A 57,671-nucleotide genomic window follows, 5' to 3' on the forward strand; every position below is an offset into this window, starting at 1 on the left:
ATGGCGAAAGAGGGGTCCTTGGTGAGATCCATGAGAAAAGTCCGGAGGTTTTTGCGTTCATCGTGCCTGACCCAGAGCGCGCGCCGTCTGTTTATTGGCGGAGTGCTTGCCTGCACCCAGATCGATTCTCCGGCCGCGAGCAAAGCCGACCGGGTCAGCGTTTGAAACGGCGCGAACATGAAATGCTCCCCGGCCCTTAGCAGGCGTATCGCCGAGCCGAGATGTTCGACGGCGGTTACGATGCCAAACCGTGCAGCGTCCCGAACGGCACCCTTTACTATCCGTTCGGGACTGTCGTCCGCGTCTAGAAGGCTTCCGGGTTCTACTTCATCTTGTTTTCTGATTCGTTCCTGCCATGACGTGACAAGCTCCACGCAGCCGTTTACAAGGTCGGCCATCTTGGAGTCTTCCTCCGTCCACGATGCATGGAACTCGCTCATGGTTATAGGCTAGTGGACGCCTCCGACAATATCGCCCGACCTACTCGCGCTCTGAGGCCGGGGTCTTTGCCCAAGATCGCAGGTAAGGCCGGCAGCACGGACCTTCGAGGTCGGGGCGACCGCTCGTGGAGGTCGTGATTGATTGAGCTGATCACTCTCGGCGTCCAGTTCTGTTGTGTGCACACGGTACCAATCTCCAGCGACTGGCATGTTTCTGGCGTTGGTGTTCCGCTTGGTTAGTGCGTATAGCTACCAGTTCGTTGGGACACCTAAGACACGCCATTCAGGGCCCCAGAACCACCCGACGGCCACAACGTGCCGAGCCGCGTCTGTCGTCTCCCGTCGCTGGGTCGGCCGGATGGAATCCTTTCTGAGCGAAGCAACAGCCGCGGTTCATCACCGTGTGGCTCGCATCGAAATCGCCTAACGTCGACTTACGACCCGGTGGCCTCCTATCTGAACTCCTTGGCCGTGGAACCCCTGTGGATCCGCGGGGGCGGGACCAGACGCGCGCCGATCGACATCGAGTTGGTTGTTGACTGCGCCGTAGATTCGGAAGCCACGATGAGCAATATGGACGCCCGTTCCACTACCTGGTCCGGGCTGGCTTGCTGACGGTCTCGGAGAAGTTGTGTGTGGCACGCTCGACCAAATCTAGAGCCACATCCCGCAGCCGGTCCATTGGGTGCCCCGTCTTGCTCCAGGGGAGCTGGACGAGTGACTGCGCGAGCAATAAGGGATCTCCAAATGGAGCGTTGAATCGGCCCGGCGCGATTCCACCCAACTCATTCTCCATGTTTTGGCGCCATGCCTGACGTAGCGACTTAGGACCTGCCTGGATCAGAAGTCCTTGATCTCGGCACCGCTTCACCGCCCGTCTGAAAGCCGCGTTCCACGCGGTGGAGTTCAGCGGGACTCCAAGCTCATTTAGCCAGAGGAGGGCCGGTTCGCGTTCTCCAGTCACGGACTCCAGCAGGATCGCTGATTTTTCGTGTAGAGCAAGAGCTCCCCAATTGATCGATGCGCCTGCCGCGGCCCGGAGATGACCCGATTCAGTGACCTTTGCCAAGAACCACCGTGAGTCATCGTTGTAGAGCCCGGCCCTGCGGGCGGCCCTCACGGAGTACCGTCTTTCGGTCTCGATGTAGTCCAGCACTAGATCCAAAACTCGCTGACTCAAATGAACCGTCCGATTCAACGGTTCCTTCCAGGACGCCGACAGGTTGAATCTTCCACAGAGTTCGGATTGACTAAGCGAGATGTTTTCGAGGTCCGAGGTTCTCAGGCTGAATGCTTCTGTCGTGCGGAGACCAGCATTCAAAATCATTTCGAGCAGCGCGGAGTCCCGTTTTGTGGTGCCAGTCGCGGTGCCCTTGACTTCTGGTGATTCTGTCTGACCGGCTCCGAACCCGATGTCCCTGAGTATCTTGAAGTCCCTAATGGAGATTGCGGCGACGGATGACTCTAACGTGGCGCTGACCGGCCGCGATCGCGGAGGACCGCAGTCTGGAGAAGGACGCAGGGCGCTGATGACCAAGCCGTTTCTCTGTCCCCAGGTATACAGGCGTGTGATGGGTCCGACTAGTCGGAGCCAGGCAGCTCGGGAAATGTCTTGCCGGTGTCCAGCCGTTGTCAGATGAACGTAGTACCTAGCGAAGTCGTCCGGGATCGCATTCCATATGGACTTGCCGCAGATTTCCTCGACAAAGGTAGCCCACGCATGGATTGCGCGACAGTGATGACGCACTAGGGCATCGCTTGCGGCTCCGAGCGTGGCTAAGGACTCCATGTACTCATTCACGCCGTGAGGGCATGTGCCATCGTCGCGGATGATATAGGGCAACTTGTTAAGGTAAGGCCTCGGCCGGCCTATCCCTTGTTCGTTACTCGACTGATCGGTATAGCGTAAGTGGAGCATGGTTTCCTTTCGTAGTGCGGCGAACCGAACCTGTGCACGAAAGGGTGTGGTGACACATAGAAAAGAGTACCGGCGCTGCGATTTGGGTCAACCTTCGCGATTACTCGCGGTCTGATCACCATTGGATGCCGGCTTCGTCTGTGAGTGCGGCGATGACCGCGGCAGGTTCCTCAAGGTGGTCGACGGGGCGGCCGTGGTCAGCGAACCACGTCGTCGGAGATGTCATCCAAAAGACGACGTCCTGGCCACCCCAGCCGTACGCTTCGGCGATCTTCTTCAAGTCCTTCAAGAGCGGGCGCATTCTCATCGGCCACTCACCGTCGGGTGAAGGTTCAAAGAGGAATCCCGGGTACAAGGTCTCGCCACGATACCGGACCCCGAAATCCGGCATATCCGTGGCGTTCCCTGGTCCGAGAGCGCCCCGGGCTTCACTCTCCGTGAGAAGCCCGAACTCCTGACCGATTTTCGTCACCACGTTGATTGTGGCCTGAACCGCCCGGGCAAGCTGCGGCGAGACTTCGCCGTCCACGCTCTCCAATGCCCGGAACAACGCTGCGATCGGTTCCGCCGACCGGGCACGCTCGGTGTCGCCGGTCTCGTGCTGGTCGGAAGGTCCTGAAGGTGGGGCCATCGTCTGTTCCCTGTCATCCCAAAATGTGCCTTGCTACGCGACGATAGACCATCCGTTGGTGTGCACAAAGTGCTGCGGTTTGCGGCGGACAGGCCTGTGCGGAGTTGTCTTGGCCGGTCCTTCCAAGCCTGCTATGCCACCTTGTGACCCGCCGATACGGCGGGCTGAATCTTCGAACTTTCGATGAAGCAATGGGCTCCTACGAAGAATGCCTCGTGCAGCTGCTTCGCCCGGCCCAGTGGACCTAACCAAGCGAGAAGAACTGTGCCCGGTTGAACAGGATTCTTGAGTGGAAGGTACCCTGACCGTGGAAGCCGACGACGGCACAACAAGCAAAGTCAGCAGCACCGCCGAAACCTACGAACAGGCCCTTACCGAGGCCCGGAAACTGGTTCCGAAGGGAAGCAAGGAAATTGTGATCCGGACGGACCAATACTAGGGGTTAGGGAAAGCATAGTCGGCCGGCTAGCTGCCCTGGTGACGTTCCGATGGTGGCCCACCACGCGCGCTGGGTTTGTGTCGTCTGGGACTGTTTGAATAGCCGGTCTGAGACCGGCTGGTGCTGTGACTTTGGACGAGCGTGGCTCTTGTGTCGTATTGCCCTCTGGTTTTGCTGTGAGGTGCGCTTGCCGGGATTTGCCCGCTCGTCCAAAGTCCAGCATCGGTTCTGTCTACTGCGGTCGCTTGATTAGAAGCCTGTCCAGCCCCAAAGGTTGTGGCCCATCCCAGACTCCCCGCAGTACGCCTTTTGACCGATACCCGCACTCATCATAAGGAACTGCAGGAGGTACAAAATGGCTGTCGTCGCGCAAACCTAAGACTATGTTGTCGGCATCGACACACACTCGAAAACCCATACCCTTGTGATCATTTCCACTCTCACCGGTGCCGAGATCGCCAACGAGACGTTCCCTTCAACGACAGCAGGAATGAGCCGGGCCCTGCGCTGGATTTCACGACGCAGCACCGGCGATAGCGGGCGAGTGCTGCTCTCCATGGAAGGAACCGGATCGTACGGAGCCAAGCTGCGTCAGCTGGCAACGCAAGGCGACTAGCGAGTAGTCGAGGCACCATTTCCTCAGCGTCGGGTCGGTAGAAAGCTTGGAAAGTCAGACAGCATCGACGCAGCTCGAGCGGCGCGGGCCGTCCTTGGAATAGAGACCGATGAGCTTCGGGAGCCACGCGCCGGCCAACATCACACGGCGCTACGAGTCCTTACCGTCGCCAGGACCTCCATGGTCCGCGAGCGAACCGCGGCGATCAACTCTCTAATGGCACTGCTCAGAGTCGTGGACCTAGGAATCGACCTCCGTAAGTCTTTGACCGCGAAAACGGTTGAAACCATCGCAGCGTGGAGGACCAGGGAAGAAGGCATCGGCACCCGCGTGAGCCGTTCCGAGGCTAGCCGATTGGCCAAACAAATCCTCGCATTGGAAGACCAACTCGAGCAGAACGTGACCGATTTGGCTTTACTGGTCCAAAAGAGCCGCCCTGCTCTCCTTGATCTGCCGGGCGTAGGCCCAGTTAGCGCAGCCGCCATCCTCACCGCCTGGTCCATCCAGGCCGTGTCCGCTCAGAAGCCGCACTGGCCGCCCTTGCCGGCACATGCCCCATCCCCGCTTCATCAGGAAGCACGACCAGATACCGACTCAATCGTGGCGGCGATCGCCAGCTCAACAAGGCCATTCACACAATCGCGATCGTCAGAATGCGCTGCCATCAAGACACCAGGGATTACGTAGTCCGCAGAACGGGCGAAGGACGGAACAAGAAGGAAATCATCCGCAGCCTCAAGCGCTACATCACCCGGCAAATTTACCGAGCACTCCAGGAGGGAGGGCAGTCGGCAGCCAACTGCTCACACAGCGCTTCCCAGGGGTAGGAACCGAATACGCCCGAAAGGGGCCGTGCCCGGTCCAATCCTTGTCAGACGTCGTTGTCGGCGGGGGCGCGGTAGACCGTGATATTTCGCCGCGCGCGGCACGCGCCGCGAAGGAGTGCAACAATGCTGCTGGATGATTAGACGTCGAAGGAGCAGGCCAACGGTCACGAATGAGCAGGAGTCCAGGATCAAGATCAGCGACAGCATACGGGTGACCTTGTTCAAGTGGAGCTCGATCAGTAACGCCAAAACTGCGGTCCTGATGGCCCGGCAGTGTCGAGAACGAGAGCAGTCCCACCCTGCGTTGGCGCAGGGAAGCCCCGAAGCCGCAACAGCAACGGACGAGCACTGGGCTTTCGCGAGCTCCTCTATCGTCTCCTCAGTCATGTTCATGGAGGCGAATATCAACGAAGTGTTCCTATCGGCAAGCATGGCCCTGAGCGACGAAACTCGCCCCAACTTTGTTGGAGATGGTTTCCCCTACGTAGGTGGGCTATTGTCACGCGATGACCGGGGCAAGCTCGAGGACACTTGGGATCTAGTAGAGGGCGCTGGACTGCTAGACAAGTACCAGTTCGTTCTGGCACTTCTTGGCAAAGAGCGGATGGACAAGGGCAACGCGCCGTACCAGCCAGCTAACGCACTGGTCGGTGTCCGCAACAAGCTCATCCATTTCAAGGAGGGCCCTCATGAGGTTGGAAGCGAACTAAGGACCTTCGAGAGGAATCTGCGGAGCTTTCTCGGCGGTACACACTTCCAACCGCACCCATTCACGTCGGCCGGCAACCCGTTGTTCCCCGATCAGCTGTTCGGCTATGCCGGTTGTCGTTGGGCATGGCGCACGGCCGACGCGTTTGCCCAGGAGTTCCACAAGCGGCTGGGTATCGAGGCGGCTTATCAACCTTTCCGGTCGACCCTGACCCTCGCCTGAGAGAAAGTTGGGCCGCTCGCCCCCTCAGCCATCCTCCGCCCATGTCTTCTGTGGTTTTCCCCTTCTGTGATTCTCATAAACGGTCAGTTATGACAGTTCTGCGAACGGTGCAATCCAAGCTGAGGATCCGCAGAGTGGAGAGCTGCCCGGTATCGGCCCAAAATGAGCTTGACAGATTGAAGCATCCCGGCTGAAAGACGCCATTTGGGTTGTACGTACGCCTTACCGCCGAGCACTGTGAAGGCCCGGCGAATGTAGGTTGGGGTTTGAAGAATATGTCGCGATGAGGAAGTACTTACGATGAAACAACACTTCAAGGGCTACTACGCATCGTCTGAAGAGGAGATCCGGGCGCTTTGGTCATCGGCCACTATCGTGTTTGATGCCAATGTGCTCTTGGACTTCCACCGCTATGAGCCTGAAACCTCTACAACGTACTTAAGGTTGGCCTCGGCATTTAGCGACAGGCTTTGGGTACCCTTCCAAGCGGTACAGGAGTACCACGAAAACCGTGCGGGCGTACGCGCGGGAGCCACGTCCGCTCACGACGAACAGATCGATTCAATCACCAAGCTGGTCAACACCATCGGTCAGGCCCCACGGAAGTCGCACCTAGCCGCCGGCGAAAAGCACAAAGCCCTTGTGGATGCAGCCAAGGATCTCCTGGAGGAGCTCAAGGATGCTCGCGCGACCGTGGCCACCCGAAACGCCCCAACGGCTGACGACCCCGTTCTTAACCATCTCTCGGAGCTGTTGTCCGACGATAAGATCGGTCCGAAGCCCACGGAAGAAGAGCTGAAAAAGCTCTTCAAAATTGGCGCTGAACGTTTTGCCAACAAAATTCCACCGGGCTACATGGATCTAGGCAAGAAACCTGGAAACCGCCAGTATGGCGACTATGTTCTCTGGCAGCAGGTCATGACCCATGCGAAGGAAAACAAGCTGGACATCATCCTCGTCACCGAAGACGCAAAAGAGGACTGGTGGGTTTCTGCCCATGGAAAGCAGATAATGCCACGACCTGAACTTGTCAACGAGTTCCGGGAGTTCACGAACGGCCAATCCATCCATCTGTATAACGGCCTGTCGTTCTTCGATTACGCCGCTGAGGAAGTTGGCGACAAGACGACGCCCGAAGCTATCAAGGCCGCCCGTGAAGATCTGGAGGACGTAGCCCAGCGGCGGGCCGACGAGGCCCTTTATTATCGGCAGCTTCGGGAGGACGCAGCCCAGCAGCGGGCCGGCGAGGCAGCCTACTATCGGCAGCTTCGGGAAACGGTGATGACGGGCGAGCGGTTCGTAGAATCGATGCGCCCGGTTTCTCTAGCCGAGATCGGTCAACCAGCAGGCCTGGGTGAGTCTTTGCCCTACGACGACTATGTCCGTTTAGGCGAACTTAAGGCCAGATTGGAGCGGCTGATTAGGCACATTTCGGCCAGAGAAGAAGCTGGAACGGAAGCGGATGACCCGGAACGGTCAAGATTGCGGGACAGTCTGGAAGTTGTTCGGGCGGAACTCATCGCTCTCCACGTCCGCGCTGGATTCGGCAGCAACGAGGCTCGCGCCAGGATCCAGCTGTTCGAGGAACCCCAGTGGCGCCGTACCATGCGGGGTGAAGACGACGACTCCGGCTACGGCCCGGACAGCTATTACGCCCGCGCCATGGGCAAGGACAACTGATATCTCATCCACGTTTGGTGTCTGAACTCCTCGGCAATAGCTCCCAAAAGTACTAAAGACCTTTCGAAGTGGCGGCTTGTAGAAATCTGCCAGCAAGCTAGTATCATGCTCAGCCCCCGATGGCGGCTCGCAGCGGATAGGCCCTCTTCTCGTCTAGTAGAGGTGCCGCATCGTTCCGGGGTCGGAAGGTGGTCCGACATGGCTGAGAAGTATGAGTCTTTTTGCTTCTACCAGTCTGGGTTGCTCATCGGCCAACCAGTCTTTGCATTCGGTCCGAGGAGAGCAGCAAACCGCAAGAGGCCTGATCTCAAAGCGATGCGATGGAATGCGGTCTTGCTCAACTGTCGACCTGTCGGACTTTCTTCCATCCCGAGGGCACAGGGACACCCTTGTGGACAATGGAAGCTATGACCGATGAGAACGTCTCCATAAGCACGGATACTTCCTCCGTTTCAATCTCTTACCTACGGAAGAATCTGAAGGACGTGATTGCGCGAGCAGGCAAGGGCGAGCGGATCCAGATAACGAGGAATGGCAGGGTTCTGGCGGTGCTGGTCGGGCCTGCGGATTGTGAGTTGCTTGAACAATTGGAGGGGGCGCGAGATTTCGCACAGTACCGTGCCGCCATGAGTGCAGACGATGGGGGCGGACTGGAACAGTTGCGTGCCGACCCTGACGGGTGAACTCCTGCCGTGCCGGGTTGGTCGGCCCGTTGGATAAATCGGGGCGAATGACCCCCGCCTGTGCGGGCGTCGGTCCGGACGCCGTCACCGAGACCGCTCCGGGCCCCTGATCTGCGGCAAACCCACAACGTGAAACCGGCCAGGCTCCCGGGGTTTGGTTTCCGGCAGGAATCATTGGGCGTCCTCGAGAGCGGCGGACATGAAAGCCACCCTCTGCAGGTGAAGAATCGGGCCCGGCGATAGGTGAGGAGTCGAATCGTAGATTGTCCTGGTGTGCTGGGCGCGCGGGGCAGGGCTCAGCTGGACGTCTGGGTTTGCGCCAACAACCTGGGCCTAGGGGGCGATCTCCCTTTGTCTCGCGAAGAAATCACTTGGCTACCCTCCGGAGTTCTGAAACGAAGGCATCATGACGGGCAGCGAACCGCACTGATCTCAGGACTCCGGGCGCGGCAATATGGTGAGGAACCCCGGTCCGCATTTTCGTGGGAAGGGCCGAGAAAGCCCGCCGCTGGCTGACAACCTGTGCGGTGCTTATCTCGGCCCTGATGCCCTTAGTGGTCAGAATTATTGACCACTACTGGCGTTAGTGACGCTCCACATCCGAAGGGCCGGCTGATTAGGACGACGGCCCTTCTGTGTCACATGGTAGACGGCGCGCAGGTCCTGGCCAAGAGCGGGCTAAGTTGAAACCCGATAGACCCCAGTCGGCACGTCATCATTGCCGCGGGATGAACATCACACTCCGACAGCGCAATGGCCCTGCGCAGACTGGCCGCGTTACATGGTCTCCAGATCCCGGGCATGGATCCAGATGCCTAGCCGGGAGAATTCAACCGGGGTGCCGGACTTGATTCTGGCCAGCCACCGTTCGGTGGCGTTCGGCAGGGTCGTGACAATCCACTCTTCCGCTAGGGGCTTAGGTTGCGTCCAGGCAGGCTTTGGGATTCCGAGCCGATCGCTTTCGCGGCCAACGACCGCGGCAAGCAGTGTGTCCCACCGTAGGGATCCGGTGGAGCCCGGGGCTATCAGGAAATCCTCATAATTCGACGGTGATGTTTGACGGAAGTCGGCGATGGCGGTGACCATGATCCGGAAGGCGAAATCAACGTCTCCGTTCGCCAGCTCGCGACCGATGATCTCGGCGGTCCTTCGCGAACTCAGCCGGTGTTCGTCGGTCATGGCCATGATCACACCCTAACCAAGACTGACCGCAGTCCGGAGTTCCCACTTCCAGCCGCTGCTGCGGTTACCGGCACGGGTTTGGCTGGGTAGGGGCGGCCTGTCGGCCAGCTCCTCGGCATCTTTACGGGGTTTTGCCTGATGTGGTCTCGGATTCCGGTGCCGAAGGTGCGATCCGGATGGGCCCGAGGTCATCCGTCGTATCGTCGGTGAGGTTCTTCACGTCGCGTTGATAGTCCGCGTCGATGGTGGCCCGGATGCGATGCACGTCGTCCCTGGTCAGGAATGGTTTTTTCTCCACTGATTTTCCCTCCCTTCAGCGGAATACACCGTGTCGAATGATCCGAAGTCGTCCGGGGGCAAATGGGGACCATCACCGTTGGTGAGAGGGTCCAGGGGCCGTGGCCCTGGACGGAATGTCTCGTATCCCTGGAGTCGTAGCAGCAATGTATCCGGAGTCATTGGGATGAGCGTCCGGCCTACCATCGCATGGTTCTTCCGGCCGCCGGTGGTCTCGACGAGAGCGTCTTCCATGGCGACTAGCCTAGACCTTGATCGCTGCTTATCGAGTTGCTGCTGGCGTCCCCCGGTCCGGCTTTGTCCCACCGAACGCCATCGCAGCTGATAGGTCGATTGTGCAAAGGCGCTTTGCACAATTGGCGACCGCTGTCGGTGTTCTCAGCGGTGATATTGCCGTGACCAGTTTTCCAATCAGCAAAGCCACCCCTGCGGATGCCGTCCCGCCGGGGCGGATTGGCTACGACATTTCCGCCGACGAACTGCTTCTCCACACCCTTCAGAGCGAGGAAGCTTTCGATGCGCTCTGTTCGGCAGGTGTGCTCGTGTCTGATCCTTCCCGTATCGATCCTTTTCTTGTCGACGCCTACGACTGGCTTACCGGCAGATGGCAGCACGGCTCACCACTGCCGGGGAGGGGGCCATCTGGTTTTGGGCCCGGATCACGCGCCGTGATCTGGTGGACAGTTGCAGGCACTCCATCGGGCAGGTTCTGCTGACCTGCAGGGTGCCGCGGGAACGTGTGCTGCTCTCCCACTATGGCGACTGGCATTCGGTCCTGAACAAGTTCCCTCATATCCCGGAGATCCCAGGCGAAAGCGATGAAGACTACACCGTACGCACGGATCGAAGGTACGACGATTTCGTGGACAGGCTCAAGGCCGCAGGAGCTTGGGGTGCGGGAATCGAGGCCTGGCCGGCGGATTTGAGAGCCGACGTCGAGCAAGGCTGGGAGAGCATCTTTGACCCGGGGAATTACGGTCGTTTCGAGTCCTGGCAGGCCACCATGCACACACTGTGCGTGGAAGACGTCGTGGAAGCCGTCAGAATCCAGCGCTGAGCTTGCCGTCCCATGAGTCCAGTTGAATCGGGGGGTGCGGATGGGGCTCCGCGTACGACCGGACGGGCAGGGCCAACAGCATTGGACTGTGCACGGGTCACGGCGCTGAAGCGACCGAAGGTTCTCTCGACCATGCAGCGTCTCGAATACTTCATCGACGGGTCGCTGCCGGGCGCGACGTGGATGTTCCCGCCATATCGGGGGATGACACCGCCAACGTCGATGGGGCAATTGCCTCTCCGGGCGTCCGATCCAAGGCCAGCGTGAACGGATCGCTGCGCTCATCCCGGTGCGGCAAGGTCAGGGTCGCTGGCCTCGCCATGTTGGGCCGATCCGTTGCTGCCGCTGCTTGACCTTTTATACGCCTTTATACCTTTTATATTCTTTATACTTCCCGGCCCATGACCGGCGGGTGAAAGCAACCCTCATCGCCGGTTGCCCGGGCGGAGACAATACCGGGCCGGTCGACAAGTGCGTCCTGGGGGTTGCCCCGGCAATAGTTATTGCGCCACGAGCCGGAGTGGTCGTTCGCCCAGGAAGACGGTGATTTCTTGGCCCCAGGATGCGGTGAGGCGGTCTTCTTCCATGCCGTCTCCGAAGACCACGAGTTGGTCGGAGGCCACGGTGATCCGGAGTGTTTCTCCCGCTTCCAAGGCACCTTCGGTCAGCGACCCTCCGGTGATCGGGGAGGGCCAGGCTTCGCGGACGAACCAGGCGAGCCGGGGATCGGTTGGGGTTGGTAGGGTGCGTCCTCCGCGTTCGAGGGCGATGGATGCGCACCAGCCGGTGGCGCCGGTGCCGGTGGAGACGATCAGTCCGGAGGAGGACTGGCGTTCGGTCTGCCCGTCCGGGGCCGTGAGCCGGTACCGGGCCGATTGGTGCGAGGCGTGGCCGATGAAGATTTCGTTGAGTCCGGAGAGTTGCTGGCCGTCGTCGAGCCGTGCCGTCACGGTGGCCAATTCCTGGCAGGCCAGCCGCTCCGCCAGCCCGGCGGGGGCAGAGTCCTGTAGTACTTTGGCTGCGACGTCGGGGGTGTGCCGGACGAGTACGCCGAGGTTGATGCCCGGCTCCGGGTTGATCCCGATGACAGGCTGGCCGTTGAGGTATTTGGCCGTGTTGGCCACAAGTCCGTCCTGGCCGACGACGGCAATGATGTCCTCCGCTGTGAACAGGAAGCGGCTGAGGTCAGCGCGTTCCACGTCGGCGTGACGCCATTCGGCGGGCACCGCGGCGCGGATGGTCGCCAGGGCCGTAATGAGCCGGTCGTGGTGGTACTGGACTTCCTGGATGGTGCGGCCTCTGGTGTGGAGGAAGAATTCGGCCTGGCCTCGGGTGGCGTGCCGGTCCAGGAGCTCCTGCAGTTCGGTGCGCCGGTGGACGATGACGAGGCGGGGGTTGGCCATGACAGAGCTACTTCCCGGCCCGGCCGGTGGTGCCGGCCACCGTCCCGGCCGCGGCGACGGGCACTGTACCGACCGCGGGGTTCTGGAACAGTCCGGCGAGGGCACCGGTGAGCAGGTCGGGGGTGATGGTGAGGTTGCCGATGTTGGGGAGGGATCCGGCTGCCTCGCGCAGGGCCAGTGCGAGCAAGGTGGCGTGTTCCATGCCGCGGTAGACCTCCATGGTGGCGGCCTCGTGCGCGGCGTTGGCTTCGCCGACGAGCCGGATCTGGTTGGCTTCGGCGGTGGCGTTGATGCCTTGGCGTTCGGCTCCGGCCTGGGCCTGGATGAGTCCTGCGGCGGCTTTTTCCTCGGCTTCGCGCCGTGCGTTGGCGCCTTCCTGGGCGACGAGATGTTCCCTGCGGGTGGCCAGTTCGATCTGGCTGGCCATTTCGTTCTCGGAGATGGTCCGTTCGCGCTCGACGGCGACGGCCCGGCGTTCGTACACGGCCCGGTCCGCTTCGGCCTGCAGCTGTTCCCGGACCGGCGTCTGCAGCGCCCGTTCGACGTCGGACTCCGGCCGGACCGCCAGGACCTGCACCCCGAGGATCTCGATGCCCGTGGACGCCAGCCGGGAATCTGCGCGGAGGGCGTCGGTGAGGACGGTGCGGAGCTGGCTGACGCCGCGCTCCAGCGCCTGGGCGAGGGTGGTGGTGGCAATCTGGTCGATCGCGTGGCTCTGGCACAGTTGGCCGATGATGGTGGCGACCTGCTCCTTGCCGGTCGCCTGCGCCGTGCCTGCCCCAGGCCCGGCGGGCTGGAGGGCGAAGTCGAGCCGGGCAGACACGGCCACCGGGTCGATGAAGCGGTAGGTCACGTTCGCCTGCACGCTCACGTCCTGATGGTCACGGGTGATGGCGTGGAAAAGCGTGGGCAGTTCCTGGTCATCCACAGGAACCTCGCTGAGCACGGAGTTCACCGGCCGGTACCAGAACGCCTGGCCCACCCCCTGGTGCCTGACTGTGCCTTTTTGGAGGTGCACGACGTAGCCGGTGGGGCTGCCCAGGAAGTGGCTGATCCAGGGGTAGCGCTTGATGCTGACCATGGGATTCTCCTAATCGTTCAAGATTCTCGTCAATCTGACGATAATCAAACGATAGGCTCGCATCCGATTTATTGTCAAGATGACGATAACTACCTAGGATGGGTCCATGCCCAAGTCCTACCCGGCGCCCGCGCGTTTCCCGGTGACCGTCGACGTCGTCGCCCTCACCGTCTCCGACGACGTCCTGAACATCCTGCTGATCACCCGCCTCATCAAGCCCTTCCGCGGCGCACTCGCCCTGCCGGGCGGCTTCGTACTGGCCGGTGAAGACCTAGTCACGGCTGCAGGACGGGAACTGGCCGAGGAAACCGGCGTCAAGCAGATCCCGGGGCACCTGGAGCAACTCGGCAGTTACGGCCCGCAGGGGCGCGACCCGCGCGGGGATGTGCTGACCGTCGCCCACCTGCTCCTCGCACCCAACTTCCCCGTCCTGTCTGCCGGGAGCGACGCCGAACACGCCGCCTGGTACCCGGTCAACCAGATTCTCGAGGGTGAATTGAAGCTCGCCTTCGACCACGAGCGGATCCTCGCCGACGCCCTGGAACGGGCGAAATCAAAGCTCGAATACTCACCCCTCGGGGCCGCGTTCTGCGGCGAGGAATTCACCATCGCCCAGCTCCGCGCCGTGTATGAAGCCGTGTGGGGGACCCGCCTTGACCCCCGGAATTTCCACCGCAAAGCCACCGGAACGCCCGGCTTTCTCGAAGACACCGGAAGGATGACGGCGGGCGACGCCGGTCGCCCGGCAGGCCTTTTCCGGCTCGCCCAGGCAGCCCGCCCATCCGCCGGTCAGCCGACTAGGGCCGTACTCAACCCGCCCCTCATGCGACCACGCAAGTGATGCCTTGTCTTCCGGGCGGCTGCAGTCTGGCGACCGCACGTCGGGTCAGATTCTGGTGATCAGTATTTTGTCCAAATCGAACTCAATTTCAGGATCATCGTCGACACTTCCGAAGACCAGCCGTACCGTGAAGCTTCCGTCCACGGAGACGGTGGAGTTCCCGTCCAGCAGAAGACCGTCCACATTAGTTGAAGTGAATGGCGAGTTTTGCTCGCACGATATGTGGCCCTCTACGGAAACTTCTAGAATTGCCCCAGTGCCGAATTTTGCGTTCAACGAGCCTAGGGAAATGTGACGGGGACCGACCAGCGAAAAGCCGGTAAGGTCGGCGTCATCAACGAATCCGATCTCCTCAACCTTTTCATCCAGTTCGCCTACCATAGATTCCAGTGATCCCGAGATGACCTCCACTAGATCTAGTTTAAGTATTTCCTTAGCGACTCTTAATGCAAATCGACCTGTGGAATCTAGTACCAAGTCCAAGTCGTCGGTCCATCCATCCACCATGAAATCAGGAATATATCCGTTGTCGATATTCGGGGACAGGATGACCGTGCTTTCGAAATTTTCGAGCAGTCGCTCATCGATGGCCCGGATTCTCTTTGCCAGCAAAGGACCGTAATTGGTCAATGACCTTCTTTGTATTTCTGGGTTTTCGGTGAGAGCCTTAACTAAGGCGCTTTCAAATCCTTGGGCAGTGCGCATTCTTTCGATATCTGCATTAATCGGAGCACTTAACTTCAAAGCTCGTTCAAGTGCATCTTCAATTGCTCCTGAACGCTCCTTGACGGCGTTCCCTTTTCTCTGGTTGCACTTAGAGCCTGCTGCGCAGATGGGGGCAAGGTTCTCGAGTCCGTCCAGAGAGTGTGAGGGCGGCATATTGAAGAGCGCCAGCGCAGCCTGGAATCCCTGCCGGGGTAGGATGTGGTCGATCTCCATGTATGTGGAATCTTCCGCTGGACGCAAACACCAGTAGCATTTTCCGCCCCATGCCTTATACATGGCGAGTCGCATTCGACCATGTTCCGGCTCTCCGGAAGTGTACTTTACCCGCTTTACCGCGGCCGGTTGTGGTTGATTTTTTATCCTAAATGGCATAATACCCGTACTATATTTCATTTCTGCGTGGATTCCGCAAGCTCAGGATGATGCTGCGGCGCCCGATAGTCAACCGGCTACCGGTGGCCAGGACACTGGATACGCCCGCGATCGCGCGACTCGATTAACCCGTTGCGACTAGTCTTGCGATCGTGGGCACTGCGGAAGTTGAAATCGATGAAAGTCGGGTCTGGCACTACACGAGCCCCGATGGACTCAAGGGTGTTCTCCGAAGCCATGTCATATGGGCATCGTCCGCAGAGACGACAAATGACCCGTACGTACTCAACAGTCCCGCAGAGATCGGCAAGGCAGAGCTGATCTTCACCCAGCGGGCCCGCTACGAAGGCCGCTCTGCCATCATCTGGGCCATCGACAACCCTTCCGAAGACGCCCTGGTGGAAGGCGACCGGATCGCCAGGATCGATCATGCCCTGCTCAGCTACGCGTTGCGGCTGCGCGGTGCGTCCACCGGCGAAATTCGCTGTCCAAAGCCTTCGGTGTTCCCTGACTTCGACCCCGCGGTCATGCCGATCTGACGATGACACAACCGACCGTCGGACGACGGGCACCCATGAGGTACAGCAGCAGCCGGTCGGTGATGTAGGCGAGATCTGCCGCCACGCTGAGGGGAGCATCGCGGGAGCGCGGGCCGGAAAGACCTGGGGGACTGCCAAATACTTGACGGTCTCCGAGGTCCTTTTGCGAACAACGGGCTCGTGATTCCTGTTCTGCCGGCAGATCGAAGCGGACTTGCCGTTTTTCGTCGGGCGCGCAACGCGGTTGAATCCTTCGTGAGGGACTGGTGCTTCAAGAGAAGGATGCAGGGCATGTGAGGACGTGAGAAGTGGTGATTCTACGCAGCGGGGCCAAGAGCGATCGGGTGATCTGGCGCACGAGGACAGGACAAACTGTCGGCGGTATGCCGGTTCCATGGATCATGAGCGATGCTGTACGTGCTCCTCGGAGCGACCGTACTGAGTGGCGTTGCCGCAATGGCGCACTACTGGCGGCCTCCCAGCCTCCAATTCTGCATTAGCGACACTTGACACTCGGAACCTCGACGCTGTGCAAGTCGGCGGCGGTGCTGCTTGTCACCGTGCGTGGAGAAGAAGCGAGGAGAAAATTAGGCGGGCTGACGTGCTGGCGCTGGCTCCCGGGCGGCTTCTATGTGCGGGAGTGGGTACTGGGTGAAGACGCTCTGGGCGACCAACAACGCTATCCCGATGACACCAGCCTGATTTCCTCGCGTCGAGCCGACTATTTCGATGCTGCGGGTAGCCAGCGGCAGTGAGCGTCGATAGACGGCTTCGCGAATGCCGGCAAAGTAGTACTCCTCGGCGGCTGCTAGCTGGCCGCCGATCACAACCACCCGGGGATTGAAGAGGTTGACGGTGACTGCGATGGCTTCGCCGAGTAGGCGGCTAGCGGTCCGTGCCAGGCGCACGGCGTTTCGTTCTCCGCTGCGCAGGAGTCGAACGGCCTCATCGACCGTTGCCAGCTCCAGACCCTGGGCTTGGAGGTCCCTTAGGAGCGCCCACCCGCCGGCGTAGGCTTCGAGGCATCCCGTGTTACCGCATCTGCACTCGGGTTCATTCTCGACGCCGGCGGGCTTGGGGACATAGTTATGGCCGATATCACCGGCGGCTCCGTCCGCGCCCCGGTGGAGCCTGCCATCGGATATCAGTCCGGAACCGACTCCGGTGCCGATCTTCACCATGAGCAGGTGCTCAACATGGGGGTATGTCGTTTGCTGCTCACCGAAGGCCATGGCGTTGGCATCTTTGTCAACGATCACGGGGCAGTTGTATTCGTTGCGGAACGACCCGGGGATATCGTATCCGTCCCAGCCGGTCATGATTGGGGGGTGAACGACCCGTCCAGTGTCTGTATCGACCGGCCCTGGAACGCTGATGCCGACTCCCAGGACAGTTGCCGGTCCGGCTCCGGCCTGCATTAGGAGAGACGAAAATTCGGTCTTGACCATGCCCAGGACAACGTCTGGTCCGTCCGTTACATCGACTTTCAGCTCGACCTCGTCGAGGATCGCCCCAGTCAGATCACACAGGCCGATGCGCATTGCAGTGGCTCCGATGTCTGCGACCAGGAACTGCCCTGCCGTCCGATTGAAAGCGAACGATCCGGCAGGCCTGCCCTTGGTTGATTCTGCGCCGGACGGGACCACCAGGCCAGCCTCAAGAAGGCTGTCAATCCGCTGGTTCACGGTCGACCGTGAAAACCCGGTCTGTGCCGCAATCTCCGTTTTGGTCAGGATCTTCCCTGATCGAAGCAGATCCAGAATCTCAAGGGTTCCTGTCGTCGCCTCAGGCAGGGGCGACGCTGGTTGGGCGCTCATATCTGTCGTTCACCGCCATTTCTTAGCCTGCAGACCATCTTAACCTCCGCTCTTCGCAAAAGGTTGCGTGGCTCACATCACATAGTTATGCTATCAGGAGACGTTAGTTCGGCGTTCATATGTTTTTCAAAAACAGAAGGGGCAAAGATGCCACACCTCAAGAACTCACTCATCTTCGTTGCTGCTGCTTCCGTCGGGGTTTTGTCCCTGGCCGGTTGCAGCACGATGGGCGGCACTCCCGTCGGCGCAGGCGCCAGTTCGGGGCCGGCCAAAACAGCAGCAGTCATCAAGGGCCTGGACAACCCGTTCTTTCAGTCGATGGAATCAGGAATCAAGGCCGCCGATGGAAGCGTCACCGTCCAGGCAGCCCAGAATATTACTGACACGAGCGGCCAGGCCGACCGGCTTTCTTCCCTCGCCGGCCAGGACTTCAACTGCTTCATCATCAATCCCATCAGCGGCAACAACCTGCTCCAGGGTGTGGCGCAGCTCAAGGCCGCAGGCAAGACTGTCGTAAACATTGACAGCCCCGTGGATCCGAAGGCCGCGAAAGCAGCGAATGCGGTGCCGGACACATACATCGGCACTGACAATGTTTCCGCTGGAAAGCTGGCCGGAGAGCAGATGGCGAAACTCGTCAAGGATGGCGAAAAGGTTGGGATCATCGGCGGGATCGCCGGTGATGTGACCAGCGGCGACCGGGTCACCGGATTCACCCAGGGTCTGGCCGGAAAAGCCAAAGTACTTGAGACTGAGTCAGCAGACTGGGACCGCCAGGTCGCACTGACCAAGGCCGGGGACCTGCTGCGTTCCAACCCTGACATCAAAGGCTTCTTTGTCGCCAATGATGTCATGGGCCTGGGTGTCGCGCGGGCGGTAGCAAACGCCGGCCTGACCGGAAAGGTTGCCATCATCAGCGTCGACGGCGTCCCTGAGGGTCTTGCCGGCGTACAGTCCGGTGAACTCACGGCGACCGTGGCTCAGTACCCCTACGCCATCGGCGAGATGGGCGTCCAGGCGTGTAAGGCGGCTGCGGCAGGGCAAAAACTGCCTGCATCCGTCAAAGCCCCCGTGGCCCTCGTGACCAAGGACAACGTCGGCGAGGCGCTGAAGAGCGCACCGGCTCCCTTTGCGCCCTACGACAACCCGTTCAAGAAGTAGCAGGGAATCTCCATCATGTCCTCCATTTCGCACCATCCCCCGGCCCAGTCAAAAGGAACGCCGAGCCCCGTGAACACTCCTGACCGTTCCCGCGCGAAGACCGCAGCATCAGGTGCCTGGTACCAGGATCTGAAGCGGATCAGCTTCTGGGCCGATCATGCAGCCATTATCGGGCTCGTGGTTATGGTTGCAGTCTTCACGGCTCTGAACCCCGTGTTCTTGACTGTCGGAAACATCCAATCGATCCTCATCGCCGCCTCGATCCTTATCGTTCTCACCATCGGGCAGGCCTTCGTCATCCTCAGCGACGGCATCGACCTCTCCGTCGCCTCAACCATGACGCTAGGCGTCATCGCCTTTGGCATCGCCTACGCGCAAGGTACCGGACTCCTCGTGAGCATGGTCTCCGCAGTCGTTGCCAGCACAATTGTCGGCGTGCTCAACGGCGTGCTCATCGCCAAAGGAAAGATCACAGACTTCATCGTGACGCTCGGCTCCCTCTCCGTCGCCTCCGGACTGGCACTCGTGCTCTCCGACGGCAAGCCCACGTCCATCACCAGCGTCGACCTGATCAACTTTTCCACCCACGGAGTCCTGATCTTCGGGAACCCATTCATCGTCGCAGCAATCATCGCAATCATCGCCCACGTCGTCCTCTTCAGAACCCGCTTCGGAACCCACCTCTTCGCCACCGGCGGCTCCGAAGAGGCTGCCCAGGCAACCGGCATCAGCACCGCACGCGTCAAGATCGCCGTGTATACGATCTCAGGAATCCTCGCCGGCGTAGCCGCAATTCTGCTGATCGCCCGGGTGGGCGCATCGGAACCGGCAGCCAACACGACGTTCCTGTTGAACTCGGTCGCCGCCGTCGTTCTGGGTGGCGTCAGCCTCACCGGCGGACGTGGATCCGTTTTCGGACCCATCGTCGGCGCATTGCTCCTCACAGTTCTCACCAACGGACTGACCCTGATGAACGTCTCGCAGTTCTATCAGCCCCTTGCCGTCGGCGTCGTGGTCATCCTCGCCGCCCTGCTCTCGAGGTTCCAGAAATGACCACCACCCTGACCAAATCCATCGTCGACGTTCAGGACGTCTCGCTCGCCTTCGGAAGCGTAAAGGCCCTCCAGAACGTGAGCCTTACCCTGGCGGAGGGAGAAATCACCGCCCTCGTGGGCGACAACGGCGCAGGGAAATCAACCCTCGTCAGGTGCATCTCCGGAATCCACAAGGCCCAATCGGGCACGATTGCCTTCGAAGGCGAGCCGGTTCACTTCCGAAGCCCGGAAGACGCCCGCGAAGCAGGCATCGAAACCGTCCACCAGAACCTCGCCCTTGTCGATGACCTGACGGTCTGGCAGAACCTGTTCCTCAACAGGGAACTGACCCGCGGCATCGGACCCGTCCGGTTCCTGGACCGGAGGGCCATGAAGGAAGCCGCAGACCGGATGGTCTCCACCCTGGCCGTCAACGTCCCGGCCGTGAAGTCCAAGGTCCGCAGGCTCTCCGGCGGCCAACGCCAGGCCGTATCAATCTGCCGGGCTGCGGGCTTCAGCTCCAAGCTCGTCATCATGGACGAGCCCACCGCCGCACTCGGTGTCCAGGAAACCGCGAAAGTCGAAGAACTGATCTTTAGACTCCGCGACGACGGGCACTCCGTCCTTCTGATCAGCCACAACTTCAGCCAAGTCATGCGGCTCAGCGACCAGGTCTGGGTCATGCGCGCAGGCCGTTGCGTCGCAGGCCGCCGCACCACCGATACCTCCGGCGACGAGATCGTCTCGCTCATCACCGGTTCCCGCGAAAAATAATCGACAACACGAAAGACAATCCCATGGTTTACAGCAACCCCCTCGGTGTCCACGCCCTCGTCTGGGCAGGAGACACCTCCGAAGAATCCGTCGGAAAAGTCATCACGAGTACGGCCAAAGCGGGCTACGACCTCGTCGAATTCTCCCTTCACGACTCCATCAACCTGAACGTGCAGCACGCCCGGGCCCTGCTGGAGGAAAACAACCTTGGAGTCGTCTGCTCCAGGGGACTGGCGTTCGACGCAGACGTCTCCAGCGACGACACCGCCACCGTGGAGCGGGGAGCGAAGCTCCTGCAGGAATCCCTCCAGATCACCCACGACCTGGGCGGAACGCACTTCACCGGCGCGCTCTTCAGTGCGCTCGGCAAATACGGTGCCCCCATGACCGCGGCCGGCCGCGCGAACGTGGTTCGTGTCCTGAAGGAACTCGCCGACGAAGCCGCTAAAAAGTCCATGACTCTGGGTCTTGAGATCTGCAACAGGTACGAAACGAACGTCATCAACACCGCCCACGACGCGCTCCGTCTAGCGGACGACATCGGCCGGGACAACGTCCTGATCCACCTCGACACCTATCACATGAACATCGAGGAAAACGACCTCGTCTCGCCGGTCTACGAGGTGGGAGACCGGCTTGGCTACGTCCACATCGGTGAGAACCACCGCGGCTACCTCGGATCAGGGCACTTGGACTTCACCGCCTTCTTCCACGCCCTCGCCGCCATCGACTACAACGGGCCCATCACGTTCGAAAGCTTCTCCTCGGCCGTCGTGGCCCGCGGCCTGTCCAACGACCTGGCGGTATGGCGCAACCTCTGGACCGACGGCGAAGACCTCGCCGTGCACGCGCGCGAATTCATTGCCAACCATCTTCACGCCACCCGGGCGACCCGATGACGTTGGAGGACCTCCTGACCCGGGCCCGGAGCCTGGGCGCCTCCCACCGGGCACCTGTAGTCATCGGCGTTGTCGGGGCGCCCGGGGCCGGCAAGACAACACTGGTGGAAAGTCTTGTCAGGGAACTGAACAAGGACATTCCCGACCCCGAGCACCAGGAATACGCCCACGTGCCTATGGACGGCTTTCATCTCTCGGACCAGGAGCTGACACGCCTGGGCCTGCTGGACCGCAAAGGCGCCCCTGAGACCTTCGACGTGCACGGATACGCAGCCACCCTTCGCCGGCTGCGCTCCCCACGGGAGGCAGTGGTGTATGCGCCCGGCTTTGAACGCACCATCGAACAGCCCATAGCCGGCGTAATCCCCGTCTTCCCATCCGCGACAACGATTCTTACGGAAGGAAACTACCTTCTGCTCGACGTCCCGGAGTGGCGCGAGGTCAGGAACCAATGCAGTGAGATCTGGTACTGCGAGCAAGACGATGACCTGCGGGTCCAGCGCCTCATCCAACGCCACATCCAGTTCGGCAAAACCCCGGCCGAAGCAGAGTCGTGGGTACAGACGGTTGACGAGAAAAACGCCCGGCTGATTCAGTCAACACGGGCCAACGCCGACCTCGTCGTCACGCTCGAAGAAATCAGCGCAGCCTGAATGTGCCGATCCGTCCGGCAGGCGGATCGACACACAAGGACCTACCGACTCTGCCGCAGACCGCGAGGCTGACGCCTCAGCACGCTTGGTGCCCAATCCACCTATGCTCGGCAGGTCTCTGCCGCCCGCACTCTGAAATTCCAGGAGAAATGAAAATGACGACCCCCACTCAAGCCCTGTCCGATGCCGGTGTGTCCATCTGGCTTGATGACCTTTCCCGGGAACGGCTGTCCAGCGGCGGCCTGCGGAAGCTCATTGAAGAGAAGAATGTGGTTGGTGTGACCACCAACCCGTCCATCTTCCACGCCGCCATCACGGCCGGCAGCGACTACGACGCCGTGATTGCCGAAGAGGCAGCGAAGGGCGCCACCGTTGAAGAGGCGGTTTTCGAGATCACCACCCGCGACGTCGCCGATGCCTGCGACCTTTTCGCCCCGGTCGCGGCAGCGAGCAAGGGCGTGGATGGCCGTGTCTCCATCGAGGTGGATCCCCGTCTGGCGTGGGACACCGAAGGCACGATCGCCGAGGCCAAGCACCTGTACAAGAAGGTCGACAAGGACAACGTCCACATCAAGATCCCGGCAACCCTGGAAGGTCTCGCGGCCATCACGGCAACCTTGGCCGAGGGCATCAGCGTCAATGTGACCCTGATCTTCTCCCTGGAGCGGTACCGCGCCGTCATCAACGCCTTCCAGACCGGCCTGGAGCTGGCCAAGGAAAACGGCCACGACCTCTCCACGATCCACTCCGTGGCGTCCTTCTTCGTTTCCCGCGTGGACACCGAGATTGACAAGCGCCTGGACGCCATCGGCACCCTTCAGGCCGCATCCCTCAAAGGAATGGCCGGTATTGCCAACGCCCGCCTCGCCTACCAGGTCTACGAAGAGCTGTTCTCCACCGGGCGCTGGGCAGTCCTGGCCGAGGCCGGCGCACTCCCGCAGCGCCCGCTGTGGGCTTCCACCGGCGTGAAGGACCCGGCCTACCCCGACACCCTGAACGTGACCGAACTGGTCGCCGCGGGCGTCGTCAACACCATGCCGGAGAGGACCCTCGACGCCACCTTTGACCACGGCGTGGTCACCGGTGACACCGTCTCCGGCACCTACGAGGAAGCAAACAGCGTCCTCAACGCATTGGAGGGCCTGGGCATCTCCTACAACGACGTCGTCGCAATCCTCGAATCCGAGGGCCTGGACAAGTTCGTGGCCTCCTGGAAGGAACTTCTGGCCGACGTCGAAGGCGCCCTCGCCACCGCTAAGAAGGGGTCCTAGGAGTCCATGTCGTTCGATTCCAGCATCCCGTTCGACCGTGCGGCGCACTCTTTGGCCAATCCGCTCGGCATCCACGCAGGCGTGTGGGTGAATGACTGGTCCGCCACATCGGCGCGTGCCGCCATCGAGGAAAGCGCTCGGGCCGGGTTCGATCTGATCGAGATCCCTTTACCAGATTCGACCGGCACGGCGGGCGCGACCGCCGGATCCGCTCTCACCCGAGCCCTGCTCGATGACAACGGACTCGACGCCGTAGTCTCCCTAGCGCTGGGTGTCGACACGGACATCAACATCGACAATGCGAGGGTCTCGGCCCGCGGCGAGCAAAAGCTTCTCGACGCCGTAGCCTTCGCCCAAGAGATCGGGGCGCACTACGTCGGGGGGGTGACCTTTTCCGCGATGACGAAATACTTGCATCCGGCGACCGAAGCCTCCCGCGCAAACTCGCTCGCCGTCCTTACCCGCGTTGCAGCCTTCGCCCACGAGGCGGACGTGCGGATTGGCCTCGAGTACGTCAACCGTTACGAAAGCAACCTGCTGAACACTGCCGCGCAGACGGCCGCGTTCATCGGTGATCTGAAAGAACGCGGCGCCGCGAACGTGCTGCTGCATATCGACACGTATCACGCCAATATCGAGGAACTCTCGCAGGCAGACGCGGTGCGGGATGCGGGCGCGCTGCTCGGCTATATGCATATCGCCGAGAACCACCGCGGCCGACTCGGAACCGGCTCAATCGACTGGCCGGGCCTGTTCGGGGCACTCGCCTCGTCAGGCTACAAAGGTCCGCTGACCTTCGAGTCATTCTCCTCCTCCATCGTGTCGACCGCCACCTGCGACAATATCGGCCTGTGGCGCAACCCCTGGAACGACCCGATCGAAGTGGCACGGCATGCCGCAGCGTTCCTGCGGGAGCAACGCGCCGCATCGGCCGATCGTATCGTCGCTTCGACGGCCGCATCTTGCTGAAACCACCCGTCACCGCGTGACGGCAAGCTGTCGGGTGAGAATAAACGAGACATTCAAAACAAGGAGAGCATTGTGCCGAACAACAGCGGTTTTCCCGCGGGGTCATCGAAAACGCGCCTGTGTCTCAGCTCATCGCTGAGGTTTTTCTGAGCACGATCGGGGGAGTGCATGTCCGTTGATGCATCGGCACATGGACCAACCAGCTTCGGGTCACCAGTCCTCGGCTATCCCCGGACTCTTCCAGTACGAAGCATGAATGGGCAGCCTTGCAGACTTACACCAGACTCTCGAAGATGACGAATCGGCAGGAAGTCAACAGTCTGATTGAGTTCGCAAAGGCTGCGCGGATTCTGGACGGGTTTGGTTTCCTTGACCGCTTCGGGAGGGTCGACAAGAGTCAGGCCCCTGCATGCTTCGTATCCGCTCGAATGACCTTTTGCTTCGCTATCGCCGCCCTGCTGGAAGTGCCCGGTGCCAGCACTTATGCCTCCCACGGTGTTGCCAGTCTGGCTGGATCCTTGCGGGACGAGACGTTTGGCGGCTATGTGGCTTCGCTCGCTGGGACGCCTTCGTCCCAGCGCAAACGCGCTTACCTGCTTCATTGCATTGGCGGCGTCCGCCGCAGCCACCGCGGGCGTCCCGGGCGCTGAACAGCTGACGGAGAACGTCGCCGATGTCCTGCAGACTCGGTTCTGGTCGGAGGAAGCCGGAGCTCTCTACGAATCCTGGGACGGCGAATTCGGAAGCCCTGAGTCCTTACAAACGCGTCCAAGCAACACTTACGCCGACGCTAGGGGGCTCTCCAAAGCGCCGCCATTCCCTGCGTCGAATAGCCACACGCTAAGGCAGATCGCCCCCTTGCGCTGCCCAATGCAGATCTCAAACGACCGAGCCTGCACCCTGTGATCCATCTGAACAGACACTACTAATACCCGGGTAAGTGCGCCCCTACGGGGGAGTCCGGAACGAGGGGCGTCTCCACCCCTTCTCAACTGCAATTGGAAGCGGGTACCGGAGATGTCTTCTTTCCAAAGATGTGAACGCGGGGCGACGCGTTGTAGGAATCTGACAAAAGACCTAGTTCTCTCTCCAGGCCAGTACCGCGAGGACAAAACGGAGAAAGGAAGTAGGAGGGGGAAGATCATCCAAGAATGCTCGCAAGCGCTTGCGCAAGCGCTTGCGAGCCAGTAGTGTGATCCATGCAACAACGAAGCGGGTGCCGGACCCGATTTCGTTCTCCCGCCCTATCTCGCTGGGCGCGGGCAGATCAGCACTTTCCCCAACCCTTAGGTACAAAGGAGTCCTTATGCGACCCAAGTCCCATGCCGCCGCCTTCGCGGTCGGCACCGTCACTCTCGCTCTTGCCCTGTCGGCCTGCTCCGGTGCAGGCGGCAGCAGTTCGGCCGGCGACCAGGGCAGCATCAACGTCCTGATGGTGAACAACCCGCAGATGGAAGACCTGCAGAAGCTCACGGCGGATAACTTCACCAAGGAAACCGGCATCAAGGTCAACTACACCGTGCTGCCGGAGAACGACGTCCGGGCAAAGATCAGCCAGGAATTCTCCAGCCAGGCAGGACAATACGACGTCGCATCCCTGTCGAACTACGAGATCCCCTTCTATTCCGCGAACGGATGGCTCGCCCCGCTCGATAACCTGACCAAGGACGCGGCGTTCAACCAGTCGGACATCCTCCCGGCCTACACCGCCTCGCTGACCGGCAAGGACGGCAAACTTTACGGAGAGCCGTTCTATGGCGAGTCCTCCTTCCTGATGTACCGCAAGGACATCTTCGATGCCAAGGGCCTGACTATGCCGGCGAACCCCACCTGGGATCAGGTGGCCGACCTTGCGGCCAAGGTTGACGGCGCCGCCCCCGGGATGAAGGGCATCTGCCTTCGCGGCCAGCCCGGCTGGGGCGAGATCTTCGGACCCCTGACCACTGTGGTCAACACCTTCGGCGGGACCTGGTTCGACAAAGACTGGAACGCGAAGGTCAACGCCCCCGAATTCACCGCAGCCACCCAGTTCTACGTGGACCTCGTGCGCGCACACGGCGAAGCCGGTGCCGCCCAGGCCGGGTTCACCGAATGCCTGACCAACATGAGCCAAAGCAAAACAGCGATGTGGTACGACGCCACCTCGGCGGCCGGTTCCCTTGAAGCTGACGGATCCCCGGTAAAGGGCAAGATCGGCTACGTTCAGGCCCCCGTGAAGGAAACCAAATCCTCCGGGTGGCTGTGGACCTGGTCCTGGGGCGTGCAGGCCGCCTCGAAAAAACAGGACGCTGCCAGCAAGTTCATTGCCTGGGCCAGCTCCCAGAAGTACGAAGAACTCGCCGCCTCGAAACTGGGCTGGGCGAAGGTCCCGTCCGGCAAGCGGGCTTCCACCTACAACAACGCCGATTTCCAGAAGGCCGCCCCGTTCTTCAAGGCCGAACGGACCGCCATCGAAAGCACCGACCCGAAGAACCCCGGAGTGCAGGCCCGTCCCGCCATCGGAATCCAGTTCGTGGGCATTCCTGAATTCGCCGACCTGGGCACCACGGTCTCCCAGGGTGTGAGCTCGGCCATCGCCGGGCAGGGCACCGTGGCCGATGCGCTGGCGAAGGGTCAGGAAGCGGCACAAAAAATCGGCGACAAGTACAAAGCCAAGTAACACCCCACCAACCGGTGCTGTGGCCCCGCCGCCAGGTGGGCCACAGCACTGCAGGAGAACACCATGACTACCGCAACAGCGCGCATACCCCGTTCCGGGCACGGCGCCCCCAAACCTTCCACGAATGCCAGGGCACGTGAACGCGCCCTGGCCTGGGCCCGGCGCGCGCCGCTGCTGCCGGCACTGATCTTCCTCATCATCGTCACCCAGCTCCCGTTCGTGGTGACCCTGATCATCTCGTTCCTGAACTGGAACAGCCTGCGCCCCGACCAGACCGGATTCGCCGGCTTCGGCAACTACGTCCAGGTCCTCACCGATCCGGATCTGCGCCAGGCGATTTTCACCACCATCATCCTCACCGTCTCGGTGGTTCTGGCCAGCCTGGTCATCGGGCTCGGTCTGGCGCTGCTGCTGGACAAGAAGTTCATCGGCCGCGGGCTGGCACGGACCCTCCTTATCGCACCCTTCCTGGTGGTCCCGGTGGCCGCGGCCCTGATCTGGAAGCACGCGCTTCTGAACCCCACCTACGGGCTGATCAACGGAACCTTGACCTGGGTCTGGTCGCTCTTCGGCAGCAACACCCCGCCCCAGCCGGACTTCCTGTCCCAGGCACCGCTGGCGGCCGTCGTCGTGTCATTGGTCTGGCAGTGGACGCCGTTCATGATGCTCATCCTGCTTGCGGGCCTGCAGTCCCGCCCGATGGACACCGCGGAAGCAGCCCAGATGGACGGAGCCAGCAGCTGGGACATCTTCCGCCACCTCACGCTCCCGCACCTGCGCCAGTACCTTGAACTCGGCGGACTGCTAGGAGCCATCTACATCGTCCAGAACTTCGACGCCGTTTTCACCCTCACCTCCGGAGGCCTGGGCACCGCCAACCTGCCCTACGCCATCTACCAGACCTTCTACTTCGCCAACGAATACGGCCTGGCTTCCGCCGCCGGCGTCGTCGTGGTCATCGGCACCATCATCGTGGCCACCTTCGCCCTCCGCACCGTCTTTTCGCTCTTCAAGAAGGAGGCAGCACGATGAGCACCCTCACCCCTGCAGCACCCCGCAACACCGCAGACCCCACCGCCGGCTTCGACGGCGGATCCCGCCGCCGCGGCAAGTCGCTCATGGACCCCACCCGCAACAACACCGCCGCCGGGCTCGCCGCCTGGCTGCTGGCCCTGCTGTTTGCCGTCCCGGTCCTGTGGATGGTTCTGACGTCCTTCCACTCTGAAAACGACGCCGCAACGAACCCCCCATCGGTTGCCGCCAACCTCACCCTGGACGCTTACAAGGAGTTCTTCGGAGCCACCTCAGGTGTGAGCCCCTGGCCGCCGCTGATCAACTCCGCCACCGCGTCGATCCTCTCCACGGCCCTGGTCCTGGTCTTGGCCATCCCGGCCGCGTACGCACTGTCCATCCGGCCGGTGAAGAAATGGACAGACGTCATGTTCTTCTTCCTCTCCACAAAAATGATGCCGGTAGTCGCCGCGATCCTGCCCCTCTACCTCTTCGCCAAGACCGCCGGAGCACTGGACAACATCTGGTTCCTGATCCTGATGTACACATCCATGAACCTGCCCATCGCCGTGTGGATGATGCGCTCCTTCCTCGCCGAAGTCCCCGTCGAGATGCTCGAAGCCGCGCAGATCGACGGCGCAGGCCTGCTCCTGACGCTCCGGAAGATCATCGCCCCCGTCGCGATGCCCGGCATCGCCGCCACCGCTCTGATCTGCTTCATCTTCAGCTGGAACGAACTCCTCCTGGCGCGGGTCCTGACCGGCGTCATCGCAGGCACTGCCCCGGTGTTCCTCACGGGCTTTGTCTCCAGTCAAGGCCTGTTCCTCGCGAAAGTCTGCGCGGCCGCCGTCGTGATCTCGCTCCCGGTGCTGTTCGCCGGCTTCGCAGCCCAGGACAAACTCGTCCAGGGCCTCTCGCTCGGCGCCGTCAAATAACCATCACGTCCATTCCGACTCCCAGAGGATTACTTCGATGACAACATCCGCCACTTCAGCTGCCCGCGGGAGCAGATCGCTACCGTCGACAACGCGCACCTCCGCGCTCTCCGGTTGGTGACGCAGTTGCAACAGGAACAGCAAATCAGCGTCTTCGGATCGCCCGGTGCCGATGAGGCTGTCGAAGATCTCCGGGCAAAGCTCGCAAACGGAACCCGTTTCATGCTCGGCATCGTCGGAGCTCCCGGCTCCGGCAAATCCACGCTTGCGGCCAGGCTAAGGGACTTCGCCGCCCCCGACGCCTCTGTCGTGGTTCCAATGGATGGTTTCCACCTCGCAAACTCCATCATCGACGGCACCCCTCTGAAAAACAGGAAAGGCGCTATCGATACCTTCGACGGTGGCGGGTACCTGTCCCTTCTCAGACGCATCAAAGAGCAACAGGAAAAGATAGTCTTTGCCCCCGATTTCCGGAGGGACATCGACGAACCAATCGCCGCGTCCATCGCCGTTCACGCATCAATGCAGCTCGTGATCACCGAAGGGAACTACCTGCTCGCCGACTCAGGGCCGTGGAAAGAGGTGCGCACACTCCTTGATGAGATCTGGTTTGTTGAAAGCCCACCAGAACTCCGGGTATCCAGGCTCGTCGAACGCCACATGGCCTTCGGAATGGACCGGACCGCGGCCGAAGCCTGGACGCTGGGGCCTGACCAGGCTAATGCCGGCATGATCGAATCCACCCGGAACCGGGCCGACCGGATCATCCGTTGGGCGTGAGCATGTCCGGCCCCGCTTGCACCCCGACAGCCTCGATCCTGAACAGACAGGCCACACAAATGCACAGCACAGTGAACAGGAGAAGCTCCAATTCCGCACCGAAAGCGCTTGCGCGACTATTGTTGCTAAGAGAACCACGAAGGAGGAGGAAGATCATGGGCACCATGGCGGATGTGGCGAAATCTGCCCGGGTATCGGTAACCACGGTCTCCCACGTGCTCAACGACACCCGGCCGGTGAACCCGGAAACCCGGGAACGTGTCCTCAAGGCCATTCGCGACACAAACTATCAACGAAACGCGCTGGCCACGGCCTTGGCGACGTCCCGAACCAAATCGATCGGCGTCAGCATCTCCGCGCTGCGCAACCCATACTTCGCCAACCTCGTCCATGCCATCGAAGCGCGTGCTTCCGCGCGCGGATACACCCTCGTGATGGGAGACTCCCACGACGATGCCGCCGTGGAAGCGCGGCTCTTTGAATCATTCCTGGACAGACAGCTTGACGGACTGATCGTCGCCCCGGCCCCCGGAGCCGAGACAGCCTCTCTGCCAATGATCGTCGGCCACGGAACCCCGCTTGTCCTCATTGACCGCCACATCAAGGACGTGAACTGCGACCAGCTGGCACCGGAAAATATCGAACCGGCGAGGCAACTCACACGGCACCTGGTCGAGCTTGGCCACCGCCGTATCGCCGTCATTTCCGGTATCCCCGGCATCCAGTCCACAACCGAGCGGCTCGAAGGCTGCAGGCAGGCCCTCCAAGAAGCCGGCCTGGAACTGGACCCGTCCCTGATCGGCCATGGCAATTCCAGCATCGACGACGCCTACGCCGAGACCCTGAGGATCTTCGGTGCAGGCGATTCGAGGCCCACCGGTGTGGTCGTGTTGAACAACGCCATGACGATCGGCACGCTCCGAGCCCTCAAGGATCTGCAGCTGAAAGTTCCGGGCGACGTGGCCTTCGTCTGCTACGACGATTTTGAATGGGCGGACCTGTTCGAGCCGAGCTTGACGGCCATCGAACAGAATGTCAACGCCATGGGAGCCAAGGCGGTGGACCTCATCCTGGATCGCATCGAAGGATCGGACGCCCCGCCGCAGATCCTCCGGATCCCCACGGTCTACCACCACCGACACTCCTGCGGATGCACCCGCTAGAACGTCAAGACAAGAAAACACCTAACGCCAAAACGGCTCAGCCGCACGCTGCGCATGAGCCCGTCTCCGCAAGAGCGGAGCCGTCGTCACTAATCGCGCCCATAAGTCGGCGTAAGACGACGACTTTTCTATCACCCTATTTATTCAGGAGAAAAGAAATGACTACGACTCCCACCCAGCAGCTTTCCGACGCCGGCGTGTCCATCTGGCTTGACGACCTTTCCCGGGAACGCCTTTCCAGCGGCAGCCTGCGCAAGCTCATCGAAGAGAAGAACGTCGTTGGTGTCACCACCAACCCGTCCATCTTCCACGCCGCCATCACGGCCGGCAGCGACTACGACGCCGTGATTGCCGAAGAGGCCGCAAAGGGCGCGTCCGTTGAAGAGACTGTCTTCGAGATCACCACCCGCGACGTCGCCGATGCCTGCGACCTCTTCGCCCCGGTCGCCGCGGCGAGCAAGGGCGTGGACGGCCGTGTCTCCATCGAGGTGGACCCCCGCCTGGCGTGGGACACCGAAGGCACTATCGCCGAGGCCAAGCACCTGTACAAGAAGGTCGACAAGGACAACGTCCACATCAAGATCCCGGCAACCCTGGAAGGTCTCGCGGCCATCACGGCAACCCTGGCCGAGGGCATCAGCGTCAACGTGACCCTGATCTTCTCCCTGGAGCGGTACCGCGCCGTCATCAACGCTTTCCAGTCCGGCCTTGAGCTGGCCAAGGAGAACGGCCACGACCTCTCCACGATCCACTCCGTGGCGTCCTTCTTCGTTTCCCGCGTGGATACCGAGATCGACAAGCGCCTGGACGCCATCGGCACCCTTCAGGCCGCGTCCCTCAAAGGAATGGCCGGTGTTGCGAACGCCCGCCTCGCCTACCAGGTCTACGAAGAGCTGTTCTCCACCGGGCGCTGGGCAGTCCTGGCCGAGGCCGGCGCGCTGCCGCAGCGTCCGCTGTGGGCCTCCACCGGCGTCAAGGATCCGGCCTACCCGGACACCATGTATGTCACCGAACTCGTTGCCTCCGGCGTGGTGAACACCATGCCGGAGAAGACCCTTGACGCCACGTTTGATCACGGCGTGGTCACCGGTGACACTGTCACGTGGACCTATGAGGAAGCAGACGGCGTCCTCAACGCACTGGAGGGCCTGGGCATTTCCTACAACGATGTCGTCGCGGTCCTCGAGTCCGAGGGCCTGGACAAGTTCGTCGCCAGCTGGAAGGAACTGCTCGCCGACGTCGAGCGCGCCCTGGAACGTAGTCCCTCCGCCTAGACCCGATCCGGCAACCAGCAGTTGAAAGGCCGCCTGAACGGATGCTGCTCGTTCAGGCAAGGACGCCTCGCCATCCCCGTGGTTTCTTAAGGAAGCAGCTCACTTGAAAGGTGTTTCGTATGACCTCCCGACTGAGGCAAGACGCCCTGGAACATTTCCCCGAGAGCGTAGGTACGCCGGCCTACGATCGCTCCGTGCTGACGGCCGGTATCGTCCACTTCGGCGTCGGCGGGTTCCACCGCGCCCATCAGGCAATGTACCTGGACCGTCTCATGAACAGCGGTCATGCGTTCGACTGGGCAATTTGCGGGGTCGGAGTGCTGCCCTCGGACGCCCGGATGAAAAAGGTGATGGACGACCAGGACTGCCTCTACACTCTGGTGCTGAAGAACCCCGACGGCACCCGGGAAGCACGGGTCATCGGCTCCATCATCGAATACCTTTTCGCTCCCGATGACCCAGAAGCGGTCATCGAAAAGATGGCCTCCGAAGAAGTGCGGATCGTCTCGCTCACCGTCACCGAAGGCGGCTACAACGTCCACCACGTTACCGGCGAATTCAACCGTGAAAACCCCGACGTCGTCCACGACCTCCTGCCCGGAGTTGCTCCACAGACTGTCTTCGGGCTGGTCACCGAAGCGCTCTCGCGGCGGCGGGCGCGCGGTTTGGCACCCTTCACGGTAATGTCCTGCGACAACATCCAGGGCAATGGCGACGTCGCGCGCAAGATGTTCACCTCTTTTGCCTCGCTCAAGGACCCTGAGCTGGGTGCCTGGATCGAAGAACATGTCCCGTTCCCGAACAGCATGGTTGACAGGATCACGCCTGTCACGAGCGACGAAGACCGCCTGGCCATCGGCGAAGAATTCGGGGTAGACGACGCGTGGCCTGTGGTCTGCGAGCCATTCGAACAATGGGTCCTGGAAGATCACTTCAGCCTCGGACGCCCACCGTTCGAAAAGGCCGGAGTGCAACTAGTGAAAGACGTGGAGCCCTACGAGCTCATGAAACTCCGTCTCTTGAACGCCGGGCACCAGGCGCTGTGCTTTTTCGGCTACCTTGCCGGCTACCGCTACGCCCACGAAGTATGCCAAGACCCCCTCTTCGCACAATTCGTCCTTGACTACATGGACAAAGAGGCGACGCCTACCCTGGAACCGGTCCCCGGAATCGACCTTCACCGCTACAAGCGAACGCTCATCGAACGCTTTTCCAACGAGAACGTCCGGGACACCCTGGCCCGCCTGTGCGCTGAAAGCTCAGACCGAATCCCGAAGTTCCTGCTTCCCGTGGTGCTGACGAACCTCGAAAACGGCGGGGACATCAGCCGCTCCGCAGCCATAGTGGCCAGCTGGGCTCGATATGACGAAGGAACCGATGAGCAAGGCCAAGCCATCGACGTCGTGGACCGCTTGAAGGAAACCCTGATGGCAGCCGCAGCAAGACAGCGCCAGGACCCGCTTGCCTTCATCAGGGACCGGGAAGTCTTCGGCGATCTCGCAGACAACGAGTACTTCGTGAAGGCCTATGTCGCAGCACTCGAGAAGCTCCACGACGTCGGAGCCAGGGCAACGCTCGAAACGCTAGCGGACACTCCATAGGTGCGACCCCGCGTTCTTCCTCGGGCCCGGGACCCCACCAGGGAATCAGGAGATCGTCGTAGTCTTCGGCACTGTTACCGACCGGGCAGCTGTCTCGGGTCCACCGCGCGGACCTGTCTCGGCTTTCCGACACCTAGATAACTCACGACCGCTACGCATGGGAGCGGTAGACCGCTTTGGCCGGCTGTTCTGGCTCGCTCAGACTGCGCGTCCGGGGGTGAGGATGGCGTGCGGGTCGAGCAGGGCTTTGATCTCGCGTTGCAACGATCGCGTCGCTGGGTCGTATTGAGCGTCCAGGTGATGGAGTTTCAGGGAGCCGATTCCGTGTTCGCCCGAGATCACTCCGCCCATGGCCAGGGCGGCCTGGGTGATGGCGCCCAGCAAGTCCTCTGCTATTTCGAGAGCACGTTCATCACCATTGGGAACGACGACGGCGGGGTGAAGGTTTCCGTCGCCGGCATGCGCGAAGGTGTTCACTTGCATACCGAAGGCTTGCGACAGGCTTTCGATCTTGCCGAGGATGTCGGCAAGTCGGGTGATGGGGACCGCAACGTCGCACGAGGCCGTAAGGCCGCTCGCGCTCAGTGCGGGATTGACGCGTTTCCTGGTCCGCAGGAGGTTTTCCGCCCGGGGCCCGGTCACTGTTTCGGCATCATGTTGCCGGCACACCGCGAGCAGGGCGGAGGCGTATTCGGCTGCGTGAGGATCGGCGTATTCGCCGACGATGACGGCCGCGCCCGCAGGCGTGTCCTCATCGGGGAAATGTTGGGCGACCAACCCGATGGTGTTTGAATCCATCAATTCCAGCGATTCAGGTCTTGGACACCGGCTCAGGACCGCGGCGACGGCCCTGCCGGCGTCGCCGAGGTCGGAAAACGCCGCGGCGAAAGCAACCGGGTGGCCCGCTGGTCTGGGATCCAGACGGACAACGGCCTCGGTAATGATACCGAGGGTACCTTCCGAGCCGACGAACAGGCCGGTGAGGTTGTATCCCGTACTGTTCTTCACGGTCCGGGACCCTGTTCGGACAATCCGCCCGTCGGCAAGTACGACTTCAAGTGCCATGACGACGTCGGCGGTGACACCGTGGGCCAGGCACCGTGGACCTCCGGCGTTGGTGGCGATGTTTCCTCCGATGGTGCTCCATTCGGAACTGACCGGGTCCGGGGCATACATCAGTCCGTACGGCCGGGCCGCATCGTCAAGGTGGGAGGTGACGACGCCGGCACCGACCGTAGCCGTCAGGTTCTCGGCGTCGATGTCCAGACGGGTCAGCGCCGCCAAGGACACCACGATGCCTCCGCGGTAAGCGACGGCCCCACCGCTTAAACCGGTCCCCGCCCCCCGAACGGAGACCGGGACGCCGTGATCGTTGGCCCACTTCAGCGTTTCAGCCACCTCTTCCACTGACGCTGGTACGACGACCGCAGCGGGCAGGCCCTGCGGCACTGCGCGGGACGAGTCGCGCGCGTGTGCCTGCAGCGTGGGCCTGTCCGTGTGAACGGTTGTCAGGCCGGCCAAAAAGGCGAGGTCACCGGTCGTGACAGCATACGGAGTTTGCTGGGAAGTGGTCATTGTGCTGTGTATCCTCCGTCGACGGGGATGGAAATGCCGGTGATGTATCGGGCGTCGAGGGATGCCAAGTAGGACACGGCGGCAGCGACGTCCTCGGTTGTTGCGAGCCGGCCCAGGGGCACGGAGTCGACGACGGCGTTGAGCGCTTGACCGGGGTCGGGCTGGTCCGAGAGCCAGTCATCGATCAACGGGGTGCTCGTCATCCCCGGGGCGACCGCGTTGACCCGGATGTTGGAGGGGGCAAGCTCGATGGCGGCGGCGCGGGTGTAGGCCAGCAGGGCTCCCTTGGAGGCGCTGTAGGTGGACAGGGTGGCGACGCCGATCGTTGCCAGGCGGGAGATCATGTTCACGATCGTGCCCTCGTGCTGTGCTGCCATGACGCGCGCCGCGGCCGAGGTCATGGCCATGGCGGCGAAGGTGTTGACTTCGAACACCGCGGCGATTTCCTCCAGTGGGGTTTCCTGGATTGTTCCGGCGTGGCGGCGGCCGGCGTTGTTGACGAGCACGTCCAACCTGCCGAACCGTGCGATGACATCGTCGACGATTTTCGCCGGGGCCCCTGGTTCGGTGAGGTCGTACTTGAGGAAGAGGAGGTTCGGATCCGTGGCGTCCAGCCCGGGCGGTGCGGTCCTTCCGGTGATCGCTACGCGGAGGCCATCGGCGCGCAGACGAGCGGCAATCGCGGCACCGATTCCGGACGTACCCCCGGTGACAAGAGCGACACGCAAGCCACCGGCATTACCGGTGGTTTCCCCTGCAGCAGGGTCATTGAACAAGCTCATGACGCCTGCAGCTCCTTGGCCGTTGCCAGCGCCACCGAGCTGACGGCAGCCGCGAGCTCATCCACTCTGCCGGCCGGTAGGCCGGCGATGTTCACCCGTCCACCGTCGGTTGCGTAGATGGCGAACTCGTCGCGGAGCTTCGCCATCTCCCGGGGTCCAAAGGGGAGCGTGGTGAACATGCCCAGGTGGTTGCGCAGGGCCTGCCATTCGGGCCGTTCACCTATCCGTGGGTCAAGGCGGTCAAGGAACGTTGCACGTAGGGTGTTCAGGCGGACGCGCATCGAGTCCAGTTCGGCGGCCCATTCGGCCCGGAGTTCGGCGTCACCGAGGATCTCAGCGACGATTGCAGCACCGTGGTGCGGAGGCTGGGAATACTCGGCACGAGCAATACCTTCAAGGGTTCCGTGCGCAGTCCCGACATCGGCAGGGTCGGAGAGGACCAAGGCTGCCCCGACGCGGTCGTTGTACAGCCCGAACGCTTTGGCGCCGCTGACGGCGATGAGTGTCTCCGGTACACGTTCGGCGAGGTATCGCAGCCCGGCGAGGTCTTCGTCGAGCCCCTTGCCGAGTCCGTAGTAGGCGACGTCAATGAACGGAACCACCCCCGCGACGAGTACCGCCTCAGTGATTGCCGCCCAGTCCGCGGCTTCCAGATCCGTGCCCGTCGGGTTGTGGCAGCAGCCCTGTATCAGGAGCAAGTCACCGCGGCGGGCGCGCCCCACGGCGTCGAGGATCGCCTGAAGCGAGGGCCGCTTTGCATCGTCCAGGAACGGAAATGCGATGACCTCAAGACCTGCGGTACGGAAGACCTGTTCGTGGTTCACATAGGTGGGGGAGCCGACGAGGATGCGGGCGCCGGGCCGGGATACGACGGCAAGCCTGGCCAGAATGTGCAAGGCACCGGTCCCGCCGACGGCCTGTACTGCCGTCGTGCGTCCTTGGCCCGTGGTGCCGAGCACAAGCCGGGCCATCTGCGTGGAGAACACCGGGTCGCCGGAGAAGCCGACGTACGCCTTTGAATCACTGCGATCGGCAAGGCGGCGCTCCGCCGACGCCACGGCACGCATGACGGGGGTTGCGCCGTCATCGTCCCGGTAGACCCCGACAACGAGATCGAGGCGGCCGGGCCGCGGATCAGTCCGGCAGGCGTGGGCGATTGCCCAGAGCGGGTCGGGAATGGGGACGGGAAGCTGGCTGAGCAAGGTTCTCCTCGGGAGTGTGTGCTGGTGGATCGGTTTGGTTGTTGCCGGGGCGAGAGCCCGGGCCCGCGGCTTCATGATGAGCCGCCGTCAAAGCTGGGCGAAGTGGCCATTGTGCCGTGTCTCCGAGCACGGTCTTTGAAGAAGTTCATGACGCCTGCAGCTTTTGGATCCGCCGACGGGCACCGAGTGCTCCGCCAATGGAGATCAGCGCGATCACGAACAACAGAAGGGCGATGGGCCAGGCCTGCGAACCGGAGGCCAACAGCAAAGCCGTGGCGACCAACGGGACGAATCCGCCGACGAATCCGGCAATGTTGTAGCCGAGCGCGACGCCGCTGTACCGGATGTCGGCGCTGAACAGCATCGGCAGGATCACGCCGGTGACGGAGTAGGTGACCGCGATCGGCTGGATGATCACCACGATTGCCAGGATGGCAAGGGCCGGTATCCCCGAAGCGAGGGCGAAAACGGCGGGGACTGCAAGGATTCCTGCGACGATACATCCGAAGAGCGCAATCTTGATGGGGGCGATCCGATCGGCGAGGCGTCCGGTTACGATGACTGTGACGATCTGCAGGGCGGCCGCCGACAGAGTGGCCGTGAGCATGGTGCTGGAGCTTAGTCCGACCGTTCCGGTTCCGTAGCTGATCGCGAAGGTGGTGACGAGGAAGAACCCGCCGATGGAGATGAACGCCAGCGCTGCAGCGGTCATCATTGCACCGGGGGCGGTACGGAGCACTTTGAGCGCGGGAGCCTTCGCGATCTCATCGTGGGCGGCCACTTGTTTGAAGGCGGGAGACTCCTCCACGAGCGCGCGAACCCAGAGTGCGACGGCTAGCAAGGGGAATGCGGCCAGGAACGGGATGCGCCAACCCCACGCGCTGAAGGTCTGGGCCGGCAGCAGGCCCAAGGCCAGGAAGGCGCCTGAGCTAATGATGTTGCCGATCGGGGACCCGAGCTGCGGAAGGCTGGCGTATCGGCCCTCCTTGCCTTTAGGGGCGTGTTCGGAGGCGAGAATGACCGCCCCTGCCCATTCGCCGCCGAAGGAGATGCCCTGAACGAAACGGAGACTGACAAGCATGATCGGGGCCCAGACGCCGATGGTCAGGTAATTCGGGATAAGGCCAATCGCACCCGTTGAAATGCCGATCAGCAGCAGGGTAATGATCAGGGTGCGGCGCCGGCCGATCGTGTCACCCAGATGGCCGAACACGACCGCGCCGAGAGGCCGGGCGGCGAAACCGACAGCGAAAGTTGCGAACGCCGCCATGGAAGAGACAAGCGGATTCTGGCCAGCGAAGTACTGGCTGTTGAAGACCAGCGCTGCGGCTGTGCCGTAGAGGAAGAAGTCATAGTGCTCAAGTGCTGTACCGACGACCACTGCCGTGCGTACCATGCGGGGCTTGGTACGCGCTGGGGGTCGTTGGCCGGCATCCTTGTTGGTTTCGATGCTCATGGCATTCCTTCGGAGTGAGTTGGGAGTGGGGATTAGAGCTCGTCGACACGGTGGGTAAAAGCGCCGCCCACGATGGTCGCAAGCACGGGGATGGAGTGGATTTCCGGCACGTTGACTTCGGCAGGGTGTGCCTCCAGGACGACCATGTCGGCCAACTGGCCCTCGATCAACCGTCCCTTGTGCCGCTGTTGGCCGGTGACGCGGCTGGAGCCCTCGGTGGCGGCCCTTACCGCTTGCTCGGCGGTGATGCTTTCGTTGGGCCCGTAGGGCAGCCCGTCTTCGGTGATCCGTTCGATAAAGGACTGGATGCCGGCCAGGGGCGCGCCGGGGGCTACGGGGCGGTCGGAACTGAAGGCGAGCGGAATCCCTGCTTCGAGGAAACTCCGGCCCCGATGGGACCACTCGCTGCGTTCCTGGCCGACGGCCCGGCGCATTCCTTCGCCGAAGGTCCGGATGAAGCCGGGCTGGACGACGCAGGCAACCCCGAGCTTCGCGAGTCGATCCACCTGGTCCGGTCGAACGACGGCGCCGTGCTCCACACGGTTGGGCACGGGACGGGTTCCGTGGCGGGCGATGCCTTCTTCGATGACATCGAGGGCGAAGTCCAGTGCGGCATCCCCTACGGCGTGCAGTGCCAGGGACCAGCCGGCCGCGTATGCGGCCAGTACGCGCTCTCGCATGGTCTCGGCGTCTTCCTGGAGGTAGCCGTGGTTACCGGGGCATTCCTCGTAGTGGTCGCTCATTTGCGCCGTGCGTCCGAGGATCGACCCGTCGGTGAAGACCTTGACCGGCCCAAACTGCAGCCAGTCGTCACCCCAGCCTGTGCGGACGCCCGTTCCCACGCCCCTTCGGGTCGGTTCATCCACATGGCCGGGAAGGATGTTCAGCGCGTCGATGGTGGGCATGACCTGCATCCGGGTCCGCAGCAACCCCTTCTCCCGTGCGTTTTGGTAGGCCGCGAGCTCGCCCGGGGCGTTCCCGATCCAACCTGCAGCGACCCCGGCATCGGTGACACTCGTCAGTCCTTCCCTCGCGTATTGGGCGGTGGCCAGGTCCAGGGCCTGCTCGATGTCGGAGATTGGGTAGGGCAGGAGGATGTCGCGGATGAGCGACATTGCACGCTCTTCCAGGACGCCGGTGGGGCGCCCTGAATCGTCGACGAGTATGCGACCGCCGTCGATCGGCGCATGGACGTGGTCCAGGAGGGCGGCGCGGGCGATGCCGGCGCCGTTGAGCTGGCAGGAGTGTCCGGAGGCGTGCTTGATCCATACCGGCCGGCCGCCCGTGACCTGATCGAGGATGTCCCGGTCAGGCAGGGCCCCGTGCAGTAGGACCGGGTTGAATCCGGAGGCCACGATCCATTCACCGGGATCCGTGGAGGCGGCCTTCTGGCCGAGGATGCGGTAGAGGTCATCAAGGGAGCCGACGGCGGACAGGTCGGTTTCCATCAGAGTCATGCCGAACCAGACGCTGTGCGCGTGGGCGTCATTGAAGCCCGGAAGCACCACACGGTTGTGGAGATCGACCCGTTCCAGGGCCAGCAGCCCGTTGACTTCGTCTCCGTATGCGGCGACGCGGCCGTTCAGTACAGCGATGGAGCCAACCACGGGCCGTGCGGGGTCTCCTGTATAGATTCTTGCGTTTTCCAGGATCAGGTCGACGATCATCGCCCAACGACTCCTTTGCCGGTGCTCTTTGTTAACCCCGAAAAAGGGATTGATTCAGATAAACATGGACAAGTGGACACGTTCAAGGTTCATCTAGCCCGGAAAGAGGGCGATTTGGTGTATATTTGCACATCTGAGACTTGGTGATGCCAGATTGGATAAGACCGATGACCCCTAACACGAGCGCCTTGCAGCACGACCCGGAATGGCTTGAGTTGATTGAGCTTCTTCGTGAACGCAAGCCCCTGCTCGTCGAGGACTTCAAGGCCAGGTTCGACGGCAACGTGATTTATTCCGGGAAAGTACCCCGCGACGAACTGGACGCGCTGGTCGCCTCGACGATGGAGATGTACCTGATCCTCCTGTCCGGCCAGCCGCTGGACCCCGAGCTGCAGCAACTGCCCGCCGAACTCGGCCGTCGCCGCGCCCGGCAAGGAGTTCCCGCCGAGCAGCTTCTGGAAGGAGTCCGCACCAACTCCCGCGTGATCTGGAACGCGCTGCGCCAGATCGCCAGCAGCGAGGCCGCCGCATGCTTGGTACGAAACACGGATGCCGTGCTCAGCCTCGTTGAATGGCATGTGCGCGAGGTGCAACGTTCGTACCTTCGCGAGCAGGAAGCCCTCCAGCGTTCCAGCGAGCGGCGCCGGCAGCGCGCAATCGCCCGGATATTCGACAGCCAGCGCCCCGATCGCGACGAACTCGTAACACTTTCCTCCGAACTGGGGATACCGCGCGAGGGACTGTTCGACGTCGTGGTCCAACTTGGTCCGCATGACGCCCACTGCACCCTCTGCGGCCGTTTCGGCAGAGGCGTGTATGTTCATGAAATGCCGGGGGGAACGTGCCACTTCCGCGTCGCCGGAGATGATGACCTGCTCGCCGAACTTAAGGGTGTGCGCGCAGCAGTCCTCCGGCAGATCCGCGGGACCAGCCGCATTCAGGACGCAAACCAGGCCGGCTTGTCAATCGTCCGCACGCGGACCGGTCTTGCTCCCGAACCGGTAACCATTGGAGACGGTTGGCCGGCAGTGGCGTGGAAGGCACTCAGCGACGCGTTGCCCGCGGACCTGCTTCCGGTGGATCTCGCTGCCTTGCGCGCGATTCACGCGGAGACGCGCAACCGGCTTGTGGAAACAGTGACGACATACCTGGCTACCGGTTCGATCAAGGAAACTGCGGATCTGCTGTTCTGCCACCGGAACACCATCGTGAAGCGTTTGGCAGCGTTTGAGGATCTCGTGGGGATCGACCTGAGCATACCCAGACAGGCCGCACTTGCGGTGCTCGCCCTGGCTGCTCCTCTATCGGAATAGGATTCGCCTGTGCTCGACCTTCACCGTCTAATCCTTCTGCGCGAACTAAAACTCCGCGGCAGCATGACCGCAGTCGCGCGGGAGCTTTCCTACAGCCATTCCGCGATCTCCCAGCAACTGGCGCTGCTCGAGAAGGAGTCAGGCGCCGTTCTGCTGGAACGCGTCGGTCGCAACGTCCAGCTCACACCTGCGGGCGAAGAGCTGGTGCGGAACACCGAATCAATCATGGCCGCCGTCGAACGCGCCGAGTCGGATCTGGCATCCTTCCATGGACGCCCTCATGGGGTAGTGCGCGTGGCTGCGTTCGCGACCATCAGCCGCAGCGTAATGCCCACGGTTCTGGCCGCCCTCGCAAGGGACTTCCCAGGACTTGACGTGCGGTTGCAGTTGGCGGATCCGGAAGTTGCTGCTGTCAGGCTCACCTCACGTCAGGTGGACGTCGTGATCACCGACGCCTATCCAGGCACCAAGGAAGTCGCCTCGGGCGGAGTTCACATCACGACCCTGGGCAGCGACGCCGTGCGCGGCTACCTCCCCGATCCCTCGATGGACGGCGATCTTGAACAGGTCCGGAACATCCCCTGGGTGATGGAGCCGCCGACGGCCGCCTCGACCCAGTGGGCCCTGCGCGTCTGCCGCGAACGGGGTTTCGAACCGATTGTCGCCCACGAATCCAGCGACTTGCTGTTCCACCTCCGGATGGTCGAGAAGGGCATCGCCGCGGCTTTCCTCCCCGACATGGTGCTGCGCGAAACCGGCAGCACCATGTCGCCGAGCTCGTGGCTGCCCATGGACCAGCACCGCAACATTCACTTCCTGGTGCGCGAAGGTTCAGAAACGCGGCCAACCCTGCTCGCCATCCGGACCGCGGTGCAGGAAGCCTTCACGAGCACCGAACACTAGCTGCGGGCGCTCATCCCGGACCGGCGCCGTGAGCAGGGTTCAGCGCTACTGTGCGAGGTAGCCGCCGTCGACGGGCAGTGAGATCCCCGTAATGTATGCGGCAGCCGGACTGGCCAGATATGACACCGCGGCGGCCACATCCGCCGTTGATGCCACGCGACCCAATGGGATTGCGTTGGCCACACGGCGTTCCGTCGCCTCGGGGTCCGGATGGGAATTGAGCCACTCGTCGTAAAGCGGCGTCCGCGTCATGCCGGGCGCGACGGCGTTGACCCGGATGTCGTAGGGTGCCAGTTCAACGGCCGCCGCCGTCGTCAGCGCCAGCATCGCCCCCTTGCTTGCACTGTAGATCGACATCGTCGGAACTCCGATGCTCGCAAGGCGTGAGGTGATGTTGATGATCGCGCCCCCGTTGCCGAGATCGCGCATGGCCCGTCCTGCAGCCTGAAGGCAGGCGATGGCGGCAAAGGTGTTGGTTACGAAGGTGCGGCGGATTTCGTTCATGGGGACATCGAGAAGCGGCCCGGTATGGTCAACGGCGGCGTTGTTGACCAGCACATCCAGACGTCCGGCCACCTCAAGTGCCGCGGCGACAAGCCTGTCCGGGCCCTGAGCGTCTGTAAGATCTTCCTGGATGAAGTGCGCGCCGGTGCCGAGCTCCTGAACCATGGCCTGGCCGCGTTCCGTCGACCGGCCGTTCACCACTACTATCAACCCGTCGGCGATCAGGCGGCGTGCGATCTCGGTTCCGATGCCGGAGGTCGCGCCGGTCACCAGGGCTACTCTGTGTGTCTGTTCCATGTGCGTCACTTCCTGTGCCCGGCTCTTTCATCCAAGGCCATTCGTAGCCGCTCGATTCCCACGCGGATGCGAGCCGGGGTTGATGTCGCAAAGCATAGACGCAGGGCGTTGCGGAATGCTCCGGAGTTCGAGAATGCCGGACCGGGAATGAAGGCCACTCCGTGACGCAGGGCGGTGGGGAACAGTGATTCGGTGTCGACGTCGGCGTATTTGCCTCGCAGGGTGAGCCACAGGAAGAAGCCCCCCTCGGGGTCCGTGGACTCGATATCGTTGCCGAGGATCTCGGAAAGGGATTGACGCATCGCGGTTTTTCGTTCGCGGTACACCTCGCGGAGGTCTGAGATGTGGGAATCCAGGCTGCCCTCGGCCAGGTAGTCCCCGATGACGTGTTGCATGGGGACGCCGGTACAGGTGTCCATGGATTGCTTCGCGTTGACGGCAAGCTGGCGGAGCGACGGGTCGAGGTCCATCCAGCCCACCCGCAGGCCGGGTGCCAGGATTTTTTGAGAACGTCCGCACCTGGATGATCCGTGGATTTCCGGGGCTGAGGCGGGCGAAACTGGGGACGTCCCGACCTTCGAACCGGAGTGATCCGTACGGGTCGTCGTCGATGATGACGGCGTTCCACGCTTCGGCGAGGTCCAGCAGCATGCGCCGCCGTGACTCGGAGAGGGTCGTTCCGGAGGGATTCTGGAAGTTGGGGATGGTGTAGATCGCTTTCGGCGTTTGTCCCGCACGGGCAACCAATTCAGGAAGCGCCTCGACGATGAGTCCCTGGTCGTCGATCGGCGCTTCAAGCACACGAGCCTGGTAGCTCAGCGCAGTGCCTATACCGTTCGTATACGTCGGCGCCTCGACGATGACGGCGTCTCCGGGGTCGATGAAGAGCTTGAACGCAACATCCAGGCCCTGCATTCCGCCGGTCGTGATGAGAAGGCGGCCGCCATCCGCGAACTCACCCTGACGTTCCAGGTACGCTTCCAGTTGCGCAGTGAGCTTTGGTTCGCCTTCAGTGGCCCCGTAGTCGAAGCGGCCATGGTCACGGGATGCGCTCAAGCGGCTGAAATCTTCTTCGGGGATGAGATCGGCGTTCGGTGCGCCCATCGCAAAGCGGACGATGTCATGACGCTGGCCGGCCAGGAGCGAGGTCGAGGAGTCGATGATCGAGCCTTTGAGCTGACCGGCGCGGGCCGCGAGTCGTGGTGTTTGCAGTTCAGCGACTGCGGGAGTGGTCATGGCGGGGGCCTCTCATTGTGATTGTGGTCGTTTCATCACGACGGCTGGTCGGCAGTCATCGGGATCGATGCCGTCCGCCGGGACGTGAACGGTCTCGTTCACGTCCCGGCGAGTGGTGCTTCAGCGGATTTCATCGCCTTTCAGCGGGCGGTTGGCAACGACCGGGGCGCTGCCGGTGAAGCCTGCGCGCGTCTGGGCGATCTCACGGATCTGCTTTCGGCACAGGTACCAGCCGACCACTATGAGGGCGCAGGCGACCGCCGTGACGAGCATGGTCAGCGGAGAGTCGATGAACACCATGACAAGCACGCCCAGCAGGAACAGCAGGGCCAGGTAGCCGGTGTAGGGGGCTCCGAACATCCGGAAGGATGGGCGCTTGACCCAGCCCTTGTCGGCCCATCGCTTGAGCTGCAGCTGGCAAATCACGATCGTGGCCCACGTGACGATGATGCCGACGGCAGCGACGTTCAGGACGATCTCGAAGGCGTCTGCCGGGACCAGGTAGTTCAGCGGGACACCGAGCAGGGAGACGCCGGCGGTGATGGCGATGCCGCCGTAGGGGACGCCGGCCCTGTTCATGCGCTGGGCGAACTTCGGAGCCGAGCCGGCAACGGACATGGAGCGCAGGATGCGGCCGGTGGAGTAGAGTCCGGCGTTCAGGGAGGACAGGGCAGCGGTGAGGACCACGAGGTTCATGATCACGTCCACACCCTGGACGCCGATGGAACCGAAGAACGTCACGAACGGACTGACGCCCTTGACGTAGGAGGTGTAGGGCATGAGCAGGGCGAGCAGGATCACGGAGCCGACGTAGAAGACCGCGATACGGAAGACCACGGAGTTGATGGCCTTGGGCATGATCTTTTCCGGGTTCTTCGTTTCGCCGGCCGCGGTGCCGACGAGTTCGATTCCAGCGTAGGCGAACAGCACGCCCTGCATGAGGATGATCATGGGCAGGATCCCGGTGGGGAAGATCCCGCCGTGCTCCGTGAGGAGGCTGAAGCCGACTTCATGGCCTTGTACCGGCGTGCCGAAGATGACGAAGTACGTGCCGATGACCAGGAACGAAACCAGGGCCGCCACCTTGACCAGGGCGAACCAGAATTCCATCTCGCCGAACACCTTGACGGAGACGAGGTTCAAGCCCAGGACCACGACGAGCGCAGTGAGCGCCCAGGCCCACTGGGGCACAGCGCCGATCCAGGCAACGTATTTTCCGAAGAAATTCATGTAGAGGGCAGCGGCGGTGATATCCACGATCGTGGTGGTAGCCCAGGCTATCCAGTAGAACCAGCCCGAGACAAACGCTGCCTTCTCACCGTAGAACTCGCGGGCGTAGGAGACGAAGGATCCCGACGACGGGCGGTGCAGCACCAGCTCACCCAATGCACGAAGAATGAGGAAGGCCACAAAACCACAGATGGCGTAAGCGAAGACCAGGGACGGCCCGGCCGCGTTGAGCCGCCCGCCGGCGCCCAGGAACAGACCGGTACCGATGGCACCGCCCATCGCGATCATCTGGATCTGGCGGGGCCTGAGGTTCTTCTTGTAACCCGCGTCCTCAGCGTGCAGCAGTTGCCCGGCTCCTGGTTTTCGGGCGGGGACGGCGTGGTCCGTGATGGGTTGATTGCTCATGGGGGTCCTTTGGGGCTTGCGTGTGGTTGGGGTTTGTTTGCTCAGGTAGTAAAGCCCTTCCGGCCCAAACAAACGGTCTAGCTGTGCGGCAGCGGGCGATCTTCTTTGAGCACCTGGTCTAGGATTCCGTGGCCGAAACGGAGCAATGTGTGTTGTAGGCCGGTTAGAGCGGTTGGGCCGGAACTGACCGACTGCGGTAGAGCGTCACCGACTGTCGAATACGATAGGGCGCAACTACAACCCAGATAAAGAGGGTAAACCTTGTTCGCACCCTTAAGCAAAACTGAATGATCGAACCCCCGACGTCGGAATTCTGGAGGTCCCGTGCTTGATGTCAAGCGCCTTGCACTTCTGCGTGAACTGGAACTGCGCGGAAGCATCGCGGCCACATCCCGCGTTCTAGGCATCAGCTCCTCTGCCATTTCGCAGCAGCTGACCAAACTTGAGGCAGAGGTCGGAATCGCTCTCCTGGAACAAGTCGGCCGCAACGTCAGGCTGACGCCATCGGCGCAGCAGCTGGTGCGCGCGGTCGAGGATGTCGTCACGATCCTGGAGCAGGCTGAAGCCGACCTCGAGTCCAGGCGCAGCCAGATGCAAGGCGTAGTTCGCTTTGCCGGCTTCAGCACGTTCACACGCCGATATCTGCCGGAGGTGCTCCGGCGAATGGCGCGCGCCCACCCCGACGTCGTCATCGAATTCACGCAGCTGGAGCCCGTGGAAGCCCTTGACGCTGTTGCCAGCAGACGTGCTGACATCGCCGTCATTGACGAGTTTCCCCATACTCCACGGAGAGCCGATCCGGGGCTTGTGCGCACCCTTCTCATGCGCGACAGCATCGCCGTCTACACACCTCGTCCTGTCTCGAGCGTCGAGGAGCTCGCTGCCCTGCCCTGGGCGTTCGAGCCGGCCGGCAGTGACGCTTCCATCTGGGCCAGGCGCACCTGCCGCGAACTCGGTTTCGAGCCGACCGTCCTCTACGATTCCCCCGACCCCCGGGTCCACTACGAACTTGTCATGGCCGGGCTCTCGGCCGCCTTCCTGCCGCGCATGGTGTTGGACCATCCGAGCATGCCGTCGGAGCCGGTGGAGCAATGGAAGTCTTTGCCGCAAAGCCTGGAGCAGGAGATGCACCGAAATGTCTATGCGGTGATCCGCCGCGGCGGCCAGGCAAGGCCGGCGTTCGCCAGCTTCCTCCAGATCCTCCACGACGTGGCTGCCGAGTAGGTCCACCCACCGGAGCTGTTCTCCGATTCAGGCAGGAAGCCCATACTGGCCATACCTGTAAGGATTACTTACAGGTATATGTCTGAAATGTTCGCTTTTCATAACCAAATGAGACTCCTACTGTGGTCATACACCACCGGGCGCCGCGACAACGCGCAAGAGCATTGGATAGCGCGGACGCCCCTGCCTCACAAAGGAGCGAACCCATGACGCTCATCGGCACGACTGCGGATTCAACACCGGCAGTTATCGATGGACCCGCACTGTGGCCGGCCCAGGCCCACACGCCGACAGTGCTTGGCCGACAGCTGGTCATCCACCGCGGAGACGGATCCTACGTCTTCACGACCGACGGCCGGCGCCTGTTCGATGGCACCGCAGGCCTGTGGCACGCCAACATCGGCCACTCCCACCCCGAGCTCGCCCATGCCGCATTCGAGCAGATGAACCGGTTGGAGACCTATCACATCTTCGCCCGCTTCACGAACGACAAGGCCCTCGCCCTCGGCGAGCGGCTGGCCACCCTGGCACCCATTGAGCGGGCCAAGGTGATCCTGAACTCGGGCGGCTCGGACGCCATCGACGTTGCCTGCAAACTCGCACGGCGGCACTGGCAGCGTGAAGGCCGCACCAGCAAGAAGGTCATCCTCAGCCGCGAATTCGCCTACCACGGACTCCACGCCTTCGGCACCAGCATCGCCGGCCTGGAATTCAACCGCGAGGGTTACGGCACGGAATCCCTGGTTCCTGAGACGGCCCGGGTACCCCTCCACGACGCCGAGCAGATCGCCCGCACCGTTGCAGAAATCGGAGCAGAAAACATCGCCGCGATCGTCACCGAACCCATCCAGGGAACAGGGGGTGTGAATCCTCCGGCACCGGGCTACCTTGAGGCCATCCAGAAGATCTGCCGCGACAACGACATCCTCCTGATCCTTGACGAAGTCATTACAGGATTCGGCCGCACAGGCACGATGTTCGCCGCGGAGCGCTACGGAGTCCAACCGGACCTCGTCACCTTTGCCAAGGGCGTCACCTCCGGCTACGCCCCCCTCGGAGGCGTACTCGTCAGCCCCCGCATCTGGGAGCCGTTCTACATCGACTCACCAGACACCCCGATCTTCCGCCACGGAGCAACCTACGCCGGCCACGCCACCGCCGCCGCAGTGGCCCTTCGCCACCTCGACATCCTTGAACGCGACAACCTTCTACCGCGCGTCAAGGAACTCGAAATCGTCCTCGACAACGCGCTCAAAGGACTCGCAGAGCGGCAGTCCGCTGTCGTGGATGTGCGAGTGGCCGGCCTGCTGGGTGGCGTCACGCTCTCCGATAACCTGGTGGCCGAGAAGATCGCCGATGACCTGATTGAACTTGGCTACATTTCCCGACCGCTGCGCGGAAACACCCTGCAGATCAGCCCGCCCTTCATCATCAGCGACGACGAGCTGACCGCCTTCGTCGCCGCGATCGAGCACGTCATCACCGAGCAGGTGAACCGATGACCGCCTCCACCACGGCAGGGCATTCAGATCTGGTTACGGCAGACCCCTCCGCAGCCAGGAAAGCCGACGCCGTCATCGAAAGTCTCAGCCTTCCCGCCACGGGCATACCGGTCCACGATCCCGCCACCGGCGAATTCCTGGCCAACGTTCCTGACATCGACGCTGGCGCAGCCCTGGAGGCGGTGCGCATCGCCGACACCGCTAGCCGGTCATGGGCCAACACCACACCACGACAGCGCGCCGACGTGCTCCACAACTGGTGGAAGCTGCTCGTAGAGAACACCGAACAGCTTGCCCACCTGATTACCCGCGAGATGGGCAAGCCGCTGAGCGAAGCCCGTGGCGAAGTCAAATATGGTACCGATTTCGTTCGCTGGTACGCCGAGGAAGCCGTCCGCCCCGGAGGTGGCTTCCGGGAAGCCCCCGACGGCGGATCAAACATCCTCGTCCGCCGGGCGCCGGTCGGCCTGGCTGTCCTGATCACCCCGTGGAACTTCCCGCTGGCCATGGCGACGCGAAAGATTGCGCCCGCACTGGCCGCAGGATGCGGGGCCGTGATCAAACCAGCCACACTCACCCCGCTGACGACCTACTATGCGGTGGAGCTGGCACGCCAGGCCGGCGTTCCCGAGGATCTGATCCAAGTCGTCACGACGTCGAAGTCCGGTGCGTTCAGCGAGGCCGTCCTGCGTGATGACCGGGTCCGCAAAGTCTCGTTCACCGGGTCCACCGGCGTCGGCCAGCAACTACTCAAGATTGCCGGCGAAGGTGTCCTGCGCACCTCCATGGAACTCGGCGGAAACGCGCCGCTGATCGTCTTTGACGACGCCGACCTGGAACGCGCCGTGAATGGAGCCTTCGCGGCCAAGCTGCGTAACGGCGGCCAGTCGTGCATTGCGGCCAACCGCATCTACGTCCAGCAAGGCATCGCCGATGCCTTCGTCGAGGCACTGACCGAGAAGCTCTCCGCCGCTCCGGTGGGGAACGGTTTCGGCCACGGAACCGTGGTCGGCCCGCTCATCGACAACCGCGCCGTGGCCCAGATGCTCGCCCTGACAGAAGACGCCGTCGCAAAGGGTGCGCAGTTGCGCACCGGAGGAACCGCCTACGACTCCGCCGGCCACTTCTTCGCACCGACCCTCCTCGATCACGTCTCCACGTCGGCAGACGTCGCGAACGCTGAAATCTTCGGCCCGATCGCTGCCATCCAGCGGTTCGGAACAGAATCCGAGGTTGTCGCACGTGCCAACCAGACCGAGTTTGGTTTGGCCGGCTACGTGTTCACCGAAAGTCTGGACAGGGCCTTCAACGTCGCCGACCGCCTTGAAACCGGCCTGGTGGGCATCAACCAGGGTGTTCCTTCAAACGCCGCCGCACCATTCGGCGGCGTGAAGCAGTCAGGCATCGGCCGCGAAGGCAGCTCAGAAGGTCTGGACGAGTACCAGAACATCCGCTTCTACAACATCGCACGCCGCGACACCCACTAAGCCCCCACAGGAGAACCAAAAAATGCGCATCGCCGTTGTCAAAGAGATCAAACCCCAGGAAGCCCGGGTCGGCCTGACCCCGGCAGGAGTGGCCGACCTTGTCCGCCGCGGACACATAGTCTTCGTTGAAAGCGGTGCAGGAACCGCCGCCGGCTACCCTGACGAGCAATACGTGCTCGCGGGGGCCCAGCTCACCAACCAGGAGGAAGCCTGGGCAAACGCCGAACTCCTGGTAAAGGTCAAGGAACCCATCGCATCGGAGTACCGGTTCCTGCGTAAAGATCTGACGCTCTTCACCTACCTGCACCTCGCCGCCGACAGGCCGCTGACCGAAGCTCTTCTGCAAGCCGGCACACTGGGCATCGCCTACGAGACAGTCCAGGACGACACCGGCCTGCCGTTGCTTGCCCCGATGAGTGAGATCGCCGGCCGCCTGGCAGCCCATGCCGCCGCCGCACACCTGAGCCGTCACGGCGGAGGCCCCGGCAAGCTGCTCGGCGGTTCCCCCGGCGTCGCTCCCTGCCGCGTTCTCGTCATCGGCGGCGGCGCTGTCGGTACCCAGGCTGCGCTGCTCGCGCTCGGCATGCAGGCCGAGGTCACCATCCTCGACATGTCGGCCACGCGCATTCGTCAGCTGGACACCCTGTTCGCCGGGCGCGCGCGTGTCGTGATGTCCGATGCGGCCACCCTTGATGCCGAGCTGCGGCAAGCCGATGTCGTCATCGGCGCCGTCCTCGTCCCCGGACGTGCGGCCCCGAAGGTAGTCACCCGCGAACAGCTGGCGATCCTGAACCCGGACACACTGCTGATCGACGTGGCCATCGACCAAGGAGGTGCCTTCGAGACCTCGCGTCCGACGACATACGAATCACCCATCATCGAGGTGGACGGCATCCGCCACTACTGCGTGGCCAACATGCCCGGCGATGTCCCGCACACCTCAACCCTCGCACTCACCAATGCGACAGCCGCCTACATCCGCCAGATCGCCGACATTGGTGTCGAGCAGGCCCTCGCAGCCAACCCCGCGCTGACCCTTGGCGTCAACACCCGTGAAGGCCACATCGTGTACCCGGGCGTCGCTGACGCCTTCCCCGACCTCCCGGGACAGATCGAAGCCTGTCAAACCGTAGGCGCATAGCAGCAACCATCCGCCGCAATGACGTAGTTCAAACTCTCCAAGCCGCAAAACAGAACCCGACCGCGGTTCACTGCCGCACCTTGGACTAGCCTCCAGAAAGTTCCCTAACCGGCACGGCACTGGCCGGCAACCCGGGACAGCGGGTCTGGGCATGGCCCGCATCAGTGCGGGCCGGAGTGGAACCGGGGGAACCCGGTTCCACTCCTCTCTTTCTTTCAACAAGCGGCACCCAACAGTGCCACTCACCAACAAGGACACAGATTGACCAACATCGATACGCTCTCACTGACGGGCAGCAGCCGCGTCAAGCGCGGCATGGCCGAGATGCTCAAGGGCGGCGTCATCATGGACGTCGTCAATGTCGAGCAGGCCCGCATCGCCGAAGATGCCGGTGCCGTGGCCGTGATGGCGCTCGAGCGCGTTCCCGCCGACATCCGCGCCCAGGGCGGCGTGTCCCGCATGTCGGACCCGGACATGATCGATGCGATCATCGCCGCCGTGTCCATCCCCGTCATGGCCAAGGCCCGCATTGGCCACTTCGTCGAAGCACAGGTCCTGCAGTCCCTGGGCGTGGACTACATCGACGAGTCCGAGGTCCTGACCCCGGCCGATTACACCCACCACATCGACAAGTGGAACTTCACCGTTCCCTTCGTCTGCGGTGCTACCAACCTCGGCGAGGCGCTTCGCCGCATCAACGAGGGCGCGGCCATGATCCGCTCCAAGGGTGAAGCCGGCACCGGCGACGTCTCCAACGCCACCACCCACATGCGCCAGATCCGCGCCGAGATCCTGCGGCTCTCCACGCTGCCCGAGGACGAGCTCTACGTCGCGGCCAAGGAACTGCAGGCCCCGTACGAACCGGTCAAGGAAGTCGCCGCGACCGGCAAGCTGCCCGTGGTCCTGTTCACCGCCGGCGGCATCGCCACCCCGGCCGACGCTGCCATGATGATGCAGCTCGGTGCGGACGGCGTGTTCGTCGGTTCGGGCATCTTCAAGTCCGGCAACCCGGCCCAGCGTGCCGCCGCCGTCGTGAAGGCCACCACGTTCTTCGATGACCCCGATGTCATCGCCAAGGTCTCCCGCGGCCTGGGAGAAGCCATGGTGGGCATCAACGTCGAGGAAATCCCCGAACCGCACCGCCTTGCAGAGCGCGGCTGGTAACGGCAGGCCAGAAGTTGTGAACACGGAACGACTGAATGCCGCTCAGAAAAAGGCCATCAGGGCCTGGTTGGGAACCGAATCCGAAGAAGGGGCCCACGCGCTGCTGAACGACCCTCGCCCTCAGACCGACGAGTGGCTGTCTCTGAAAGAGGGCGACAGAGTCAAGGTCCACAAAGGCGGTTGCATTCTCATGGGACGGTCGACTGCGTGGCGGCCGACGGATCGATCTTCTGGATCTGGCAAGATGCCGGTGCAGGAAGGACCGCAATTCACGAAGACCCAGACACCTCAGTCTCGGTCTGCCAGCAATGCGACACGTCCGCCAACACATCAACAGTAAAGACGTCCATATAGGGTTTGTCTCGAGTCCGTGAAATACAACTCGCAGTCAGACGTCGTAGAACTGACCGAATCTTAGAAATACTCCTCATTCCCCGATGGCCGAGCGCTATCTCGTTGGCTTCCCCGGCGGTCACCCGCGAATTCGACGGTACGCCGGCCAAACCTTGCTTCAGCCGGCCGCTTTCGCGATTCGCACCAGCTCGGCGCCGACCCCATCTGGCCGCAGCTCCTGCAGCCAGACACAGGCCGGCACGAAACGAAATTCCCCCGGACCAGACTGCCCGAGGGACTTCGTATTCACCGTCGGGGGCAATTCGTCAAACCCCCGCTGTAGGCAACCTCGACATTTAAGCCCTTTTGAATCCAGTGGATTTGAGAAACGCCTACCCTTTAGTGCCCCGCTCACTCTGGTCGAGAACCCGATGTGCCAGTCCGGCCGTGATGGCGACTCCACCACGGGTTCGGCGCCGAGTCGCCGGATACCCCGGGGTCCGTTCAGGAAGGTCGCTCTGACTCGCTGATCAGGGTGTCGATGCCGTACGCGCCGATCCTGAGCAGGTCATCGAGTACGTCCAAGAGAGCCGCGCGCTGGTCCGTCGAACGGGACTGCGCAAGTCCGCGGACGACAAGGCGTCCCACCTGTTGGGCGTCGCCGGCGGCGCCGGTGGACAGGTCAGCGGCTTGGGGTCCTAACCTCTGGACGAATCTCTGGGCACAGCGGACGACAAGTCGATCGACCCGATCTGGAGCCCGCTCGAGGGTGATCAGCAGCTGAGGGAGGGCGTGGACGAAGGCCGGGGAGCTGATGAGGTCGCCGATGGTGCCTTCGTGGGGTTGGAGGCGGTGCCCGCGTAGCGCTATGGCCATTTCCGCTGCCGCCACCTGAACGCCTTCCTGCTCGTCGTTCATCATGGTCTGCAATACGTCGGCCGCGGTTGCCGGGTCCGTTGTGTGGGCTAGTCGATATGCAGCCTCGTGCGCCGCGCCCGCCCGCGCCTCAAGATCGCGGCGGTTGAGGAGTGTGTCCAGATGGGCCCGGTCGCTCCATTCGAGCGCGGCGAGGACGGCGAGTCTTCCACCCGCTTTCCGTGCCTCCGCACTACGGGCTTCGAGCATCCGGCCTATAAGCGGGTTGACCAGATCCGGGTCTTCGTAACCGATGGCGACGAGCAGGCGATTGACGGGTGGGGCGGAGAAAAGCGCGTCGTCCGCGTCGATGAGCGTGGTGAATGCGTCGATGGCGGTGGATCGGGCGTAGCGCAGCGATGCGTGGATCAGTCTTGCGGTACAGGCTCGCACGGGAATTGAGGGATCCCGGGCCAAGCGGGCCATAGCGGGCGCGGCGGCGACGGTGCGGGCCCCGTCGATGTCGTGGGCGACCAGGTCTGCAAGGACATCGACAAGGCTCCCGCGCGTGGTGCTCAGACCCCTGGTCCTAATGTCTCTTCCGGATTCGTCGTCCCCGCTCTCGTCGCTCGTCGCCACGGCAGGTGGAACGGCCATGACGGCTGCTGCTGCGGCACTTACCCTCCCGCAGAGAAGGTTGACGATGTCCAGTGGTGCCTCCTTCAGGTGAGGCCTGAGAGCCATGCCAAGGAGCTGGTCGGTTTCCGGATGCCCGAGGGAAGCGATATGCCGCACGGCGGCAAACACCATAGACGGATCGCCCGAGTCGCCGGCGGCGTTCAAGCCCAGCAGGATCGCGTTCGCGTACGCGAGATTCGTCTCGTGAGTGAGCTGCAGCGACAGTCGGGCGAACCGGTCCGGGTCCACCCGGGTCTGCTCTTGGAGAACCTGGGCCAGTTCGCCCGCGCCGCCCCGGAAAGGGACGAGGGCTTCAAAGCCCCTGGAGTGCTTTCCGATGGCCCGCAGCCAGTTGCTGTCATCCATCCGGCGCGCAGCGTCGCTGGAGATCGGCGGCACCACAGTTCCCCGGATGATGGAGTCGGGCCGCTCGGGCTGGTTCATGCCGTAGGCACGTCTGAGCTCGCCCAGCCTGCGCCTGCCGGCATCCGAGAGGCGCTCCTCTTGCAATGCGGACAGGAGACTGAATGCTGGACGACCGGGCCGCCTCCGTTCCCACTGGAATCTTAGTTCCCTGATCACCGTTTCGAGCTGGGTGAACTGCTGGTCGGTCAGGTGCGGGCGGATCGCTGTCAGCAATTGGCGGGTGGTCCATACGCTGTCATTGTTGTTGCCGCAGAGGAGCCGGTGGCGACCTTCGAGGAGGATGGCCGTAGCCATGTGGGCGTACGCGGCTCCATTCGATTTAAGGGCTTCGTAGAGGAGCCGCTGGGCACCCGCGTGCGGGTCCGTCGCAAGCGTCTCGAGAAGCGGGCGAATTTCTTCGGGATCGGTTGCGGCCAGCTGGGCCAAGGTATCGGAGAGGCTGGTGAAGATGAAGTCGTCAAGATGGGTATTCGTCCCACGATAGCCGAACGGGTTGCAGAAGTGGGCGTCGGGAATCGGACCTTCGCCGGCCGCCTCCGGGTCGGCGGTGGCCGCCATCACCTTTAGCGCATACGGGAGGAACGTGTGGCAGAAGTACAGGGGGTCTGCGGCTCCGATGTGGCGGACCACATCTGTGGCAAAATAGTCCGTGCTCTTGAGCGACCCAATGCGCCCGTTTTCATCGAGGTCCAGCGATCCTGGCCGATCAATGAGGAACGCGGACACGACTTCCAGGCCAAGTTGCGGGTGCCTGGTTCCTGCTTGATGTGCCACGAACCAAAAGTCTCCGGGGTTATGGTCGAAGCACCCCTCGCGGATGCCCTGAAGGAGGACTTCGACCAGTCGTTGGCTGGAGCCCAGATCGGCGAAACGGACGATCCAACGCAGCCATGCCGGGTACTGTTCGGCATTCCGGTGATCTTGAAGGATCCCGGCGAGCCGATCGGGCATGGTCTTGGCCGCTGCCCCCATCAACTCCATGGCCCGCCCCTGGTCCTCTTGCCCTCCCTGCAGCCAGTCGGCGACGTAACCGTCGGAATCAAGGCGCTCGAACCAGGCGGGAGTGCGCGTGTGGTCCCAGAGCCGGGTCCTCAGTTCGGGGCTGTCCCGGGCGATTTCGGCAACGAGCTGGGCCTCGGAACTGTTCGGGTCAGTAAGCCCTCCGAGAACTCCTAGGCAGGCGTCTTTAGTGTGGAATCGGATCTGATCGGATTCGAGCAGATCCGTCACTTCATCGAGGAAGCGCTGTGGTTCTGAGGATCGCAAGTGGGCAAGGATCTGACGGACCTGCCCTCTGCGGAAGAGCTCCTGCGGGTCCCCCGCGAGAAAGCCCAGAAGTGTCTGACCTCGGTTCAGCCACTGACGGGCGAAGGCGTAATCGAAGAACCCTTCATGGAAAAAGGCTATCCGGTCCCGGTCTCGGACGAGGACCTGTTCCGAGACGAGAACCGACGCGTCGACTGCAAGGTCCTCATCGTCCAGGACACCAAGCGGCACGGAGAGCTCCTGACGCTCGCTGATCACTTGCGCGACCCGGCCCACGACCTTGGCGAAGCGGACAGTCCGATTCTCACGACGCGTGCTCTGGATCTTGCGCTCCCAGTACGCATCGAAAAGCCGGAGACTGTTGACGAACCCGAGTGCGTTAGCTTCGTCCGCTATCGCGGCGAGCAGCGCCAGGTGCAGGGGCACGCGCAGAATATCGCGCTGAAGGGGCGTTAACGTCGTCGCGGGAAGTCCAAAGTCTTCCACCGCTCGATCTACCTGTCCATCGGACAGCGGTGGAATCGCAAGGACCGAGGTTCCCCGTCGATCCCTCAGGCGACGGATCCTGTAGTCGTTCTCGACGTCGAACTGCCGCGTCACGAGAACCACATGCAGGTCTGGGATCGCAGCGGATTCAAGGACCAATTCTGCGACCACTTCGAAATTGTCGGGAAGTCGACCGGATACCATACTGACGGCATCGACCTGATCTACGACGAGGAACGCGGGACGACCGTCAGCGGCGGCGGCCAGCGCCGCGACGGGAGACATGCCCAGCCCGAGATGCTCCCCGAGTGCCGCGGCCGAAGAGAGGGACCCGTAACGGTCGAGCCGAAGCACCAGAACCGGCACCCCGCCTTCCACCAGGTTCTGCGTTGCCTCGTGGAGCACTCCGGTCTTGCCGCCGCCTGCCACTCCGACGACGAAATGCGCCCGTTCGTCGGCCGACATGAGCGAGCGGAGTTGATCCGCTTCTTCGCGGTGGATGACCGGCTGGATCAGCTGGGATCCGGTTTGGCCAATCCATTTGGCGGTCAGGTCGCTGACTTTGTCCGCGAGCCCTCGCTGGCTGGCCGCCAGACGGGAGCGCAGCCCATAGGGGTGCAAGGCGCCGAGGATCCGCTGTGCCGTGAGGTCGCGGTCGATGCTGTCGTCGAGAATCTCGCCAAGAACTGCCCTGCCCTGGGCTCCCGGGCTCCCCTCGAGTAACATCTCCGCAAACACGGCGTTGCTACCGGCGAGCTCGATCTCGTCAATGGTCCGAACGAAGATCCTGCCCAATATCCGGTACGCGTTTTCTGGACCGCCGTAGTAGTTCCCCAGCTTGACGAAGAGCATGTTGGATTTCTCAGGCGGCGTGT

Annotated in this window: 44 protein-coding genes and 4 pseudogenes (1 of these 48 running past the window's edge); 31 read left to right on the forward strand and 17 right to left on the reverse strand. The window is 62.4% G+C overall.

Annotated elements, in window-relative coordinates:
• Both ACFVTG_RS12520 and ACFVTG_RS12525 read right to left on the reverse strand, forming a co-directional pair.
• Positions 1–440 (reverse strand): annotated as a pseudogene (locus ACFVTG_RS12520) (hypothetical protein); the annotation flags it as partial.
• A gap of 2,033 nt (positions 441–2,473) precedes the next feature.
• Positions 2,474–2,989, reverse strand: a complete 516-nt coding sequence (locus tag ACFVTG_RS12525; protein WP_390280825.1) for a hypothetical protein — start codon at positions 2,987–2,989, stop codon at positions 2,474–2,476.
• 289 nt (positions 2,990–3,278) lie between these two features.
• Here ACFVTG_RS12525 and ACFVTG_RS12530 point away from each other — a divergent pair, with 289 nt between their 5' ends.
• The 6 genes and pseudogenes from ACFVTG_RS12530 to ACFVTG_RS12555 all read left to right on the forward strand — a co-directional run bounded on the left by ACFVTG_RS12530 (position 3,279) and on the right by ACFVTG_RS12555 (position 8,165).
• Positions 3,279–3,428 (forward strand): hypothetical protein, encoded by a 150-nt coding sequence (locus ACFVTG_RS12530; protein ID WP_390280827.1) that lies wholly within the window; start codon positions 3,279–3,281, stop codon positions 3,426–3,428.
• Positions 3,429–3,852: 424 nt separating this feature from the next.
• Positions 3,853–4,215 (forward strand): annotated as a pseudogene (locus ACFVTG_RS12535) (transposase); the annotation flags it as partial.
• Positions 4,216–4,601: 386 nt separating this feature from the next.
• Entirely contained in the window at positions 4,602–4,871 is a 270-nt protein-coding gene (locus tag ACFVTG_RS12540) for a transposase (RefSeq protein WP_390281082.1), read from the forward strand.
• A 211-nt stretch (positions 4,872–5,082) separates the two neighbouring features.
• The gene (locus ACFVTG_RS12545) at positions 5,083–5,802 is read left to right on the forward strand and encodes a hypothetical protein (RefSeq protein WP_390280829.1); all 720 of its coding nucleotides are present in this window, start codon (positions 5,083–5,085) and stop codon (positions 5,800–5,802) included.
• 300 nt (positions 5,803–6,102) lie between these two features.
• Complete coding sequence (locus ACFVTG_RS12550) at positions 6,103–7,482, forward strand: PIN domain-containing protein (RefSeq protein WP_390280831.1); 1,380 nt, start codon at positions 6,103–6,105, stop codon at positions 7,480–7,482.
• Positions 7,483–7,889: 407 nt separating this feature from the next.
• Complete coding sequence (locus ACFVTG_RS12555) at positions 7,890–8,165, forward strand: type II toxin-antitoxin system Phd/YefM family antitoxin (protein WP_390280833.1); 276 nt, start codon at positions 7,890–7,892, stop codon at positions 8,163–8,165.
• Between the two features lie 777 nt (positions 8,166–8,942).
• On the opposite strand, the gene ACFVTG_RS12560 is transcribed toward ACFVTG_RS12555, so the two are convergent.
• Both ACFVTG_RS12560 and ACFVTG_RS12565 read right to left on the reverse strand, forming a co-directional pair.
• Complete coding sequence (locus tag ACFVTG_RS12560; RefSeq protein WP_390280835.1) at positions 8,943–9,350, reverse strand: hypothetical protein; 408 nt, start codon at positions 9,348–9,350, stop codon at positions 8,943–8,945.
• 118 nt (positions 9,351–9,468) lie between these two features.
• Entirely contained in the window at positions 9,469–9,645 is a 177-nt protein-coding gene (locus ACFVTG_RS12565) for a hypothetical protein (protein ID WP_390280837.1), read from the reverse strand.
• A gap of 603 nt (positions 9,646–10,248) precedes the next feature.
• Between ACFVTG_RS12565 and ACFVTG_RS12570 the strand changes: the two genes are divergently transcribed.
• Positions 10,249–10,701: a DUF3841 domain-containing protein gene (locus ACFVTG_RS12570; RefSeq protein ID WP_390280839.1), complete on the forward strand. Its 453-nt coding sequence runs from the start codon at positions 10,249–10,251 to the stop codon at positions 10,699–10,701.
• A gap of 500 nt (positions 10,702–11,201) precedes the next feature.
• Here ACFVTG_RS12570 and ACFVTG_RS12575 read toward each other — a convergent pair whose 3' ends face one another.
• Together ACFVTG_RS12575 and ACFVTG_RS12580 are read right to left on the reverse strand one after the other, a co-directional pair.
• Positions 11,202–12,104, reverse strand: coding sequence for a hypothetical protein (locus tag ACFVTG_RS12575; protein WP_390280841.1), 903 nt, complete (start codon positions 12,102–12,104; stop codon positions 11,202–11,204).
• Positions 12,105–12,111: 7 nt separating this feature from the next.
• Positions 12,112–13,185, reverse strand: coding sequence for an SPFH domain-containing protein (locus ACFVTG_RS12580; protein WP_390280843.1), 1,074 nt, complete (start codon positions 13,183–13,185; stop codon positions 12,112–12,114).
• 106 nt (positions 13,186–13,291) lie between these two features.
• Here ACFVTG_RS12580 and ACFVTG_RS12585 point away from each other — a divergent pair, with 106 nt between their 5' ends.
• Positions 13,292–14,026: an NUDIX domain-containing protein gene (locus ACFVTG_RS12585; protein ID WP_390280845.1), complete on the forward strand. Its 735-nt coding sequence runs from the start codon at positions 13,292–13,294 to the stop codon at positions 14,024–14,026.
• Positions 14,027–14,071: 45 nt separating this feature from the next.
• Here ACFVTG_RS12585 and ACFVTG_RS12590 read toward each other — a convergent pair whose 3' ends face one another.
• On the reverse strand, positions 14,072–14,965 hold the full coding sequence (locus ACFVTG_RS12590) for a hypothetical protein (RefSeq protein WP_390280847.1): 894 nt from the start codon (positions 14,963–14,965) through the stop codon (positions 14,072–14,074).
• A gap of 311 nt (positions 14,966–15,276) precedes the next feature.
• Here ACFVTG_RS12590 and ACFVTG_RS12595 point away from each other — a divergent pair, with 311 nt between their 5' ends.
• Positions 15,277–15,663 (forward strand): hypothetical protein, encoded by a 387-nt coding sequence (locus ACFVTG_RS12595; protein WP_390280848.1) that lies wholly within the window; start codon positions 15,277–15,279, stop codon positions 15,661–15,663.
• A 587-nt stretch (positions 15,664–16,250) separates the two neighbouring features.
• On the opposite strand, the gene ACFVTG_RS12600 is transcribed toward ACFVTG_RS12595, so the two are convergent.
• Positions 16,251–17,480, reverse strand: a complete 1,230-nt coding sequence (locus tag ACFVTG_RS12600) for an ROK family transcriptional regulator (RefSeq protein WP_390280850.1) — start codon at positions 17,478–17,480, stop codon at positions 16,251–16,253.
• Between the two features lie 147 nt (positions 17,481–17,627).
• Here ACFVTG_RS12600 and ACFVTG_RS12605 point away from each other — a divergent pair, with 147 nt between their 5' ends.
• The 15 genes and pseudogenes from ACFVTG_RS12605 to ACFVTG_RS12675 all read left to right on the forward strand — a co-directional run bounded on the left by ACFVTG_RS12605 (position 17,628) and on the right by ACFVTG_RS12675 (position 33,664).
• Positions 17,628–18,641, forward strand: a complete 1,014-nt coding sequence (locus ACFVTG_RS12605) for a substrate-binding domain-containing protein (protein WP_390280852.1) — start codon at positions 17,628–17,630, stop codon at positions 18,639–18,641.
• A gap of 69 nt (positions 18,642–18,710) precedes the next feature.
• Positions 18,711–19,694: an ABC transporter permease gene (locus tag ACFVTG_RS12610; RefSeq protein WP_390280854.1), complete on the forward strand. Its 984-nt coding sequence runs from the start codon at positions 18,711–18,713 to the stop codon at positions 19,692–19,694.
• Positions 19,691–20,449: an ATP-binding cassette domain-containing protein gene (locus ACFVTG_RS12615; protein WP_390280856.1), complete on the forward strand. Its 759-nt coding sequence runs from the start codon at positions 19,691–19,693 to the stop codon at positions 20,447–20,449. Before ACFVTG_RS12610 ends, ACFVTG_RS12615 begins: the two co-directional genes overlap by 4 nt.
• A gap of 23 nt (positions 20,450–20,472) precedes the next feature.
• On the forward strand, positions 20,473–21,348 hold the full coding sequence (locus ACFVTG_RS12620) for a sugar phosphate isomerase/epimerase family protein (protein WP_390280858.1): 876 nt from the start codon (positions 20,473–20,475) through the stop codon (positions 21,346–21,348).
• On the forward strand, positions 21,345–22,001 hold the full coding sequence (locus ACFVTG_RS12625; RefSeq protein WP_390280860.1) for a nucleoside/nucleotide kinase family protein: 657 nt from the start codon (positions 21,345–21,347) through the stop codon (positions 21,999–22,001). The genes ACFVTG_RS12620 and ACFVTG_RS12625 overlap by 4 nt, the downstream gene beginning before the upstream one ends.
• Positions 22,002–22,156: 155 nt before the next feature.
• A complete protein-coding gene (tal, locus tag ACFVTG_RS12630; RefSeq protein ID WP_390280862.1) occupies positions 22,157–23,272 on the forward strand; it encodes a transaldolase in 1,116 nt (371 codons plus the stop codon).
• A 6-nt stretch (positions 23,273–23,278) separates the two neighbouring features.
• Positions 23,279–24,241: a sugar phosphate isomerase/epimerase family protein gene (locus ACFVTG_RS12635; RefSeq protein WP_390280864.1), complete on the forward strand. Its 963-nt coding sequence runs from the start codon at positions 23,279–23,281 to the stop codon at positions 24,239–24,241.
• Positions 24,242–24,534: 293 nt separating this feature from the next.
• Positions 24,535–25,147, forward strand: a pseudogene (locus tag ACFVTG_RS12640) (AGE family epimerase/isomerase).
• A 400-nt stretch (positions 25,148–25,547) separates the two neighbouring features.
• On the forward strand, positions 25,548–26,900 hold the full coding sequence (locus tag ACFVTG_RS12645) for an ABC transporter substrate-binding protein (RefSeq protein ID WP_390280866.1): 1,353 nt from the start codon (positions 25,548–25,550) through the stop codon (positions 26,898–26,900).
• 63 nt (positions 26,901–26,963) lie between these two features.
• Complete coding sequence (locus tag ACFVTG_RS12650) at positions 26,964–27,932, forward strand: carbohydrate ABC transporter permease (RefSeq protein ID WP_390280868.1); 969 nt, start codon at positions 26,964–26,966, stop codon at positions 27,930–27,932.
• Positions 27,929–28,846 (forward strand): carbohydrate ABC transporter permease, encoded by a 918-nt coding sequence (locus tag ACFVTG_RS12655; RefSeq protein WP_390280870.1) that lies wholly within the window; start codon positions 27,929–27,931, stop codon positions 28,844–28,846. The genes ACFVTG_RS12650 and ACFVTG_RS12655 overlap by 4 nt, the downstream gene beginning before the upstream one ends.
• Before the next feature lie 117 nt (positions 28,847–28,963).
• Positions 28,964–29,626 carry a nucleoside/nucleotide kinase family protein gene (locus tag ACFVTG_RS12660; protein WP_390280872.1) on the forward strand — a complete coding sequence of 221 codons (663 nt, stop codon included), beginning with the start codon at positions 28,964–28,966 and terminating at the stop codon, positions 29,624–29,626.
• Positions 29,627–29,781: 155 nt separating this feature from the next.
• Positions 29,782–30,789 (forward strand): LacI family DNA-binding transcriptional regulator, encoded by a 1,008-nt coding sequence (locus ACFVTG_RS12665; RefSeq protein WP_390280874.1) that lies wholly within the window; start codon positions 29,782–29,784, stop codon positions 30,787–30,789.
• A gap of 158 nt (positions 30,790–30,947) precedes the next feature.
• Positions 30,948–32,063, forward strand: coding sequence for a transaldolase (gene tal, locus ACFVTG_RS12670; protein ID WP_390280876.1), 1,116 nt, complete (start codon positions 30,948–30,950; stop codon positions 32,061–32,063).
• Between the two features lie 119 nt (positions 32,064–32,182).
• Complete coding sequence (locus tag ACFVTG_RS12675) at positions 32,183–33,664, forward strand: mannitol dehydrogenase family protein (protein ID WP_390280878.1); 1,482 nt, start codon at positions 32,183–32,185, stop codon at positions 33,662–33,664.
• A 198-nt stretch (positions 33,665–33,862) separates the two neighbouring features.
• Here ACFVTG_RS12675 and ACFVTG_RS12680 read toward each other — a convergent pair whose 3' ends face one another.
• The 5 genes from ACFVTG_RS12680 to ACFVTG_RS12700 all read right to left on the reverse strand — a co-directional run bounded on the left by ACFVTG_RS12680 (position 33,863) and on the right by ACFVTG_RS12700 (position 40,346).
• Positions 33,863–35,239, reverse strand: a complete 1,377-nt coding sequence (locus ACFVTG_RS12680) for an FAD-binding oxidoreductase (protein ID WP_390280880.1) — start codon at positions 35,237–35,239, stop codon at positions 33,863–33,865.
• Positions 35,236–36,021, reverse strand: coding sequence for an SDR family NAD(P)-dependent oxidoreductase (locus ACFVTG_RS12685; protein WP_390280882.1), 786 nt, complete (start codon positions 36,019–36,021; stop codon positions 35,236–35,238). The genes ACFVTG_RS12680 and ACFVTG_RS12685 overlap by 4 nt, the downstream gene beginning before the upstream one ends.
• Positions 36,018–37,223, reverse strand: a complete 1,206-nt coding sequence (locus ACFVTG_RS12690; protein ID WP_390280884.1) for an aromatic amino acid transaminase — start codon at positions 37,221–37,223, stop codon at positions 36,018–36,020. Before ACFVTG_RS12690 ends, ACFVTG_RS12685 begins: the two co-directional genes overlap by 4 nt.
• 145 nt (positions 37,224–37,368) lie before the next feature.
• Entirely contained in the window at positions 37,369–38,679 is a 1,311-nt protein-coding gene (locus ACFVTG_RS12695; RefSeq protein WP_390280886.1) for an MFS transporter, read from the reverse strand.
• Positions 38,680–38,711: 32 nt separating this feature from the next.
• On the reverse strand, positions 38,712–40,346 hold the full coding sequence (locus ACFVTG_RS12700; RefSeq protein WP_390280888.1) for an amidohydrolase: 1,635 nt from the start codon (positions 40,344–40,346) through the stop codon (positions 38,712–38,714).
• Between the two features lie 167 nt (positions 40,347–40,513).
• Here ACFVTG_RS12700 and ACFVTG_RS12705 point away from each other — a divergent pair, with 167 nt between their 5' ends.
• Both ACFVTG_RS12705 and ACFVTG_RS12710 read left to right on the forward strand, forming a co-directional pair.
• Positions 40,514–41,659, forward strand: coding sequence for a helix-turn-helix domain-containing protein (locus ACFVTG_RS12705; protein ID WP_390280890.1), 1,146 nt, complete (start codon positions 40,514–40,516; stop codon positions 41,657–41,659).
• A 9-nt stretch (positions 41,660–41,668) separates the two neighbouring features.
• Positions 41,669–42,562, forward strand: a complete 894-nt coding sequence (locus ACFVTG_RS12710) for a LysR family transcriptional regulator (protein WP_390280892.1) — start codon at positions 41,669–41,671, stop codon at positions 42,560–42,562.
• 45 nt (positions 42,563–42,607) lie between these two features.
• On the opposite strand, the gene ACFVTG_RS12715 is transcribed toward ACFVTG_RS12710, so the two are convergent.
• From ACFVTG_RS12715 to ACFVTG_RS12725, 3 genes and pseudogenes are all read right to left on the reverse strand, one after another.
• On the reverse strand, positions 42,608–43,363 hold the full coding sequence (locus ACFVTG_RS12715; RefSeq protein ID WP_390280894.1) for an SDR family NAD(P)-dependent oxidoreductase: 756 nt from the start codon (positions 43,361–43,363) through the stop codon (positions 42,608–42,610).
• A gap of 5 nt (positions 43,364–43,368) precedes the next feature.
• Positions 43,369–44,599: pseudogene (locus ACFVTG_RS12720) on the reverse strand (PLP-dependent aminotransferase family protein).
• A 120-nt stretch (positions 44,600–44,719) separates the two neighbouring features.
• Complete coding sequence (locus ACFVTG_RS12725) at positions 44,720–46,234, reverse strand: amino acid permease (protein WP_390280896.1); 1,515 nt, start codon at positions 46,232–46,234, stop codon at positions 44,720–44,722.
• A gap of 324 nt (positions 46,235–46,558) precedes the next feature.
• Here ACFVTG_RS12725 and ACFVTG_RS12730 point away from each other — a divergent pair, with 324 nt between their 5' ends.
• From ACFVTG_RS12730 to pdxS, 5 genes are all read left to right on the forward strand, one after another.
• Complete coding sequence (locus tag ACFVTG_RS12730; RefSeq protein ID WP_390280898.1) at positions 46,559–47,458, forward strand: LysR family transcriptional regulator; 900 nt, start codon at positions 46,559–46,561, stop codon at positions 47,456–47,458.
• Positions 47,459–47,664: 206 nt separating this feature from the next.
• On the forward strand, positions 47,665–48,960 hold the full coding sequence (locus tag ACFVTG_RS12735; RefSeq protein ID WP_390280900.1) for an aspartate aminotransferase family protein: 1,296 nt from the start codon (positions 47,665–47,667) through the stop codon (positions 48,958–48,960).
• On the forward strand, positions 48,957–50,447 hold the full coding sequence (locus tag ACFVTG_RS12740; RefSeq protein WP_390280902.1) for an NAD-dependent succinate-semialdehyde dehydrogenase: 1,491 nt from the start codon (positions 48,957–48,959) through the stop codon (positions 50,445–50,447). The genes ACFVTG_RS12735 and ACFVTG_RS12740 overlap by 4 nt, the downstream gene beginning before the upstream one ends.
• 22 nt (positions 50,448–50,469) lie before the next feature.
• The gene (gene ald, locus ACFVTG_RS12745; protein WP_390280904.1) at positions 50,470–51,588 is read left to right on the forward strand and encodes an alanine dehydrogenase; all 1,119 of its coding nucleotides are present in this window, start codon (positions 50,470–50,472) and stop codon (positions 51,586–51,588) included.
• A gap of 261 nt (positions 51,589–51,849) precedes the next feature.
• Complete coding sequence (gene pdxS, locus ACFVTG_RS12750) at positions 51,850–52,752, forward strand: pyridoxal 5'-phosphate synthase lyase subunit PdxS (protein ID WP_390280906.1); 903 nt, start codon at positions 51,850–51,852, stop codon at positions 52,750–52,752.
• An 837-nt stretch (positions 52,753–53,589) separates the two neighbouring features.
• Here the strand turns inward: pdxS and ACFVTG_RS12755 are convergent.
• Positions 53,590–57,671: the 3' portion of a hypothetical protein gene (locus ACFVTG_RS12755; protein ID WP_390280908.1), read on the reverse strand. It continues 382 nt past the right edge of the window; 4,082 of the gene's 4,464 nt are visible here — the last part of the coding sequence; its start codon lies beyond the right edge, outside the window; it ends in the stop codon at positions 53,590–53,592.

This window comes from Arthrobacter sp. NPDC058127 (assembly GCF_042884555.1).
Classification (GTDB): Bacteria; Actinomycetota; Actinomycetes; order Actinomycetales; family Micrococcaceae; genus Arthrobacter.

Bases quoted from the DNA above. Each gene is read 5' to 3' on its own strand.
- ACFVTG_RS12620 (WP_390280858.1), top strand. From the start codon at position 20,473: ATGGTTTACAGCAACCCCCTCGGTGTCCACGCCCTCGTCTGGGCAGGA.
- ACFVTG_RS12585 (WP_390280845.1), top strand. From the start codon at position 13,292: ATGCCCAAGTCCTACCCGGCGCCCGCGCGTTTCCCGGTGACCGTCGAC.
- ACFVTG_RS12615 (WP_390280856.1), top strand. From the start codon at position 19,691: ATGACCACCACCCTGACCAAATCCATCGTCGACGTTCAGGACGTCTCG.
- ACFVTG_RS12655 (WP_390280870.1), top strand. From the start codon at position 27,929: ATGAGCACCCTCACCCCTGCAGCACCCCGCAACACCGCAGACCCCACC.
- ACFVTG_RS12525 (WP_390280825.1), bottom strand. From the start codon at position 2,989: ATGGCCCCACCTTCAGGACCTTCCGACCAGCACGAGACCGGCGACACC.
- ACFVTG_RS12580 (WP_390280843.1), bottom strand. From the start codon at position 13,185: ATGGTCAGCATCAAGCGCTACCCCTGGATCAGCCACTTCCTGGGCAGC.
- ACFVTG_RS12560 (WP_390280835.1), bottom strand. From the start codon at position 9,350: ATGGCCATGACCGACGAACACCGGCTGAGTTCGCGAAGGACCGCCGAG.
- ACFVTG_RS12625 (WP_390280860.1), top strand. From the start codon at position 21,345: ATGACGTTGGAGGACCTCCTGACCCGGGCCCGGAGCCTGGGCGCCTCC.
- ACFVTG_RS12650 (WP_390280868.1), top strand. From the start codon at position 26,964: ATGACTACCGCAACAGCGCGCATACCCCGTTCCGGGCACGGCGCCCCC.
- ACFVTG_RS12700 (WP_390280888.1), bottom strand. From the start codon at position 40,346: ATGATCGTCGACCTGATCCTGGAAAACGCAAGAATCTATACAGGAGAC.
- ACFVTG_RS12695 (WP_390280886.1), bottom strand. From the start codon at position 38,679: ATGAGCATCGAAACCAACAAGGATGCCGGCCAACGACCCCCAGCGCGT.
- ACFVTG_RS12740 (WP_390280902.1), top strand. From the start codon at position 48,957: ATGACCGCCTCCACCACGGCAGGGCATTCAGATCTGGTTACGGCAGAC.
- ACFVTG_RS12575 (WP_390280841.1), bottom strand. From the start codon at position 12,104: ATGGCCAACCCCCGCCTCGTCATCGTCCACCGGCGCACCGAACTGCAG.
- ACFVTG_RS12635 (WP_390280864.1), top strand. From the start codon at position 23,279: ATGTCGTTCGATTCCAGCATCCCGTTCGACCGTGCGGCGCACTCTTTG.
- tal (WP_390280876.1), top strand. From the start codon at position 30,948: ATGACTACGACTCCCACCCAGCAGCTTTCCGACGCCGGCGTGTCCATC.
- ald (WP_390280904.1), top strand. From the start codon at position 50,470: ATGCGCATCGCCGTTGTCAAAGAGATCAAACCCCAGGAAGCCCGGGTC.
- ACFVTG_RS12725 (WP_390280896.1), bottom strand. From the start codon at position 46,234: ATGAGCAATCAACCCATCACGGACCACGCCGTCCCCGCCCGAAAACCA.
- ACFVTG_RS12550 (WP_390280831.1), top strand. From the start codon at position 6,103: ATGAAACAACACTTCAAGGGCTACTACGCATCGTCTGAAGAGGAGATC.
- tal (WP_390280862.1), top strand. From the start codon at position 22,157: ATGACGACCCCCACTCAAGCCCTGTCCGATGCCGGTGTGTCCATCTGG.
- ACFVTG_RS12570 (WP_390280839.1), top strand. From the start codon at position 10,249: ATGGCAGCACGGCTCACCACTGCCGGGGAGGGGGCCATCTGGTTTTGG.
- ACFVTG_RS12675 (WP_390280878.1), top strand. From the start codon at position 32,183: ATGACCTCCCGACTGAGGCAAGACGCCCTGGAACATTTCCCCGAGAGC.
- ACFVTG_RS12605 (WP_390280852.1), top strand. From the start codon at position 17,628: ATGCCACACCTCAAGAACTCACTCATCTTCGTTGCTGCTGCTTCCGTC.
- ACFVTG_RS12665 (WP_390280874.1), top strand. From the start codon at position 29,782: ATGGGCACCATGGCGGATGTGGCGAAATCTGCCCGGGTATCGGTAACC.
- ACFVTG_RS12680 (WP_390280880.1), bottom strand. From the start codon at position 35,239: ATGACCACTTCCCAGCAAACTCCGTATGCTGTCACGACCGGTGACCTC.
- ACFVTG_RS12705 (WP_390280890.1), top strand. From the start codon at position 40,514: ATGACCCCTAACACGAGCGCCTTGCAGCACGACCCGGAATGGCTTGAG.
- ACFVTG_RS12555 (WP_390280833.1), top strand. From the start codon at position 7,890: ATGACCGATGAGAACGTCTCCATAAGCACGGATACTTCCTCCGTTTCA.
- ACFVTG_RS12590 (WP_390280847.1), bottom strand. From the start codon at position 14,965: ATGGAGATCGACCACATCCTACCCCGGCAGGGATTCCAGGCTGCGCTG.
- ACFVTG_RS12735 (WP_390280900.1), top strand. From the start codon at position 47,665: ATGACGCTCATCGGCACGACTGCGGATTCAACACCGGCAGTTATCGAT.
- ACFVTG_RS12715 (WP_390280894.1), bottom strand. From the start codon at position 43,363: ATGGAACAGACACACAGAGTAGCCCTGGTGACCGGCGCGACCTCCGGC.
- ACFVTG_RS12600 (WP_390280850.1), bottom strand. From the start codon at position 17,480: ATGAGCGCCCAACCAGCGTCGCCCCTGCCTGAGGCGACGACAGGAACC.
- ACFVTG_RS12685 (WP_390280882.1), bottom strand. From the start codon at position 36,021: ATGAGCTTGTTCAATGACCCTGCTGCAGGGGAAACCACCGGTAATGCC.
- ACFVTG_RS12645 (WP_390280866.1), top strand. From the start codon at position 25,548: ATGCGACCCAAGTCCCATGCCGCCGCCTTCGCGGTCGGCACCGTCACT.